Raw genomic sequence first — 53,832 nt, 5'->3', positions numbered from 1 at the left:
GAAAAGTGCGCACCGGCGCGGTTCCGCCGGCAGATTCCCCCCACCGGAACGCGTACGCATCGGAGATCCACACCAGATGACGGCCCCCATTGCCGACGCGGCGGAGCCCGCACGGAAAGACGTAAACCGCACGGAAATCGTATACAAAAACTTGCGGCAGGCGATCATCGAGCAGGCCTTGCTGCCGGGCGACAAATTGCCCGAGGACGTCATCGGCGAGCGTTTCGGCGTCAGCCGCACCATCGTCCGCGGCGTGCTGACGCGCCTGTTCAGCGAGGGGCTGGTCGACCTGCGTCCCAATCGCGGCGCGGCGGTGGCGCGCCCCAGCCTGGAAGAAGCCCACGACATCTTCGAGGCGCGCCGCTGCCTCGAACGCGACGTGGCGCGCCGGCTGGTGCAGCACGTCACCGAGGCCGGCTTGGCGCGGCTGGAACAGCACGTGGCGCAGGAAGAAGCCGCGCGCGCGCGCAACAGCGTCAACGAGTCGATCCGCCTGTCCGGCGAATTCCACATCCTGATGGCCGAGTTGTCGGGCAATGCGGTCTACGCCCGCTACGTCAACGAGATCGTGTCGCGCTGCTCGTTGATCCTGGCGCTTTACGGCCGGCCGCATTCGAGCGAATGCGCGGTCAGCGAGCACCGCGAAATCGTCGCCGGCCTGCGCGCGCGCGACGAAAAGCACGTGCTGCACCTGCTGGGACATCACCTGGAGTCGGTCACGGCGCGCGCGCTGCTCAGTCCGGACGGCGCGGGCGTGCGCGACATCCGCAAGATCCTCGACCGCTACGGCACCTAGGGGGACCGCGGCGCGGCGGCCCGCAGGCGGGCGCGGCGCGCGGGTAGGAGACGACCCGCCCCCGGCAAATGGGGCGTGGCCTGACGTGGCAAGCCTGAAATGGAAAAGCGCCCGGTTCGGGCGCTTTGTGGTTTCGGCAAGCCTAGATTTCGCGTTCTTCCGTCTTGAGGTGGTTGTCGCGGGCGAAATCCACCACGAACTTGTACGCCAGCGGTTCGAGATCGCGCAAGCGCTGGTCGACCACGATGCCGCGCACGCCGTCGATCACGACGGGAAGCACGTAGGGCGAATAGGTGAGGTGGTTACCCGCACAGCCGGCGGGCCGGAACTGTGCCATTACGCCGGCGAGCCGTTCCGCCCAATCGCTGGGGCGAAAGCGGCTACCGCTTTCGGTAACGCCATGAATTACGAATTGTCTGACGCGAGTTGCCATGGATTCTTCACTACGGGACGCCCTTCACTGGGCCGGATCTTCGGCGTGATCAAACATGCGCCCCGCGCCGCGAATTGTATATGATTGATCCTTTGCCCTGTCCCGAAAGGCGCTCCGCCCAGGGAAAAAATGCCCAGGAGGACCCGTCATGACCTCGCCTCTGGCCAATATCTACGCCCGGCTGCCGGTCTCGTTCACGTACGGCCAGGGGGTCTGGCTGTGGGACGCGCAGGGCCGCAAGTACCTGGACGCGCTGGCGGGCATCGGCGTCTCCTGTCTGGGCCACGCCCATCCCCGGCTGGTCGCGGCCATCAGCGAGCAGGCCGCGCGCGTCATCCACACCTCCAATATCTACGAAGTCCCGCAGCAGACCGAGCTGGCCGCGCGCCTGGCGGCGCTGTCCGGCATGCGCGACGTGGTCTTCAACAACAGCGGCTCCGAGGCCAACGAGGCCGCCATCAAGCTGGCGCGCTACTACGCCTACCAGCGCGGCAACAGCCACGCCCACATCATCACCATGGATTCGTCCTGGCACGGGCGTACCCTGGCCACGCTGGCGGCCACCGGTAGCGACAAGGCGCGCAAGGGCTTCGAGCCCCTGCCCTCCGGCTTCATCCAGGTGCCATACAACGACGCCGCCGCGATCCGCGCCGCCGGCGACGCCGAGCCGCGCGTGGCCGCCGTGCTGCTCGAAGCCCTGCAGGGCGAAGGCGGCATCCGTCCCTCCGATGCCGCCTTCCTGCGAGAGGTACGACAACTGTGCACCGAGCGCGGCTGGCTGCTGATGATCGACGAGGTCCAGTCGGGCATCGGCCGCACCGGCAAATGGTTCGCCCACCAGTGGGCCGACATCGTGCCGGACGTCATGACCCTGGCCAAGGGCCTGGCCGGCGGCGTGCCGATCGGCGCGATGCTGGCGGCCGGCCCCGCGGCGGGCGTGTTCACCCCCGGCAGCCACGGCACCACCTTCGGCGGCGGCCCGCTGGTCTGCGCGGCCGGCCTGGCGGTGCTGGACGCGCTGGAATCGGAAAACCTGCTGGACAACGCGCACAGCGTCGGCGGCCACCTGAAGGCGCGGCTGGCGCAGGAACTGGCCGGCCTGCCCGGCGTGGCGGAAGTGCGCGGGCGCGGCCTGATGCTGGGCATCGAGCTGGCCCGTCCCTGTGGCGTGCTGGCGCTGCGCGCTTTGGAAGCGGGCCTGTTGATCAACGTCACCCGCGACCGCGTCATCCGCCTGCTGCCGCCCCTGGTCCTGTCGCGCGCCGAAGCCGACCGGATCGTAGACATCCTGGCGCCGCTGATTCGACAGTTCCTGGCCGAACATCCATAATCAACCTCCCGCCCGGGCCACGAGCCCGTCCGGGCCCAATGACCTGCGACATCACCATGACTCCTCCCACGACTCAAAACGGCCCCTTGCGGCACTTTCTGCAGTTCAAGGACTTCTCGTCCGCCGAGATCGCCTACGTGCTGGACCGCGCGCGGCTGATCAAGGAAAAATTCAAGCGTTACGAACCCCACATGCCGCTGCACGACCGCACGCTGGCGATGGTGTTCGAAAAAGCCAGCACCCGTACCCGCGTCTCGTTCGAGGCCGGCATGTACCAGATGGGCGGCTCGGTCATCAACCTGACCTCCAACGATTCCCAGCTGGGCCGCTCCGAGCCCATCGAGGACACCGCGCGCGTCATCTCGCGCATGGTCGACATCGTCATGATCCGCACGTTCGAGCAGACCCGCATCGAGCGCTTCGCCTCGCACTCGCGCGTGCCCGTGATCAACGGCCTGACCAACGAATTCCACCCCTGCCAGATCCTGGCGGACATCTTCACCTACATCGAGCACCGCGGCCCCATCGCCGGCAAGACGGTCGCCTGGGTCGGCGACGCCAACAACATGGCCTACACCTGGCTGCAGGCCGCCGAGATGCTGGGCTTCACGCTGCACGTGTCGACCCCGGCCGGCTACGAGCTCGAAGCCGCCCGCATCGGTTCGCCGTCCGACAAGGTGCTGCGCCAGTTCAAGGACCCGATGCAAGCCTGCCAGGGCGCGCACCTGGTCACCACCGACGTCTGGACCAGCATGGGCTACGAGGCCGAGAACGAAGAGCGCCGCGCCGCCTTCGCCGACTGGTGCGTGGACGCCGAGATGATGGCCGCCGCCGATCCCCAGGCCGTGTTCATGCACTGCCTGCCCGCCCATCGCGGCGAGGAAGTCACCGGCGAAGTCATCGACGGCCCGCAGAGCGTGGTCTGGGATGAAGCCGAGAACCGCCTGCACGTGCAGAAGGCGCTGATGGAGTTCCTGCTGCTGGGCCAGCTCAAGTAAGCAGCCCGCCCATGAAAAAAGCAGCCCCGTGGGGCTGCTTTTTTTTGTATCCGCGCCAGGCGCGGCATTCAGGGCTTGAGCGACTTTTCCCAGCGCACGATGGCGTCGACCACCGCCTGCGGCGCTTCCGGCACCAGCGCGTGGCCGGCGCCCGGGATCACCACCACCGACACGCGCTCGCCGAATTCGTCGCGGATCTCGTTGCGGGTCGATTCCGGCTTGAACAGGTCGGCGCCCGCCTGCAGGTCGAGCAGCGGCTTGCTGCCGCCCGACCACCAGTCCGACTGGCGCGTGGCCTTGCCGGCCAGGCGTTGGCTCTCGCTGACCTCGGGGTACCAGCCGTTGAGCCAGACGCTGGCGTCATGGCCCGGCGCGAAGAACGCGTATTGGATGGACTTGAGGCGCTCGGCGTCGGGCAGCGACAGGTCGGCGCTGCGGTCGACGTGCTCGCTCAGGCCGGCGGGATACTTCTTGGCCGCCGCCGCCACGATCACCACGCCGCGCACCAGGCCGGGGTGGTCCACGCCCGTGGTGCGCGCCACCCAGTTGCCGAACGCGTGCCCGATCATCACCGCCGGCTGCTTGGCGACATCGCGGATCACCGCCGCCATGTCGTTGCCGAAGTCATGCAGCGTGATGTCCTTCATCGGTCCGCTGCTGCCGCCGATGCCGCGCGGCTCGGGCCGCAGCACGCGGTAACCGGCCTGCGCCAGCCGCGCCGCCAGGTCATCGAAATCCTCCTGGCCACGGCCGCGCGACGGCAACAGCACCAGGGCCGGGCCCTGGCCCTGCACCAGCACCTCGATGCGTGCGCCGTTGCCCGGCAGCACCGTGACCCGCTCGACCTTGTCGGCCGCCGCTGCCGCGGCAGGCGTCGGCGCGGCCTGCGCGGCCAGCGACAGCCCGGCCGCGCTCAGCGCGCCCCACAGCACAACCCTCGCCCATCGCTTGCTCATCGTTGTCTCCTCGTTCTTCTGTGTCAAAGAATCTTCTGGAACATGGTGCGACGCGTGTTGCGGAACGACGGCCGCACCCGGCTGCTCCAGTCGGTGGCGCGCACCGCCAGCCACGGCGGGCTGCCGAAGGTCTCGCGCGTCTCCAGGTCATAGCAGGCCAGGTAGCGCGGCCCCTGGTCGCGGCATTCATAGCGCTGCGCGCGCACGGTGCCGGGCACCGAGGCCAGCCCCGGCAGGTGTTCCTGGTCGTACCAGGCATTCAGGTCCGCCTCGGCCTCGGGCAGCACGTCGGTCTCGACGACGTAGTGCCAGGGCGCATCCAAGCCGGCCGAAGCGCCGGCCAGGTCCAGGGTCAGGTGCAGCACGCGCGCCTGCGCCCCCGGGAACAGCTCGGCCAGTCGCGCCTGCACTTCCGGCTGCGCGGCGGCGTCGCCGTCGACGTACACGTAGGTGTCATCCTCTTCGACCGCGGCGAAAGCGCGCAGCCGCACGCCGTCCAGGCCCTCGGTCAGGCGTTGCGCCATGTCGGCCGCGCGCGCCGCGTCGAAACGCTCGCCCAGCGACACCAGCAATACCGTCTTGTCCATGCAAAGCTCCTATCAGTGCCCGACGCGCAGCGCCACCAGGAAGCGCGACACCATGTTGTAGGCGGCTACCGTCGCGGCCAGTTCGACCAGTTCCTGATCGTTGTAGCGCGGACGCAGCGGCGCGAACAGCGCGTCCGGCACCTCGATGTCGCGGGTCATGGCGTCGGTCAGGGCCAGCACGTCGGCCTCGCCCGCCGCCAGCCCCTGCACCGCGTCCGCTTGCGGGCCGCCGCGCAACTGGTCGACCACCGCCTGCGGCATGCCCGCCGCCAGCGCGTGCGGCACGTGCGCGTCGAACTCGTACGGCGCGTTGTTCAGGGTCGCCACGCGCAGGATGATCAGTTCGCGCACCCGTGGCGACAGTGAGGTGTTCAGGCGGATCGCGGTCAACATCGCCTCCCAGCCCTGCACCACGGCGGGGCTGTTCAGCAGTACCTGGTACAGCGGCGAGATGCGGCCGCGCGCGGCCGCGATGCGCGCTTCCATTTCGGCCAGGGCCGGGCGCGTGCCCGGCACGACCGGCGAGACTCGGCAATCGCTCATGCTCACTCCGGACGGATGTTCTTGCGCTGGATCAGCGAACCCCACTTCTCGCGGTCGGCCGCGATCAGCGCCGCCAGTTCCTGCGGCGAGCTGGGCGCGGCCTGGGCGCCGAACTTCTCCAGCTTGGCGCGCACCGCCTCGTTGCCCAGCGCGGCGCGCAGGGCCTGGTTCAGTTTCTCGACCGTGGCCGGCGGCGTGGCCGCGGGCGCGACGATGCCATACCAGTTGTTCGATTCGACGCCGGCGATGCCCTGCTCAGCCAGCGTCTTGACGTCGGGCAGCAGCGGATGACGGGTCGGCGCGGCGATGCCCAGCGCCTTGAGCTTGCCGCTCTGGATGTGGCCGATCAGGCCCGGCACGTCGCCGAAGAAGCCGTTCACCTGGTTGCCCAGCACGTCGTTGATCACGGGCGCGGCGCCCTTGTAGGGCACGTGCAGCACCTTGGCCTTGCTGGCGTCGGCGAACATTTCCAGCGTCAGGTGCGGGATGCTGCCGATGCCCGACGAGCCGATCGCCACGGACTGCGAGGCCGCCTGCGAGCGCTTGACGAAATCGGCCGCGTCGGTGGCCGGGTTGGCCGGGTTCACCACGAACACGGTGGCGTTGTTGACCACGCGCGAGACCGGCGCGAAATCGCGCACCGGGTCATACGGCAGGTCCTTGTACAGGGCCGGGCTGATGGACACCGCGCCGACGCTGGTCAGGAATAGCACCGAGCCATCGGCCGGCGCCTTGGCGACGTAGGCCGCGGCGATGTTGCCGTTGGCGCCCGCCTTGTTCTCGACGATGACCGACTGCTTGAGCTCCTTGCCCAGTTGTTCGGCCAGCACCCGGCCGACCAGGTCCACCGGGCCGCCCGGCGGGAAGGCAATGATCAGGCGCACCGGGCCATCGGCATGCGCCGCGGGCGCCAGGCTGGCCAAGCCGAGCAGGCCGGCGAATAGGAATTTCTTGAACATGGATTGTCTCCTCGGGATATCGTGTTTTCTTGTTGCCCGGTATCGGGCGATGGCGCGGCTACAGGAAGCCGTAGAGACGCGCCGGGTTGTCCACCAGGACCTGCCGGCGCGTTTCCGCATCCGGGCAGGCCAGGAAAAAAGCGTCGGCCAGCTCGCCGTCGTCGGGCATGTCGCCCGCCACGTTCGGATGCGGCCAGTCGGTGCCCCACAGCGTACGCTCGGGCAGCGCGTCCACCAGAGCGCGCACGAACGGAATGCCTTCGGCAAAGGGGCGCTTGCCCGAGGCGATGCGGTCGATGCCCGACACCTTGACCCAGGCGAGCGGCTCGCGCGCCAGGTCCAGCAGCGCGCGGAACGCCGGCGCGTCCAAGCCGTCGGCGGCCTTGACGCGGCCCATGTGATCGATCACGAACGGCACCGGCAGCGCCCGCAGGCGCGGCAGCAGCTCGGGCAGCATGGCGCCGTCCAGGTGCAGGCAGACGTGCCAGCCCAACGGCGCGATCAGCCCGATGACGTGGTCGAACACGGCCGGATCGGGCGCGCCGCCCAGGTGCGGCACAAAATTGAAGCGCGCGCCGCGCACGCCGCCATCATGCAACCGGCGCACGCTGGCCGGCGTGGCGTCCGCGCCCAGCAGCGCCACGCCGCGATAGCGGCCCTGGCTTTGCGCCAGCGCGTCGAGCAAGGCGGCGTGGTCGCCGCCATGGCAATTGGCCTGCACCACCACCGCGCGCTGCACGCCCAGGTGCGCGTGCAGCGCCGCCATCCTGGCGTAGGGCGCGTCGGGCGGCGTGTAGGAACGTCCTTCGGCATAGGGAAACCGGTCAGCCGGACCGAACACGTGGCAATGCGTGTCGCAGGCCCCGGCCGGCAGCGCGTGGCGGGGACGGGAAGGCGTGGCAAGCGGAGGACGGCAGTTAGGCACGGCGGGATCCAGCGGGGAAAACGTCATCCTCGCGGATTGCGGCCTGCCGAACAATGCTATATCTTTGATTTCAGATATAGAAAATATAAATATCAAATCGCCATGGACCTCAAGCAGATCGAATACTTCGTGCGCGTCGCCGAGCGCCGCAGCTTCTCGCGCGCCGCCGAAATGCTCGACGTGGCCCAACCGACGCTGAGCCGCCAGGTGCGCCTGCTGGAACTGGAGCTGGGCCAGCACCTGCTCTACCGCAACGGCCGCGGCGCCGAACCGACCGAGGCCGGTCTGCGCTTTCTGGAACATGCCCGCGCCCTGCTGGCCCTGGCCGACCGCGCCAAGCAGGACCTGCAGACCCTGCGCGAAACGCCGACGGGCAAAGTGGTGGTGGGCTTGCCGCCACGCATCGCGCGGGTCCTCACGCCGCCCCTGGTGCAGGCTTTCCGCCGCCGTTTTCCCGACGCCTCGATCGCCGTGGCCGAAGGCCTGAGCGCGCAGATGCGCGAATGGCTGCTGGCCGGCCGCGTCGATCTGGCGCTGCTGTACGACCCGGCGCCGTCGCCGCAACTGGGCTATGAATCGTTGTTCCGGGAAAACCTGGTGCTGGTGGCCGCGGCCAACCATCAGCCGCCGCTGCCCGCGCGCGTCGCGGTGGCCGGGCTGGGCGCCTATCCGCTGGTGCTGCCCAGCCTGCCCAATGCCATCCGCACCCTGGTCGAGAGCATCTGCCGCGCCCAGGGCGTGCGCCTGCAGGTGGCGGCCGAGGTCGATGCGGTGCAGACCATCGTCGAACTGGCGGCGCAGGGCGACGCCTACGCCATCCTGCCGCGTTCGGCCGCGCGCGGGCCGGCGGCCGAACACGCGCTGTCGCTCAGCGAAATCGTCGCGCCCGGCATCACCAACAATCTGGTGCTGGCCAGCGCCCGCCACCGCCCCGCCACCCGGCTGGCCACGGCCACCGGCGAGCTGATCCGCCAGTTGAACCTGGCGGCCCTGTTCGAGCCCGCCGCCCCCTCCGCCCGGAGCGCCGGCCGCCCCCCTGCCCGGCCCCCCGCCCGGACCGCCCAAACGCGTTAAAATGGCGGACAGATTTCTTGTTTGGCGGCTCGTTGCTGTCAAAGTCCCGTTGGCGTCTCACCTCAAACAATGACCACTATCCTCCCGAACCTTCCCACCGGCCAGAAGGTCGGCATCGCCTTTTCCGGCGGCCTCGACACCAGCGCCGCGCTGCTCTGGATGCGCAACAACGGCGCCATCCCCTACGCCTACACCGCGAACCTGGGCCAGCCCGACGAATCCGACTACGACGAGATCCCGCGCAAGGCCATGGCCTACGGCGCCGAGAACGCCCGCCTGATCGACTGCCGCGCGCAGCTCGTGGCCGAAGGCATCGCCGCCCTGCAGGCCGGCGCCTTCCACATCTCGACCGCCGGCATCACCTACTTCAACACCACGCCCATCGGCCGCGCCGTCACCGGCACCATGCTGGTGGCCGCCATGAAGGAAGACAACGTCAACATCTGGGGCGACGGCAGCACCTTCAAGGGCAACGACATCGAGCGCTTCTACCGCTACGGCCTGCTGACCAACCCGGACCTGAAGATCTACAAGCCCTGGCTCGACCAGCAGTTCATCGACCAGCTCGGCGGTCGCTCGGAAATGTCCGAGTACATGCGCCAGGCCGGCTTCGACTACAAGATGTCGGCGGAAAAGGCCTACTCCACCGACTCCAACCTGCTCGGCGCCACCCACGAAGCCAAGGACCTGGAACACCTGAACTCCGGCATCCGCATCGTCAAGCCCATCATGGGCGTGGCGTTCTGGCGCGATGACGTCGCCGTCAAGGCCGAGGAAGTCACCGTCCGCTTCGAGGAAGGCCAGCCGGTCGCCCTGAATGGCGTGGAATACAGCGACCCGGTCGAGCTGATGCTCGAAGCCAACCGCATCGGCGGCCGCCACGGCCTGGGCATGAGCGACCAGATCGAAAACCGCATCATCGAAGCCAAGAGCCGCGGCATCTACGAAGCCCCGGGCCTGGCCCTGCTGTTCATCGCCTACGAGCGCCTGGTCACCGGCATCCACAACGAAGACACCATCGAGCAGTACCGCGAAAGCGGCCGCAAGCTCGGCCGCCTGCTGTACCAGGGCCGCTGGTTCGACCCGCAAGCCATCATGCTGCGCGAAACCGCCCAGCGCTGGGTCGCCCGCGCCATCACCGGCGAAGTCACCATCGAACTGCGCCGCGGCAACGACTACTCGCTGCTGAACACCGAATCGCCCAACCTGACCTACGCCCCCGAGCGCCTGTCGATGGAAAAGGTCGAGAACGCCCCCTTCACCCCCGCCGACCGCATCGGCCAGCTGACCATGCGCAACCTCGACATCGTCGACACCCGCGCCAAGCTGTTCACCTACACGAAGACCGGCCTGCTCTCCGCCTCCGGCACCTCGCTGCCGCAACTGAAGGACGAGGCCAAGAAGAAGTAATACTTCTTCCCGCCCAACAAAAAGCCCCTCGGCAACACCGAGGGGCTTTTTTATTACGCAACAACCACAAGATACTCGCCCCTGCCAACAAACTGTAGGCAAGCACGCCAAGAAAACCACCCGCCCCAGCAGCCGCCAACGGGCGTCTCAAGAACTCAAACAACAACCGCCCCAGCCCAACAACGCCTACAACTCCACCTGCATCCCCATCTCCACGACCCGATTCGCCGGAATCTTGAAAAACTTCGTGCTCCGCGTCGAATTGCGCGCCATGAACGAGAACACCGCCCGCCGCCAGCGCCACAGCGCCGGCTTCCTGGCCGCCACCACCGTCTGCCGCGAAAGGAAATAGGACGTGCGCATCGGCTCCAGATCCAGCTCCGGATACGCCTCGGCCACCAACCGCAGCGCCTCCGGCACATCCGGATCTTCCTTGAAACCGTAGTTGATCGTCGCCGCCCAGCTCGACGCGCTCATCTTCTGCACCGTGAAGCGCTCGTCCTCGGACACATAGGGCACGTCGGCTACCCGGATCGTCAGGAACAGCACATGGTCATGCAGCACCTTGTTGTGCTTGAGGTTGTGCAGCAGCGCCGGCGGCACGTTGCCCGAATTCATCGTCATGAAGATCGCCGTGCCCGGCACCCGCGACGGCGGATAGGCCTCCAACTGCTCCATGAACTCCTTGAGCGGCTGGCGATCGCGCTGCTGCATGTCCGAGAGCAGCCGGCGGCCCCGGCGCCACGTCATCATCAGCGTGAACACCACGATCGCCACCACCAGCGGTAGCCAGCCGCCTTCATGGATCTTGAACACGTTGGCCGAGAACAGCAGCACATCGAACAGCAGCAACAGGCCCAGCACCACGAACCACAGCATGCGCTTGGCGCCCGTGGTGCCGCGCGGCAGCACCGCGAACGCCAGCACCGAGGTCGTCAGCATCGTCCCCGTCACCGCGAAACCGTAGGCCGCCGCCAGGTTGTCCGAATTGCGGAACACCAGCACCAGCACCAGCACCGCGCACAACAGCAGCGCATTGACCTGCGGCAGATAGATCTGGCCCTTCTCCACCGCCGACGTATGCAGGATCTGCATGCGCGGCCAGAAGCCCAGTTGCACCGCCTGGCGCGTCACCGAGTACGCGCCGGAGATCACCGCCTGCGACGCCACGATAGTGGCCACCGTGGCCAGCGCCACCAGCGGCGCCAGGCCCCATTCCGGCGCCATCATGAAGAACGGATTGCGGATCGCGCCGGGATCGCGCAACAGCAGCGCGCCCTGGCCGAAATAGCACAGCGTCAACGCCGGCAGCACCATGCTGAACCAGGCGCTGCGGATGGCCGGGCGCCCGAAGTGGCCCATATCGGCATACAGCGCCTCTGCGCCCGTCAGCGCCAGCACCACCGCGCCCAGCAGCACGAAACTGATCCACGGGAACTCGACGATGAAACGCAGGCCCCACATCGGATTGAGCGCCGCCAGCACCTCGGGCGTCTGCCAGATCTGCCAGCCGCCCAGCGCGGCCAGCGTGCCGAACCAGAGCAGCATCACCGGCCCGAACAGCTTGCCCATGGCGCCCGTGCCATGCGACTGGATCGCGAACAGCGCCACCAGCACCACCAGCGCCAGCGGCACCACCCACGCATCCAGCGTGTGCGAAACGATGCCAATCCCTTCCAGCGCCGACAGCACTGAAATCGCCGGCGTGATCATGCTGTCGCCATAGAACAGCGCCGCGCCGAAGATGCCCAGCACGATCAGGATCCAGCGCAGCTTGCCGTCCCGGTTGCGCACCGCCAGCTCCAGCAGCGCTAGCGTGCCGCCTTCGCCGCGGTTGTCGGCGCGCAGGATCAGCGTCACATATTTCAGCGACACCACCACCATCAGCATCCAGAACAGGATGGACAGCACGCCCAGCAAGTGGGCCGGCTCCAGGTCGGTGTGCACGCTCAGCCCGGTCAGGCAGGCCCGCAGGGTGTACAGCGGACTGGTGCCGATATCGCCGTACACCACGCCCAGCGCCCCCAGGACGAGGGCGGCGCGGGAGGACGGGGCGTGGCCGGCGGGCGCCCCACCGGTGGAAGAAGAAGGAACGCTGACCGAGCCCTGGCTCATGATGTGGGTTCTTGCCGAGTGAGTTGAGCCCCCTTGCGAGGGCCGGGAAACACGACGGAAAGCCGCGTTCCGGAAAAATCGGGCCGGCTGGTGAGCTTCCACCAGGCGCCGTGGGCGTGCGCGATCTCGCGCACGATCGCCAGGCCCAATCCCGAACCGCCGGCCGTGACCGACGGCGAACGATAGAACGCCTCGAACACGCGATCGCGTTCTTCGGGGGGGATGCCGGGGCCGTCGTCCTCCACCGTCAGCGACGGCGGATTGGCGCCGACGATCAGGGTGATCTTGCCGGTGGCGTTGCCGTAGCGCAGCGCGTTGTCGATCAGGTTGCCCAGCAGTTCAGCCAGCAGCAAGGGATCGGCGTCGATCCAGATCGGCGCGTCCGGCGCCACCAGGTCCAGTTCATAGCGCGCTTCGCGCACTCGCGGGAACCATTCGGCGCCATGCGCCCGCACCCATTCGCACAGGTCGATACGCACGAAACTATCCTGCGGCCGCGCATTGGGATCGGCGCGCGCCAGCACCAGCAGTTGCTGGCCCAGCCGGATCATGCGGTCACTGACCGCCTTGATGCGTTCGGCGCGCGCGCGCACGTCGTCGGGCAAGGGCCGCGCCAGCATCAGTTCGGATTCCAGCCGCAGGCCGGACAGCGGCGTGCGCAATTGGTGCGCGGCGTGGCCGATGAAGCGGCGCTGCGCCGCCAGCGAGGCATCCAGCCGCAGCAGCAGATCGTTGGTGTGAGTGACCAGCGGTTCGATCTCGACCGGCACGCCGGCCACTTCCAGCGGCTGCATGTCGTCGATGGAACGCTGGCGGATTTCCTCGGAGAGATGATTGACCGAGCGCAGGCCGGAACGCACGCCCTGCACCACCACCCAGGTGAACAGGCCAATCAGCATCACCTGCCCCACCACCATCAGCCAGAAGAAATCCTCCAGCATCCACAGCGACATGTCGATCTTGTGGGTGATGACCCAGGTGGCGGCCAGGTCCAGCAGCACCAGCAACAGGATCGGCGGCATCAGCCGGATGACCAGATGCCGCGCGAGCGAGCGGGACGGGAGCAAGGGGCGTGGGGCGGGCGGAGCGGAAGGAATGCGTTCTGACATCATGACGCGGTGCCCTCGCTGTGGGCGGATGGGGAGTCAGGCCGCCGCGGGCTGGCGGGGCCAACCGGCTTCGGGCGGCCAGCCGGGCCGTCAGGCCGTTTCCACATCCAGCATGTAGCCGAAGCCACGCACCGTCTGGATGCTGGCGCCCGTGCCTTCCAGGCGCTTGCGCAGGCGGTACACATAGACTTCCACTGCGTTCTCGCTGAAGTCGGCGTCCCAGGCGGACAGCGAATTGACGATCTGGCGCTTGGTGACCACGCGGCCCACGCGCGCCATCAGCATTTCCAGCACGGACAGCTCGCGCACCGACAGCGACAGGCGCTGGCCGTTGGCCCGCACCTCGCGGCCGACGGTGTCGAACACCAGCGGACCGACCTCGATCAACGGCTGCGCCTGTCCGGCCCGCCGGCGGCCGAAGGCGCGCACCCGGGCGGCCAGTTCGGGCAGCTCGAAGGGTTTGGTGACGTAGTCGTCGGCGCCGGCATCCAGGCCGGCGACGCGGTCCTCGATGCCGTCGCGGGCGGTCAGGATCAGCACCGGAACCTGGTTGCCATCCTGGCGCAACTGGCGCAGCACGTCCAGGCCGCTCATGCCGGGCAGATTGAGGTCGAGCAGCATCAGGTCATACGGCTGGCCGGCCAGTGCGCCCAGAACCCGGTCGCCCTCGGTCAGCCAGTCGACCGCATAACCTTGGTCGGCCAGGAATTCCTGGAGCGCGTGGCCCAGGGTGGTGTCGTCTTCGATTACCAGAACTCGCATGCCGCGATTCTAGCGCGATCCCGGAAAAAACGGGGCGCGAAATGCGCCCCGTTGTTGGGAATCGTTCAACGGGCGGATGGCGCCGGGGTGCCCGGGGCCTCTGCCGCCGCCCCGCTCGAGGGCGGCGTGGTGACGAAGCCGATGCGTGTCATCCCCGAGCGGCGAGCCGAGGCCATGACCTTGGCCAGCGTCTCGTAGCGCGTGTTCTGGTCGGCGCGGATGCGGATCTCGGGTTGCGGCTTGGTGCCGGCGATCGACTTGAAGCGATTGGGCAGGTCGTCGATATTGACCGGCTTTTCGTCCCAGAACAGCGCGCCCCCGGCATCGATGGCCAGGTCCACGGTCTTGGGTTCTTCCTCGATCTGCTCGGCGGCCACCTGAGGCATGTTGATCTTGATCGAATGCGCCAGCAGCGGCGCCGTGATGATGAAGATCACCAGCAGCACCAGCATGACGTCGATCAGCGGCACCATGTTGATCTCGGAAACCGTATGAGTGCCGGACCCTTTGCCCTCGAAGCTGCCAAAAGCCATTATTCGCTCCCGCGTTGGACCGCGGCGCCGTTACCGTGCTGGCGGCGCAGGGCGCGCACCTTGCTGTCCGACAGCGCCACTTGCTGGCCGGTCGTCAGGAAGGCGAACAGGTCGTGCGCGAAGGCGTCAAGGCGCGACAGGTAGACGCGGTTGTTGCGCACGAAGGTGTTGTAGGCCAGCACCGCCGGAATGGCGACCGCCAGGCCCAGGCCGGTCATGATCAGGGCCTCGCCCACCGGACCGGCGATGCGGTTGATGGTGACGCCATCGGACAGGCCGATGCCGACCAGGGCATGGTACACGCCCCACACCGTGCCGAACAGGCCGACGAACGGCGCCGTCGACCCCACCGAGGCCAGCACCGTCAGGCCGTTTTCGAGCTTCGCGGTTTCCTCGTCGATCACCTTGCGCATGGTGCGGGTGACGAAATCGCTGCTCGAACCCGCCTCTTCCAGCTTGGTGGCGCCGAACTTGTTGTGGTGCGCCTGGGCATGCATGGCGTGGCTGGCCAGATGCGAGAACGGATCGCGCGCGCCGTGCGTGGTGATCTCGTGCTCGACCTGCTCCAGCGAGCTGGCGTTCCAGAACTTGTTGAGGAAATCGACCGAGCGGCGACGCATGCTGATGTTGCTGCCGACCTTGACCAGGATCAGGTACCAGGTCACCAGCGACATCAGGATCAGGATGATGAACAGACTCTTGCCGACGAAGTCGCTCTGGGCGACGAAGTGCAGGAAGCCCATGTCGGGGACGGGCGCGGGCGCCGGTGCGACCGCAGGCAGCGCCGCGGCGGCGCTGTGCAGCGCATCCGCGGATTGCTGGACGGCGCCGGTGGCCTGCTGGACGATGCCGCCGGCCGCGGTCGCGGCTTGCTGGGCGGCGGGCGCCGCGGCGGCGGCGGGCGCCGCGGCGGCGGCGGGTGCCGCGGCCGCCGGAGCCGCTGCCGGGCTGGTGGCCGCCTGCGCCACCAGGGTGGCGCTGTGCATTGCGTTGGACATCTCAGTTCCTCATTACGAAATCGAACGGAATCTTTGCTTTGGCGGGATATGCCACGCCATTGCGGCTATAGGGTTTCATGCGGGCCTTGCGCGCGGCGGCCAGTGCCGACTCGTCCAGCCTGGGAAAGCCCGAGGACGCGTCGATCGTGGCCCGCTCGACCAGCCCCTGGGTATTGATTTCCACCAGCACCACCACCCGCCCCTCTTCCCGCATGCGGCGCGATGCCATCGGGTAGTTGGGCATCGGTCGCGCGCCCAGGTATTCGATCTGGGTTTCCTGCAGGATCTGGTCGGGCGGCGGACCCTGGCGCGGGGCCTGGGTGGTCTGCGCGCCTTCCGTGGCGCCGGCCGGCGGCGTTTCCACCGGCGGCGTCTCTGGCTTGGGCTCGGGTTTGACTTCCTGCTTGGGCTGGGGCTTGGGTTTGGGTTTGGGCTTCGGCTTGGGGGCCGGCATCGGCGGCTTCTCGACCACCGGCTCGGGTTCGGGCTCGGGTTCCGGCTCCACCTTGGGATCCGGTTCGGTTTCGGGCTCGATCTCGGGCTGCGGCTCGGGCGGCGGTTCCGTCACCGGCTGCGGCACTTCCGGCGTGGGCTCGGCTTTGGCGATCTGCGGCGTGGGCGCATCCACCACACTGACCATGATGGCCTCGGGTTCCTCCAGTTCAGGGCGGTTCTCGGGCGCCAGGTAAATGGCATAGACCACCGCGGCATGTAGCGCAACGACCGCCAGGCCTGCGCCTATGCGTATACCAAGGGAAGACGGCGGTGAAGAGTTCAAACCACGTTGAAAGCTAGGCATGAATCAGCCAGGGTGCATTAACTTATCTGGCCAGCCAGGAAAAAACGCGCGCAACGAGCGCACGCCGGCTGACCGGTACAAGCCAAAGATCATAGCTTAAATGCGAATGATTCGCACGTCATATTTCGTCTGCAATAGCGTAACACCCTGATGCGGCGCCAACCCCGCGCCGGAATACACGCCACCAACGCACACCACCAACGCGCGCTCCCAATGCACGCAACCCATACCGCAACCCAGGCATGCGAACGAAACACGAAGCCGAAACACGAACCCGAAGCGCGCAAACAAAAAACCCGCCACGTTACCGTGTGCGGGTTTCTGTTTTGGCTTGCTGATGGTGGGTGCTACAGGGGTCGAACCTGTGACCTACGCCTTGTAAGGGCGCCGCTCTACCAACTGAGCTAAGCACCCGTCCTGATGATGGTTTCGCCGCGAACGAACTGCGGAGAAAACGCTAGCCGGGGTACTCAAAAGCAATACGCGGGCCGGAGTATACCGGACCGCGTACCTGTCGGCAAATCAACGCAGGCCGCGCCCGCTCGATTCGCCGATCCGTCAATTAGTTGACGGCGTCCTTCAGGGCCTTGCCCGGACGGAACTTCGGCACCTTGGCCTTCTTGATCTTGATGGTTTCGCCCGTGCGCGGGTTGCGGCCGGTGCGAGCGGCGCGAGCCGACACGGCAAACGTGCCGAAGCCCACCAGGGTGACCGTACCGCCCTTCTTCAGGGTGGTCTTGACGGCGCCAATCAGGGCGTCAAGCGAACGACCGGCGGCAGCCTTGGAGATATCGGCCTTGCTGGCAATGTGATCGATGAGTTCGGTTTTGTTCATTCAGGTGTACCCCTCACAAGGTATGGAGTCTGCCGGGAGTGCAGTTCATCATGGCTGCCATCTTGGACATCACGACTTGCGCGTAGACCCGACAAACGACGAACAGACTAGTGGATAAACTTTTTCTTGCGCTGCAAAGCACAACTTTTAAACTGCTGCGCCGCCTAGGTTTCAAGGGCTTTCGAGCCCGTGAACCGTCAGCGACGCAGACATGTATTAGGCCTTGGCGTAGAGCGGCTGTCAAGCGAAAACCTCACGTCAAGCCGCACCAATACTAGCTTTTAGGCCTTTTCGCAATAAACAAAAACGCGCATTTCGGGGTTTGCGCGACACCGGCGCAACGCCCCGAAATTCGCTCACACATCGGCCCAGCGGCGCAGCAGGTTGTGATAGATGCCGGTGAGCTGCACGATCGAGGGATGGCCGGCCGCGTCCTGGTTCAGACGCTGTATGGCGACGTCCATGTCGAGCAGCAAGGCACGCTGGCTGTCCTCGCGCACGAGGCTCTGCATCCAGAAGAACGCGCTCACGCGCGCGCCACGCGTCACCGGGTTGACCTTGTGCAGGCTGGTGCCGGGATACAGCACCATGTGGCCGGCGGGCAGTTTCACCGTGCGCGGACCGTAGGTGTCGTCGATGACGAGCTCGCCGCCGTCGTAGGAATCGGGATCGGAAAAAAACAGCGTGGCCGACAGGTCGGTGCGCACCCGCTCGGCGGTGCCGGCGATGCCGCGCACGGCGTTGTCGACGTGATAACCGAAGGCCTCGCCACCCTCGTAGCGGTTGAACAGCGGCGGGAAGATCTTGCGCGGCAGCGCCGCCGACATGAACAGGTTGTTGCCGGACAGGCGCTGCAGGATCAGGTTGCCGAGTTCCTGCGCCAGCGGATGCTGCTCGGACAACTGGCGGTTGTGCTTGACCGATGCAGACTGGAAGCCCGCGGTAACCTTGCCATCCACCCAGTCGGCGGCATCGAGACGCTGGCGGATGGCGGCCGCCTCGTCGGGAGTGAATACTTCGGCGATCTGTATGAGCATGGATTCCTGCGCAGGTCACGGCCGGCGCGTCACCGCGCCGAAGCCCCGCCCGATTATCCCTGCAGGCAGCCGTTGAGCGCCTGATCGAAGTCAAATAGCAGATCAGTCTCATCCTCGATGCCCACCGACACCCGGATCAGGCTATCGGCGATGCCCATCTGCTTGCGACGCTCGGCGCCCATCTCGTAGTAGATGGTGTGCGCGGCAGGCAGCGCCAGGCTGCGCGTGTCGCCCAGGTGCGTGGCCATCAGCACGATGCGCAGGCGGTTCAGGAAATCGAAGCAGTCCACGCCGTCGGCCAGCTCCACGCCCAGCAGCCCGCCGAAGCGCGCGCCGAACAGCGCCGCGGCGCGCGCATGCTGCGGATGGCTGGCCAGGCCCGGATAATGCACCTTGGCCACGCCGCGATGCTCTTCCAGGAAGCGCGCCAGCGCGAGCGCGTTGGAACAATGCTTGGCCATGCGCAGCGCCAGCGTCTCGGCGCCCACCGCGATGCGATGCGCGGGCTCGGCCGCGAGCGTGCCGCCCATGTCGCGCAGGCCCTTCTTCTTGATCTGGGTCAGCCCCCAACCGGTGGAGGGGCCTTTGCGATAGGCGTCGTAGATGTTCGAATAGCCTGCCCAGTCGAACAGGCCGGTGTCGGTGACCGCGCCGCCCAGCGCGTTGCCATGGCCGCCGATGTACTTCGACAGCGAGTTCATGACCAGCGACGCGCCGACCGTCGACGGCCGGAACATCCACGGCGAGGTCAGCGTGTTGTCCACGACGTAGACCAGCCCCTTCTCGCGGCAGATTTCGCCAATGACCGCCAGGTCCGCGACCTGGGTCCCGGGGTTGGCGATGGTCTCGGTGAACACCATGCGGGTGTTGGGCTGGATCGCCGCGCGCACCTGCGCCGAATCGGTGGCATCCACGAAAGTGATCTCCACGCCCAGTTCCAGCAGCGTGCCCAGCAGGCTGTTGGTGTTGCCGAACACGTACTGGCTCGACACCAGATGGTCGCCCCGGCGCAGCAGCGTGGTGAAAATGGCGGCCAGCGCGGCCATGCCGGTGGCAAAGCTCACCGTGCCCTTGCCGGCTTCCATGTGGTTGATCTTCGCTTCCAGCGCCGTGGTGGTCGGCGTCCCCTGGCGAGCGTAGGTGAAACCAGGCTTGCCCTGGAACACCGCGGCCAGCTCGCGCGCATCGGCGTAGGCGAACTCCGACGAGGGATGCATGGGCTTGTGCACCGCTCCGTGCTCGACGGATTGCTGGCGGTCGGAATGGAGGATCGTGGTGGTAAAGCCGTTCTGGTGCATGATGGGCTGCGCGGGAAGGAAGATAGCGATGGAAAAGACAGTTCAGGCGCGACGCTGGCGCACGGTTTCGTAAAGGCAGACGGCGCTGGCCACGCTGACGTTCAGGCTCTCGACCGATCCGAGCATCGGGATGTTCACGAGCTGATCGCAGGTTTCCCGCGTCAGGCGGCGCATGCCCTCGCCTTCGGCGCCCATGACCCAGGCCATCGGCTGGCGCGCGTCGATCTGGTGCATGCCGTCGCTCGCCTGGTCGTCGGTGCCCACCAGCCACACGCCACGGTCCTTCAGGCCGCGCATGGTGCGTGCCAGGTTGGTGACCATCAGGTAGGGCACGGTATCGGCCGCGCCACACGCCACGCGCTGCACCGTGCTGTTCAATCCCACCGCGCGGTCACGCGGCGCGATCACGGCATGCACGCCGGCGGCGTCCGCCGTGCGCAGGCAGGCGCCCAGATTGTGCGGATCGGTCACGCCGTCCAGGATCAGCAGCAGCGGCGGCCCCTCGATCACGTCGAGCACTTCATCCACGTCCACCGCCAACTGGCGTTCTTCGGCCAGCGCCACCACGCCCTGGTGGCGGGTGCCGCGCGCCAGGCCATCGAGGCGCTCCATGGCGACCGGATGCAGACGGCAGCCCGCCTTCTCAACCTGCTCGATGAACGTCTGCATGCGCTTGTCGCGACGCGACGCTTCTACGTAGATTTCCTTGATCGAGTCGGGCGCGTGGCGCAGCCGCGCGACAACCGCGTGAAACCCGGCAAGGACTTGGGTCGACGCCATAAATGCAAATACCTTTAGAAAAACGGATGCCCGCCCCAGAGGGGGGCGGGCCGCCGGACGTATCCGGCCATAGCCGCAATGTTACCCCTTAGTGGCGCTTGCGCACCGCCTTCTTGGCCGGCGCGGCGCGTTGCGGGGTCTTGGGCGGCTTGCCGGCCTTCTTGGCTTCGGCTCGCCGCTCCTTGGCGGTCTGGCCCTTGAGCGCGGCCGGCTTGGGCGCCGCCGCCTTCTTGACGCGGCGCGGACCCTCGTCCGGACCACGCGCGGACGCCTTGCGCAGGGCGTCGAAACTGGTGCCTTGCACCAGGCGGAACTCGATGCGGCGCGCCTCCAGGTCGACGCGCGACACCTGCACCTGGACCTTGTCGGTCAGGCGGTAGCGCATGCCGGTGCGTTCGCCGCGCAACTCGTGCAGCGCATCGTTGAACTGGAAGTATTCGCCGCCCAGCTCGGACACGTGCACCAACCCTTCGACGTGCAGCGTATCCAGCGTGACGAAGATGCCGAAGCTGGCCACGCCGGTGACGGTGCCGCTGAAGTCCTCGCCCACGCGCTCCTTGACGAACCAGCACTTGAGCCAGGCCTCGACGTCGCGCGAGGCTTCATCGGCGCGGCGTTCGCTGGCCGACAGGACAAGGCCCATCTTTTCCCAGATGGCGTGTTCGTGCTCGCGCTGGGTGCGGCCGATGACGACCGGCTGGTCGTCCAGGCTCGGCACATAGCGCTGGCCGGCCAGCAAGGCCTTGATGACCCGGTGCGTGAGCAGGTCGGGATAGCGCCGGATCGGCGAGGTGAAATGGCTGTAGCCGGGATAGGCCAGGCCGAAGTGGCCTACGTTGTCCGGGCTATAGATGGCCTGCTGCATGGAGCGCAGGCACATGGTCTGCAGCAACTGGTAGTCGGGACGGCCGCGCACGGAGTCGAGGAAGTCGCCGTAGTCCTTGGCCGTGGGCGTATCGCCCCCGCCCAGCGACAGGCCCATCGTGCGCAGGAACTCGCGCAGCGATTGCAGGCGCTCGGGCGTCGGGCCCTCGTGGATGCGGTACAGGCCAGGATGCTTGCTGCGCGTCATGAAATCGGCCGCGCAGGTGTTGGCCGCCAGCATGCACTCTTCGATCAGCTTGTGGGCATCGTTGCGCACCGACGGCACGATCTGTTCGATGCGCCCCAGCTCGTTGCAGACGATCTTGGTCTCGACCGTATCGAAATCGATCGCGCCGCGCTTCTTGCGGCTCTGCGACAACAGGTGGAACAGTTCATACAGGCTCTGCACCTGCGGCATGACGGCGCGCATGGCATGGGCCGCCGGGCCGCCGGGCTGCTGCAGCGCCGCCCAGATATTGGTATAGGTGGTGCGGGCATGCGAGTGCATCACCGCGTTGTAGAACTGGTATGCCGTAACGGTGCCGGCCTTGGCGCCCGACGCCGGGATCACCATGTCGCAGACCAGCACCAGGCGATCGACATCGGGATTCAGCGAGCACAGGCCGTTGGACAGCGACTCGGGCAGCATCGGAATGACGCGGCGCGGGAAATACACACTAGTGCCGCGCTCGAGCGCGTCATCGTCCAGCGCGTCGCCGGGACGCACGTAGTGGCTGACGTCGGCAATGGCCACCAACAGGCGCCAGCCCGGCCGCTTGCGCTGGCCCGTGCCCAGTTCGACCGCCTCGCAATAGACGGCGTCGTCGAAGTCGCGCGCGTCTTCGCCATCGATGGTGATCAGGGGCACGTCGCGCAGGTCGACGCGGTCTTTCAGGTCGCCCTTGCGGACCACGTCCGGCAGGCGGGCGGCCTGCTTGCGCGCGGCCTCGGAGAATTCGACGGGCACATCGAACTTGCGCACCGCGATCTCGATTTCCATGCCGGGATCGTCGATCTCGCCCAGCACCTCGGACACGCGGCCCAGCGGCTGCGTATGGCGGGTGGGCTGCTCCATGATCTCGACCGACACCACCTGCCCGTGCTGGGCGCCGTTGGTATCGCTGGGCGGAATCAGGATGTCATGCTTGATGCGCTGGTCTTCCGGCACCACGATGGACAAGCCATGCTCGTGCAGGAAGCGCCCCACCAGTTTGTTGGTGCGGCGCTCGATGACCTCGACGATGGTGCCTTCCGGCTTGCCCCGGTATTCGCCCGACGGCTTGACCAGCACGCGGTCGCCGTGCAGCACCTTGAGCATTTCGCGCGGCGACAGGAACAGGTCCGGCCCGCCGTCATCGCGCAGCAGGAAGCCGAAACCGTCGCGGTGGCCCAGCACCTTGCCCGCCACGAAGTCCAGCTTGGTGGCCAGCAGCAGCACGCCCTTGCGGTTGGGCATCAATTGGCCATCGCGCTCCATCGCGCCCAGGCGGCGCTCGAATCCCACCATCGTCGCAGGACGCTCCACGCCCATGCGCTCGGCGAGCTCCACCGGAGATAACGGCGCCCCCGCGGATCGCAGCGCTTTCAGGATGGCTTCACGGGACGGGACATCGGGATCGAAGTCTGGCGGCGCTTCCGGCAACGGAGTGGATCTGTTGTTGTTCGATTCGTTATTCGATCGTTTTGCCAAAGCTAATTTTTCCGTATATAATGCGCAGCTTCTGTGGTTCGCCCAAGGCTGAACACTGAAGCAGAAATGGTCAGACGGATTGTAGAGTGATTTTGCAATTACGCTTTGAATACATGCGCTTTAAATACATGGGAATAAAAACCTCATGCAATCGAAGTGGCAGCGTATCACAAAGTTCTGACTGGAATGTCTCAGTGCCCAGGTGGCGGAATTGGTAGACGCGCATGGTTCAGGTCCATGTGCCGCAAGGTGTGGAGGTTCGAGTCCTCTCCTGGGCACCACGGAATTTCAGCTGAGGCTGTTTGGGTTTGCGATGAAAAAACATCGCCGTGAAATCAAACAGACAGCATTGGCAAAAAAGTTGAAAACCCCGGAAATCGCAAGATTTTCGGGGTTTTTGCTTTGAGCTGCGTGAATGGTCTGGCGTGAACTGCTTTGCACGGCATCAATTGCCCTGTGCCGACCCATCCGCGACCAGATTCAAAGGCCATCACAAGGATGGTGATGCCCCCACCCCAACGTTAGCCCCCCCCCGGGACAGTATTGCTCGATCGGACAACCTTCAGCGCCAAGGCACCTTGCGGTTCAGATGATGGCGCGCATACAGGTCCGCCCCCATCCCCGCGATCTGGCCATCGATCAAGGCCTTGAACGGCCGCAGCAGCTCATCGAAATTACCTGGCGCCTCCAGCGCATTGAGTGCGTGCGTCACCGCCTCGATGGTGGACAGCGCACCCGGAATGTCCGCGTGCCGCACCCGGTAGCGCGACGTCAGGCCGGCCGGCAGCATCACGCGCGGCAGCGCGGCCAGTTGCGGATTGATGTGCAGCAGCTTGCGCGCATGAGTCCAGGTGCCATCGGGCACGATCAATTGCACCGGCCCGCCCGTCGCGGCGGCGCACCCCGGAATCAATACCTCCGCGCCCTCGCCGGGAAACAGCACGCAGGGTGCATACCCAGGCTCGGCCCACTGCTCATATTGAAAGCGCTCGCCCACCAGGCGCCGCGCGCCTTGCAGCCCCAGCACCGCCAGCCGCGCCGTGTTCAGCGCATGGCGCGCCTCGCTCGGATGCTGCAACACCACCACGCGGGTGCGCGGAGTCAGCGTCGGGATCAGGGCGCAAAGGCAATGGGATTCGGGGCGCTTACAGCGCAGGCAAACAGGGCGTGACATGGGGCGACACTATAGCGAAGCCGGCCGCATGGAAAAAAAAGTGAAAAAAATGCTGCATGACTTGCACACTTCCAAAAAAGTATGCATAATCTCGTTCCTCTGCTGTTGAACACGAAACGAAACGCAGCCGGTAGCAAGAAGTCGAAAGATGGAATGCAAACTGGAAAGCGACGCGGAAGGTAAGACATCAGCGCCCAGGTGGCGGAATTGGTAGACGCGCATGGTTCAGGTCCATGTGCCGCAAGGTGTGGAGGTTCGAGTCCTCTCCTGGGCACCAATTATTACATCACGAGGTACCTGTCGTGATGCGCCAAGAAAGACCCCGTTCGCGAATGCGTCCGGGGTTTTTTCTTTTGCGGCCCGAATGATCAGGCCAGCCTGGACAGCCGGCCGATCGTTCGCTCGCAAGCGCCTAGGCCAGCATCCGCGTCATGACGACGTGCGCGATGCCGGCCTCCATGAACTCCTCGCCTTCCACCTTGAAACCGTGGGCCTCGTAAAAGCCCTTGGCGTGGGTTTGCGCGTGCAGCACCAGCATGCGGTGGCCATCGCCATGACCCTGGCCGATCAGGGCGTCGAGCAACTGGCCGCCCACGCCCAGGCCGCGCGCCCGCTTGTGCACGGCCATGCGGCCGATGTGGCCGTCGGGCAGCAGCCGGCCGGTGCCCAGCGGCGTGCCGTCGGCGGCGTAGGCCACCGCATGCACCGAGACCGCGTCGTCGTCGTCCATCTCGACCTCGGGCGGCACGTTCTGCTCGACCACGAAAACGTCATAGCGGACCGACGAGGCGTCGTCGCGCAGGCGATCCCAGGTTCCCAGGGTGATACGTACCGTCGGCTTTTGTTGGTTGGCCATTTTTTTCCCTCGCGCCACTGCTGAATATGAATCCACTGTCGACATTTTCGCAGGGATGGCGTGTCGGCGAAACAGGCGTACCATCGCGGCTGGCCCATTCCCGCAGCTGATTGCCATCATGCCGCAAGCCGCAACGCCCGCCTGGTTGAAATTCGCGCCCGCGCTTTTCCTGCTGCTGTGGTCCAGCGGCTTCGTCGTGCTGAAAGTGGGGCTGGCCTATGCCGATCCCATGACCTTTCTGGCATTGCGCTATGCCTGCGTGGTGGCGCTGCTGATGCCATTTCTGCTGGCGCTGCGGCCGCCGCTGCCGCAAGGCGCCCGCGCCTGGGGCCACCTGGCCATGGTCGGCCTGCTGCTGCAGGCGGGCTACTTCTGTTTCACCTACCTGTCGCTCAAGCAAGGCATGTCCGCCGGGGGGCTGGCGTTGATCACGTCGCTACAGCCCATCCTGATCGGGCTGCTGGCGCCGGTGATCGCGCACGAACGCGTCGATGCGCGGCGCTGGGCCGGGCTGGGACTGGGCGTGTCGGGCGCCGCGCTGGTCATCATCGCCAAGGCCTCGGTCGACCTGGCTTCGACGCTCGGCCTGGTGTTCGCGATGGCCGCGCTGCTCTGCATCACCAGCGGCACGCTGTATGAGAAGCGCTTTGGCGTACAGACCCACCCCGTCACCTCCAACACGGTGCAATACGCCGTGGGCCTGGCGGTCACGGCGCCGCTGGCCTTCTGGCTGGAGCCGATGCGCATCGACTGGACCGGGCCGTTGCTGGGTTCGCTGGCGTACCTGGTGGTGGGCAATTCGCTGGTCGCGATCTCCTTGTTGCTGGCCATGCTGCGCCATGGCGAAGCGTCACGCGTGTCGGCGCTGTTCTTCCTGGTGCCGCCATCGACCGCGGTCATCGCACTGCTGGTGCTGGACGAGCCGATCCCGCCGCTGGCCTGGCCCGGCATGGCCCTGGCCGCGCTCGGCATCCTGCTGGTGACCCGTTCGGCGCGCACGCCCGCGCCGGTGCGGCAAGTAGAATGAGCGCCCTTTCGCGCCCATTTCCGCCGCTGCCATGAATGCCGTCATCACCGCCGCCCTGCCGGTCTTCGCGCTGATCCTGACCGGATGGCTGGCGGCGCGCTGGCGCATCCTGGGGCCGGCCGCCACCGACGCCCTGAACCGCTACGTGGTCTACCTGTCGCTGCCGGCGCTGCTGTTCCGCGCCATGACGCAGGTGGACCTGGCGCACATGGCGCACTGGGGCTTTGTCGGCGCGTTCGCCGGCGGCATCGCCGTCACGTTCGCGCTGTCGTTCCTGCCGCGCAAACGCGGCCCGCGCGGCCTGACCGACCGCAGCATCGAAGGACTGGCGGCGGCCTACGCCAATGCCGGTTATATGGGCATCCCGCTATGCCTGGCGCTGTTTGGCGCCGAAAGCCTGGCGCCGGCGGCCTTCACCACATTGATGACGGCCAGCGTGCTGTTCGGTTTCGCCATCGCCCTGATCGAATTCGACCGCCAGCAGGCGCCCGGCCTGGGCGCCACGCTGGTGAAGGTCGGCCGCGCGCTCATGCGCAATCCGCTGCTGGCCGCGCCGGTGCTGGGCCTGGCGTGGGCCGGCACCGGGCTGGCGCTGCCCGAGGGGCTGGATCGCTACGTGTCGCTGCTGGGCGCATCCGCCAGCCCCTGCGCGCTGGTCACCATCGGCCTGTTCCTGGCGCAGACCGAGACCGCAAGCCCGGGACCAGGCGTGCTGCGGCTGGTGGCCGGCAAGCTGCTGCTGCAACCGGCCGTGACGGCGCTGCTGGCGTTCCAGGTGTTCTCCATGCCGCCGCTGTGGGCCTGGACGGCGGTGTTGATGAGCGCCCTGCCGATCGGCACAGGCCCCTTCATGCTGGCGCAGATGTACGGGCGCGACGCGCGCGTCACCTCGCGCGCCATCCTGGTGTCCACGGTGCTGTCCGTCCTGACCGTGAGCCTGCTGGTAGCCTGGATCAGCGCGCATCCGATCTCCTGAGCCGCGCATCTTTATATAATCAAAAGTTATTAAAAAAGCACCAATAAATGCTTTGAGAAATTATTGACCGCCTTTAGACTTTATCCACGACAACGGGTGCGGCTACGCGCCCGTTTGCTTTTCCCTTATCGAATTCCCGGGACTCTCTCATGAGCGCCAACACTTCCACCCTGCCCCTGCCCTCGGCGCTGCCACCAATCCAGATCAACCGCAAGCCGCTCTGGATCGCGCTGCTGCTGGTGCTGGCCGGCGCCCTGTACCTGAACCAGACCGTCAGTTGGCGCCAGGGCGCGTTGTGGATCGTCGGCGCGCTGCTGGGCGTGGCGCTGTACCACGCGTCGTTCGGCTTCACCCAGGCCTGGCGCGTGTTCGTGTCGGACCGCCGCGGCGCCGGCCTGCGCGCGCAGATGTTCATGCTGGCCATCGGCGTGCTGCTGTTCTTCCCGTTCCTGGCGCAAGGCTCGCTGTTCGGCCAGCCGGTCAACGGCCTGGTCTCGCCCCCGGGCCTGTCGGTGCTGCTGGGCGCGTTCCTGTTCGGCATCGGGATGCAGTTGGGCGGCGGCTGCGCCTCGGGCACGCTGTTCGCGGTGGGCGGCGGCAATACCCGCATGCTGGTCACGCTGCTGTTCTTCATCATCGGTTCGGTCATCGCCACCGCCCACTTCGGCTGGTGGTCGACCCTGCCCGCGCTGGCGCCGACCTCGCTCATCAAGACCTGGGGCCTGGCGCCCGCCATCATCGCCAACCTGGCGGTGTTCGCGCTGATCGCCTGGATCGCCACCGTGCTGGAAAAACGCCGCCATGGCCACGTGATCTCGTTCGCCTCGCGCACCGCGCGCCCGGCCTCGCTGCTGCAGGGCCCGTGGCCGCTGATCTGGGGCGGCGTGGCGCTGGTGGCGCTGAACTTCGCCACGCTGGCGCTGGCCGGCCGGCCCTGGGGCATCACCTCGGCGTTCGCGCTGTGGGGCGCCAAGGCGCTGGACGCGATGGGCGGCGACGTGGCCACCTGGGCCTACTGGAGCAAGCAGGCCGCGCTGGGCGCGCCGCTACGCCAGGACGTGACCACGGTGATGGACATCGGCCTGATGCTGGGCGCGCTGGCCGCGGCCAGCGCCGCCGGCAAGTTCGCGCCGGTCTGGAAGGTGCCCGCGCGCTCGCTGGCCGGCGCGGTCATCGGCGGCCTGCTGCTGGGCTACGGCGCGCGCCTGGCTTTCGGCTGCAACATCGGCGCCTACTTCAGCGGCATCCTGTCGGGCAGCCTGCATGCCTGGCTGTGGTTGCCGGCGGCGTTTGCCGGCAGCGCCCTGGGCGTGCGCCTGCGTCCGCTTTTTGGCCTGGCGGTGGAAAAAACGCCGTCGGCATCCAGCTGCTGAGAAACACTGTTCCAGCAACAGCCCCCTTCCGAGGGGGCTTTTTTTCGTCCATGCCTCGCAACGCCAGCATTGGCGCGGTTTCCGCAATGGCGGACGGGGTGGTCGCGGCCGCCGGGCCGCGCCTTGCGTTTACCGGTTTTACAGCCGCCCTGGTGTATGGTTGCTGCATTCCGCAATACGGAGACGGACATGCAATGGATTGCCGGCCGCTACACGGCCTTTATCTTGACCCTGGTGGCCGCCGCCGCGACCACCATCCTGGTGTTCACGGATTCGTACTGGTGGCTGTGGGCCGCCGTGCCGCTGGTACTGCTGGGCCTGCTGGGCGTGTACGACCTGATCCAGACGCGCCACGCCATCCGCCGCAACTATCCGGTGCTGGGCAATCTGCGCTTCCTGTTCGAATTCATCCGCCCCGAGATCCGCCAGTACTTCCTGGAAGACGACACCCAGGCCTCGCCGTTCTCGCGCGCGCAACGCTCGATCGTGTACCAGCGCGCCAAGCGCGAGATCGACAAGCGCCCCTTCGGCACACAGGAAGACGTGTACGGCGATCGCTACGAGTGGATCAACCATTCCATGTCGCCCACCCACATCGGCGACACCGACTTTCGCGTGACCGTGGGCGGCCCGGACTGCACCCAACCGTACGCAATGTCCGCCTTCAACGTGTCGGCCATGAGCTTTGGCGCCCTGTCGGCCAACGCGGTGCTGGCGCTGAACGAAGGCGCGCGGCAAGGCAACTTTGCGCATGACACGGGCGAAGGCGGCATCAGCCGCTATCATCGCCAGCCAGGCGGCAGCCTGGTGTGGAACATCGGCTCGGGCTACTTCGGCTGCCGCGACGAGCACGGCGCCTTCTCCGAGGAAGCCTTCGTCAGGAACGCCTGTACGCCGCAGGTGAAGATGATCGAGATCAAGTTGTCGCAGGGCGCCAAGCCGGGCCACGGCGGCATCCTGCCAGCCGGCAAGGTCACGCCCGAGATCGCCGAGGCGCGCGGCGTGGCGCCATGGCAGGACTGCAACTCACCCGCCAGCCACTCGGCCTTCGACTCGCCCATTGGCCTGATGAAGTTCGTGGCACGCCTGCGCGAGCTGTCCGGCGGCAAGCCGGTCGGTTTCAAGTTCTGCGTCGGCCATCCGTGGGAATGGTTCGCCATCGTCAAGGCCATGCTGGAAACCGGCATCACGCCCGACTTCATCGTGGTCGACGGCGCCGAGGGCGGCACCGGCGCCGCCCCGGTCGAGTTCGTCGACCACGTCGGCACGCCGCTGCGCGAGGCGCTGCGCCTGGTGCACAACACGTTGATCGGCGTGAACCTGCGCGACCGCATCAAACTGGGCGCTTCGGGCAAGATCATCACCGCGTTCGACATGGCCCGCGTCATGGCCATGGGCGCGGACTGGTGCAACGCCGCGCGCGGCTTCATGTTCGCCATCGGCTGCATCCAGGCCCAGGCCTGCCACACCGGCAAGTGCCCCACCGGCGTGACTACCCAGGATCCGCTGCGCCAGCGCGCTCTGGTGGTGCCGGACAAGGCCCAGCGCGTAGCCAATTTCCACAAGAACACGCTGCACGCGCTGGCCGAGCTGCTGGCAGCCGCCGGCCTGACGCATCCGAACCAGTTGCGCCCGCACCATATCGCGCGCCGCATTTCATCGAGCGAGATCCGGCTGCTGTCGGCGCTGTTCCCGGAGCTGGCGCCGGGCGAACTGCTGCGCGGCGAGTTCCGTCACCAGGTGTTCCGCGCCGGCTGGTCGATGGCGCGCGCCGATTCGTTCCAGCCCACCCACGACATCAGCACCGCGCTGGCGCAGGAATACGTCATGGCGCATCCGCCCCAGGCGACGCCGGCCTGAGCGCGGGCCGGGCCGCGATGGCGCTCGCCGCGGCCTACAGCCAGCGCTCGAACATGCGCGAGAAGAACTCCATGAAGCGGTCATCCACGCCCCTGGCGCGCCAGGCCTCGGGCGTGATGCGCACCGACTCGGTCACGTCGCGCTGGAACAGCGCTTCCATGTCGGCCGCGAACTCCGGTCCCAGCACCACCGCGTTGACCTCGTAGTTCAAAGCGAAGCTGCGCCAATCCATGTTGCTGGATCCCACGGTGGACCAGACGCCGTCGACCACCGCGGTCTTGGCGTGCAACAGCGCGTCGCGCCGCTCGTAGATCTTCACGCCCGCCTTGAGCAGCTTGCCGTAATGGGAGCGGCCGGCATTGAACACCAGCGACGAATCGCTGAAGCCCGGCAGCACCAGCGCCACGTCCACGCCGCGCTGCGCGGCCGCGGCCAGCACGTCGACAAAGGCCGGGTCGGGCACGAAGTACGCCATGGTGATGTGAATGGAGCGCTGCGCGCTCTCGAACGCGGACATGAGCGTCAGATAGACGGTGTAGCCGTCACTGCGATCGGGCTGGTTGGCCAGGATACGCACACGCGTCGGCCCGACGGGCGGCGCGATCGCCGTGCCGCCGCCACGCAGGGGCTCCTTGGCCTGCGACTGCCAGCCGTCCCGGATCACCGCCTCCAACTGGGCCACGGCCGGCCCCTCGATCTGCAGATGCGTATCACGCCAGGGCGCGGCCTGGGCGTCGGTTCGCTTTGCGTCGGCTCCGCTGCCCACGCCGCCCGATGCGCCGCTGCCGCTGGCGGGCGATGAGGCGTACACGGCGCTGACATTGATGCCCCCCAGGTAGCCCACCTTGCCATCCACCACCAGGACCTTGCGATGGTTGCGCTGGTTCGGCGACCAGCCGGCGCGGCTGCCATTCACGGGACTGATCGGATTAAAGACCGCGACCTGCACGCCGGCGTCGCGCAGGCGCTGGAACAGCGCGTCGGGCGTCTTGATCGTGCCCACCGCGTCCACCATCAGCGCGACATCGGCGCCGCGATTGCGCGCCGCGATCAAGGCCTCGGCAAAGCGCGCCCCTTCCGCATCATCCTCGAAGATGTAGGTTTCCATGTGCACGTAACGCCGCGCCTGCGCGATCGAGCGCAGCATGGCCTGGTAGGTCCCCGGCCCGTCGGCCAGCAGGCGCACGCGGTTGCCGGCCAACAGCGGCGCGCCGCTGACCGCTTCCTCGACCGCCAGGTGGCGCGCCAGGAAGTCATTCCTTGCATTGCGGGGATCCGCCGCGATGTCGTGGCCGCGGCGGTAACTGGCCTGCGACGCGTCGGCGGACAGGCCGGCCTGGGCCTTGCGGGCGGCGCGTTCCTGCGCATCGGGCACGCTGGCGCAGGCGGCCAGCAGGGCCGCGCAGCAGGCCAGCGCCGCCGCGCGCATGGCGCCTCGCCATGCGCGCCACCCCCGCGCCAACGGCGCGGGCAGGCCCGGTGGTGGCCTCATGGCGCGAGGGCTCAGCGCCGGTTGGCCAGCAGGCAGCAGCCCAGCAAGACGCCCACCAGCGTCGCCACACCCACCGATTTCCAGGCGTGCTCGTGGACGTATTCATCGGCATAGGCCTTGGCGCGGCGGGCGCGCTCGCGCGCCACGCCTTCCCACTCGCCCGCGGATTCGCGCGCCTCGGCCAACTGGCGCGTCAGGCGCGCGCGCGCCGCTTCGATCTCAGAGCCAGTGTATGAGGCGGTCGAACGCAACAGGTCCTCCGTACCGGCAAGCAACTCATGAAGGCTGTCGCTCACGCGATCGCGGTGCAGGGCCATTTCGGCGCGTTGGTGCTTTCTATTCATAGTCGCTCCTTGTCGCGGGTTGCTCAGACAGTCTTGCGGCTCGCCGCCAGACCGTGCCCACATTGTGGCCATTCCCGCCGCCGCGCGCCCGAGCTTTCGCAACCAGCCGTTAACCGATATTTCAGTGGCGCGCCGCTTGCTGAGGCCTCCCGGCACGGCGACGGCCAGACGTACCGTCCCCGAGTGCGGACGGCCTTTCCGCCCCCGCCAATTTCGTAAAAGTCCATTGCATTTCAGTGGCTTAACTTGACACCGGAACCCCTCTGGCGGCCACAATGTGTTTTTTGCAATGCGCTTCATCGGCCTCAAAAAAGGAACTGAACGCATGGTCTCTCCTTCCGCACTGCTCGCCGGCGCCGCCCCGCGGTTCCTGGCGCCGCAACCCCAGCCCATGACCGCCGAGCAGCAGGAATTGCGCGACGGACTGCTGGATCATCCCGCTCATATCGACCCCAAGTTTCTCTACGACGCGCTCGGCTCGTCGCTGTTCACCGCCATTACGCAATTGCCGGAGTACTACCCGACCCGCTGCGAAGCAGAGATCTTCACGCGGCACGGGCAGGACATCGCGCGCCACATCGGTCCGGTGCAGGCCATGATCGACCTGGGCGCGGGCGACTGCGTCAAGGCCGAGCGGCTGTTTTCCAGCCTGCGGCCGCGCCATTACGTCCCAATCGACATTTCCGCCGACTACCTCCAATCCGCGGTGCGGCGGCTGCGCCTGTCGTACCCGGACCTGCGGATCACGCCCATCGGCCTGGACTTTTCCCAGGCGCTGGCCTTGCCGGCGGATATCGGCGCCGAGCAGCGCCTGTTCTTCTATCCCGGCTCCAGCATCGGCAATCTCGACCCGCAAGCCGCGCTGGCCATGCTGCGGCGGATCCAGCGGCAATGCGCCGGCGGCGGGCTGCTGGTCGGGGTCGATCGCGTCAAGCCCAGGCAGGTGCTGGAACCGGCCTACGACGACGCCCTGCACCTGACCGCGGCCTTCAACCTGAACCTGCTGCGCCACGTCAATGACCTGCTGGGCAGCGACTTTGATGTCGATGACTGGCGCCATGTGGCGCTATTCAACAGCGACCAATCGCGCATCGAGATGCACCTGGAAGCGCGCCGTTCCGTCACGGTGGCCTGGCCCGGCGGCCAGCGGCGCTTCGCGGCGCAGGAGCGCATCCATACCGAGAACTCCTACAAGTTCACGCCCGAAGCCTTCACCGGATTGCTACAGCGCGCGGGATACCACGACATCCACCATTGGTCGGACGCGCGCGGCTGGTTTTCAGTATTCAGCGCGCGTGCCTGACACCGCGCCCCCTCAACCCGCCCCTGGAGGATCGCCATGGAACCTGCCTGCCTGCTGACCCACCCGGCCAACGGCCCCTATGCCGCCGGACAGGCCGGCCAGCACGACCGGTACGATGCCGTGCGTGCCACCACCGTGGCGCTGGCCGCCCCCCTGAGTCCGGAGGATTGTCAGGTGCAGTCCATGCCGGACTGCAGCCCGGTCAAATGGCACCTGGCGCATACCACCTGGTTCTTCGAGACCTTCCTGCTGACGCACTTCGATCCGGCCTGCCCCGTGTTCCACCCGCAGTATCGGATGCTGTTCAACTCCTACTACAACGCCATTGGCGCCAAGCATCCACGGCCGCAGCGCGGCCTGCTGACGCGGCCGCCGCTGGCCGACGTGATGCGCTATCGCCAGCACGTGGACCAGGCCATGCACGAGCTGATCGCGCGGCTGGGCGGCAACGATCCGGCCTTCGACGCCCTGCTGGAACTGGGGCTGAACCACGAGCAGCAGCATCAGGAACTGATCCTGACGGATATCAAGCACCTGCTGTTCGCCAACCCGCTCAAGCCCGCCTACGTCGCGTCGGGTTCGCCCGCGCTGCCACCCGGCACGCCCGCCGGCTGGACCCGCTACAACGGCGGCGTCGTCCGCATCGGCCACGACGGGCAGGGCTTCGCGTTCGACAACGAAGGCCCGGCGCATGACGTGCTGCTGGCTCCCTTCCACCTGGCCGACCGCCTGGTGACGCAGCACGAATACCTCGCCTTCATCCGCGACGGCGGCTACAAGCGGCCCGAACTGTGGCTGTCGCTGGGGTGGGAGCGGGTCTGCGCGGAAGGCTGGCGCGCGCCGCTTTATTGGGAAGGCCAGCGCGATGACTGGCGGGTTTTCACGCTGCGCGGCATGCAGGAGCTGGAATTGCAGGCCCCGGTCACGCATATCAGCTACTACGAGGCCGACGCCTATGCGCGCTGGGCACGGGTGCGCCTGCCGCGCGAGGCCGAGTGGGAGCACGCGGCGCGGCAACTGCCCGACGGCGCTTGGTCGAACCGCGCCAACCTGCTGGAAAACGGCCACCTGGATCCCCGCCCCGCCCCCGCCCGGCAGGGGAGCGGCCCGGCGCAGTTGTTCGGCGACGCCTGGGAATGGACCGCCAGTGCCTACGATGCCTACCCCGGCTTCAAGCCCGATGCCGGCGCGGTGGGCGAATACAACGGCAAGTTCATGTGCAACCAGTACGTGCTGCGGGGCGGCTCCTGCGCCACCCCGCGCGGCCACATCCGGCCCAGCTACCGCAATTTCTTCCCGCCGGAAGCGCGTTGGCAGTTTTCCGGCATTCGTCTGGCGCGGGATGCCTGACAGGGTGAATGCACGGTCGTCGCGGGCCGCCCACGGCCTGAACAAAAAAGGCCGCCACCCTACTTGCAATCCTAAAAAATTCCGTGCTAGAATTTCGTTCTTCGTTGCTTGGCTTTCATTGAATGCTGCGACGATAAGGATGGCGCATTAGCTCAGCCGGTTAGAGCGACGGAATCATAATCCGCAGGTCCCCTGTTCGAATCAGGGATGCGCCACCAGAATTCAAAAAAGGCCTTCACTTGCGTGAAGGCCTTTTTCCATTGGGGCGCCGGCACCAGGGGTGCGGACCAGGGGGGGACCGGGGGTGCGAACCAAAGCGTGCCGGCCCAGATCGAAGGCCGAGGGCTCGCCACCCCGACATCACTTTCGCGACCACGTTGCCTGCGGCCCGCATTTGGGCCCTTCACACATTTCCACATATTCCCCACATTTTTCCCGCATACCGGCGCGGTGCGCCCTTTTAGAATCTTCGCGCACCACGCCCACCACGCTCTCATGGGGAGAATCTGACATGCCTTCCAGCCGCATCCAGGCTCGGCGCCCCGCGCAAGCTCGCCGACCTGTCGCCCCGGCCGCCCCCCTGGCAACGCCTGGCCGCCAAGGCGTCATCATCAGCACCGGTATCGCTGGAATCGCCGCGCGCGCCGTGCTCGCCGCGATCCTGGGCCTGACCATCGGCCGCGCCTGTGCCGCGCAAGGCGGCGCGCAGGCGTCGAGCGTCAGCTACGCGCCCACGGCCGCGCAATTGCAGACCGTCGAGACGCTCAAGCAGGCCCCCATCGACGCCTTCGCGCCGGCGGAATTCGCCCGCGCCGGCAAGGCCCCGCTGCCCTATCGCCTGGTCTCGCCGGTTGCGCCTGAAAGCGGCAAAAAATACCCACTGGTGGTGATTTTCCACAGTTCGGGCGGCGTCGGCACCGACAACCTGCTGCCGCTGAACGCGTTCACCCGCGCCTTCGGCTCGGCCGAATCGCGCCGCGATTTTCCCGCCTATGTACTGGTGCCGCAGACACCAGGCCGCACCGCCAACTATGAAAAGGACCGCCATGGCGTGCGGGTCTCGAAGGCCGGCGCCGACCTGCCTGACGTCATGCGGCTGGTCGAGGACATCGCCCGGCACCATCCGGTCGACGCCAAACGGATCTATGCCGTCGGCTTCTCGATGGGCGCATCGGCCGCGCTGGACGCCGCCGTCGCCTCGCCCGGGCGCTTCGCCGCCATCGTCGCCATGTCGGGCGTGCCACCGGAGCGCTCGCTCGCCAAGCCGCTGGCGGGCGTCCCCACGCTGCTCGTCCATGGCACCGCCGACCAGGAAAATCCCTACGAGGGCAGCCGGATCTGGGCCGAAGCGCTGGCGGCCGCGGGCGGCCATCCGATCTTCGTCACCTACCAGGGCATGGATCACCGCATCGCGCCGGAGCTGCTGACCGCCAGGCCCTGGCGCGAATGGATGTTCCAGCAGAAGCTGCCTTGAGGCGGCGCGGGGCGTGATGCCCCGCGCCTCGCCTGCCACGATTATGGCTTGAACACCGTGTCGCGGCGCCGCCCGCCCCAGGTCGCGCACAGGCTGGCCACGAACGCGCCGATCAGCATGGAGGCAAAGCCCCACAGCGCCAGCGCCGCGGCGGCCTTGCGTGCCGCGTCGGCGGCCTCGCGCGCCTTGTGCTTGGCGTCGTCGGCGGCCTGCCGGGCCTGCTGCAGCGTCTGGTTCACGCGCTGCTGCGCGGCGGCGGCATCGATGCCCGCCTGCGCCGCGATCACCCGGGCCACATAGTCGCGGTCGGCCGGGGTCATTTCGCCGCGAGCCAGGCTCATGGCGACGATGCGACCGACTTCAGCGCGGGCCGCGGCGCGATCGCCGCCGGCATCGGGCCGTTCATTGCGCAGCAGCACGTCCGTGAAGTAATCGCCGGCGCCGTCCATGCCGCCCGCCGCGGCTCCCGCGCCAGCGGCGGCGCTTGCCGTCACCGCTGCGCCCGCGCCCGCCGCCACGGAAGCGCCGGCCTTGGCCGCGCCCGATGCCAGCGTGGCAATTGCCGAGCCCAGCAGGGCGGCGCTCACGACAGCGCTCAATGCCCACACCAGGAAGCCGTGCGCGGTGTCGCGGAAATAGACCTCGTCGCCATGCACGTCGGCCCATTTGGTGCGCAGCCGGCCGGCGACATAGCCGCCAACGCCATAGGCCACGATCTGGGTGAACAGCATCCAGGCGATCAGGCCGATGCCCGCCGTGGGCGCGGAGACGCCCTCCCCGCTCCAAGGCGAGATCGACAGGAAGCCCAGGCCGGAGCCGCCCGCGAATAACGCCAACGACAAGGCCGCGGCGATGACAGCGCCGGCGAATACCGCGGCCCAGGATACGGCGGACACCGCCGATTCCCTCACCGGCGGCACGCCGTCGTAGGGCCGGTTGGCCGAGAGTGCATTTTCCATGGTGATTCCTCGTTCACATTGCGCGCCGTGGCGCGGGACCGGACTGGCTCAATGCCAGAACAGCGCCAGCAGGATGATGATGGGAATGGGTACCCCCAGCAGCCATAACAGGATCGAACGCATGCAAGCCTCCTTGGAAGTGGGATCGGATTTGGTGGCGCTCAGGCCAGGTCGATCGTGCCCGGCGCGCGCGGATCGGGCGGCGGGACGACGTCGGGCTCGCCCGGATCGTCGGGCGCGTGGTTGGGATTGGGGCGCGGGTCGTCGGGCCGCGGTGGATCGCCGGGCAACGGCGGATCATCGGGCGGCACGTCGTCGGGCGCGTCCGGCGGGCGATGGTCGGGTGGGAACATGGCGGATCTCCTGGGCGCGCCTATCGCGCCAGCCCGCTGCTCAGCAACTGCCATGCCCGGCGCGCCGGCCGCCATTGGCCCGACGCAAAAAAGCCCTCCAGCGAGGGCTTTCGGGCATGGCCGGCCGGATATCAGGACCTGGACGGCTTGCCGTCCTTGGCGGAAGTCCCGGCGTTCGGATCGCTATTGCCCAGGAATTCCACCACGGCGGCCTTGCCAGCGGCGGAGGCCTCGTCCTGGCTGGCATAGCGCCGTTCGGAATAATTGGTGCTGCGCACATTGCCGGTGTCGGGATCCAGCAGGGTGATGATCCAGGCGAATTCGCCCGGCAGCAACTGCCTGACCTGCAGTGTGGCGCGCGTGCCCGGGCGGAGTCGTTGCGGCATTTCGCGATCTGGAGAGTGGGTGGACGCCGCCATCGTAGCGCAAAGCGCGGGCGCGGCGGGGGCGGAAAAATGCTGCGCCGCACACCGATTTCATGCTGCACGGTGCGCGGCAAAAACGCCACAGCACGCGCCCGAGCCAGGAAAACCCTAGCGCCACACCCCCGCATACAGGCGCACAATCAGACTAAACGTAGCGACGTAGTGACAGACCGCAGTAGCGGCGCCGCATCCCTTTAATCAGGCGAGGACGGAGACATCATGACTTACGTAGCAGTGGTAATCAGCTGTTTGATGGTTGTGGGTATCGTCGCGTTGGTGGTTCAAACGATACAGAGCGCGGGACCCGAGCCGTGGCTGAAAATATCGGCGGCGATCGTCAGCTCGCTGTTCGCCTCCCTGTTGCTCATTCCGCTCGGCTACGCCGTGGCGCAGACCATCGTCCTGGAATGAGCCGACGGGTTCCTCCGGAATCCCCGTCAACCGATGAGCCAGGAGATTGCCACGGGGCTACTTGCCCCGGGCAGGCCTGCCGCGCGTCGCCGCCCAGCAGATCAGCGAGCCGGCGGTGACCATCGCCACGCCTTGCCAGAATGTCATGGTCAAGCGCGTGGACAGCCATATGGCCGCAAAAAAAGTCGACAACACGGGCGTGAAGTAGGACGCCGTGGCCAGCAGCGTCAGATTGCCGCTGAGAATGCCCACGTTCCAGAGCGCGTAACCGGCCGCCATGGCGCCGCCCGTCACGCACAGCTCGAGCACGGCGGGCCAGGCGAACGGCAGCGCCGGCTCGGCGCTGAATCCGTATTTGATCCACAGCACGGCCGCGGTCAGCATGAAGAACAACGCCACGCCGTTCTTGCCATCGGCGTAGCGTTTCGTGACGTTGCAATAGAAGGCCCAGATGACGGCGCCGCTGAACGCCAGACCATAACTGAGGGGATTGCTGGAGACATTGGCCGCCACGCGCGACCAGGAAACGCCGCCGTCGCCGCCGACCACCCAGACGATGCCGCACAGCGACAGCGCAATGCCCGGCAGCACCCAGACGCTGGCGCGCTGGCCGTTGATCAGGATCGCCAGGATGACGGTAAAGCACGGCCACAAGTAATTGACGATCCCCAGCTCGATCGCCTGGCCGCGGTTGGCGGCGAATCCCAGCGACAGCGACAGGCAGATTTCATAGGCCACGAACAACAGGCTGCCGGAAACCAGGTAGGGGCGCGGGAATGAACGCACCCGCGGCCATCCCAGCAACAGGACGAGAAATGCCGAACCGACCGTATAGATCAGGGCCGCGCCGCCGATCGGCCCGAAACGCTCGCTGACGCCGCGAATCAGGCCGACGACGGTGCCCCAGAGCACCACGGCCATCACTCCCATCAATGTCGCCGCATTGCGGCTGGGGGCAGATTGCATTGCTTTTTTCCGATTTCCCGAAGTCCATCCCGGGCGCCGCGCCATGGCGTGCGCCCAAAACGACGCAGTGTAGCGAAAACGGAAAACCCGCCGCGGGAGGGCCGGCACGGCAATTGCGGGCCGACGCGGCGCGACCGATCGAATATCAACAAGAAGGAGATCTCGCCGCATGACCATCTCTGTACGCAGGCTGAGCGACGTGCTCGCCACCACGGCATCCGGCCGGCTCTACCGGATCGAAGTGTTCTCGCACGCCGACCCGCGCACGGGGCCGCCCATCACGGTCCACTACATTCTCAGGACCTCGGAGGGAGAGCGCGTGATCGCGTTGGGGGAACGGCGCTATCGCCTGAAATCGGGCGAGGTGCTGACCGCCCTGCCGCCCGCCGCCGTGCCCCGCCACGGCGCCTGATGCGCCGGGCGCGGCCGCGTCAACGCTCGTCGGACGCGACCCGCCGCTTGCCCAGACCCTTGGCCCGGTACAGCGCGACGTCGGCCCGCTCCAGCAACTGCAGCATGGTGACGCCCGAATCCGGATAGACGGCGATGCCAACGCTGGCCGAGACCGCGACTCGGATCTTGGGGTAGGGCAAAGAGAGGCTCTCGACCAGGGACTCGGCCACCGCCTGTGCGTTTTCCTGGTTGGCGCCGAGCAGCAGCACGGCGAACTCGTCGCCCCCGAGCCGCGCCGCCACGTCCGAAACGCGAATGGCGGTGGCCATGCGGTCGGCCGCTTCCTTCAGGACGGTATCGCCGGCGGCATGCCCATGCAGGTCGTTGACCGCCTTGAAACCGTCCAGATCGATCGCCAGGATCGCGAACGTCGCGCCGCTGCGCTGCGCCACCGCCAGCTCGCGCAGCACCAGCTCGCCGAACAGCACCCGGTTGCACAATCCAGTCAGGGGATCGTAGTGCGCCAAGTGCTGCGCATGCGCCAGCATCCGCGAGGCCTGCAGCAGCGCCGTGCCGACCTCCTCTGCCTCCTTGACCCGCGTGCCAGGCAGTTCGACGGTGCGGCCTTCGCCCAGCGCCAGAGCCGGGCCGACCAGCCCCTGCACCGCCGACGTCAGCCGATTGGCCAGCCGCAGGGCCAGCCACAACCCCAGCCCGAACGCCGCCACCGTCCCCAGCGCCAGCCAGGCGATCGAGCGGTAAAGGTCGGTCGTCACCAGCGTCATCGGCGCGCCCGCCGCCACCGTCCAGCCGGTCAGGCCCGAGCGGCTGAACGCGGTGTAGACCGGCGTGCCTTCCTTGGTGGTGGACTCCAGCGAACCCTCGTTCTCCAACTGCACCGCGCGCGCCAGCGTCGGCACCGCCTTCTGGCCCACGAATTTCTCGGGATCGCGCGTGCGCGCGATAATGGTGCCGTTCTTGTCCAGCACTGCAGCCACCCAACCGTCCGGCAGCCCGCGCCGCCCCAGCACGTTGCCGATGCGGTCGGGCGAGAGGCCCACGTTCAGGCTGTAGATGACCTCGTCGCCACGCACCACCGGCACCCCCAGCGCGATGGTCGGCGTGCCGCTGAGCGCGCCGATGAACAGGCTGCTCAGGACGGGTTCACGCGCGCGGAAAACCCGCGCCAGCTCCTGCGACACCCCCGAAGACGGCAAGGGCGTGCCGTAGGGCACCATGGTGTTGACCACCTGGCGGCCCTCCTTGTCGGTCAGCACGTAGCTGTCGACGATCTGGAACTTGATGGCTTCGCGGGCGCGCTGGTGGAATCCGCCCAGGTCGCCCCCCACCAGGTCGGGGGACGACGCCAACATCTGCAAGCCGGCTTCGACGCCGGTCATTTCCCGGTCGAGAATCGCGGTCAGGTTGCGGGCCAGGAAAATGGTGTCGCGGAATATCCGCTCTTTCTGGATCAGGTAGCTTTCATAAACGGCGATCGAAGACACCGCCAGCGCCGGCGCAATACAGGCGAACACCAGCACCAGCAGTCCGGTTCGCATCGAATACCGGAGCTTCGGGCGGACCCGCGCGGCGACCAGGCTTTCGCCGTCAGCCATATTATTTTTCCCTGCCGCGCATTTGCACGGGGCAAAACGCTTGCCGACACTGCACCCTCTGACCCATTGCGCCTCTCCTGGAACAGTCATCCGGGCCGACGGCCCGAGGGGACGGAAAACCAGAAATTATTGCAGAACCAGACCGCAGCACACCATCCATCGCCCCGACGGCGCCGGAAAAAAAGCGCCCTGAAGGTGGAAAAAATCGCGTCCCCAATTTACCTCAAAAACAAAGCCGAGAAACCATTTCATTATGCTCGAGCACCTGCCGGCGTATTGCCGCCGGCGTCGCGTCCACTTCCGCCGCCGAATTGAAATATATCGGCCGGGCATGGTCGCAATATTCAATCCCGGTCCGCGGGGGGAGCGACCCGCACCCAGCCAGACTTAAGCCGATCAGCCACGACATCGTCATCGCTGCGAGCCACTTTTTCCTGCACATCCCTGGCCTCCTTGCGGGCCTGGCCCGCCCGCGCCTGGAGGCGGGCCTCACTGTCCGAGCGTTCCTGCGCCCGGCCCATGGCCCGCCCCCGCCAATACACCCCGGCGACGGCGGCCAGCCCCGCCAGCACTGCCGCCACCACGCCGAGGCCCCGCTTAATCCACTGTTGCAACATGCGCCGTGCTCCTGTCGGACCGCGTCCGGATGGCCGTCACGGCCTGCTGGTAAAGGCCGGCCCAACTGTCCGGCTTGGGCTTGCCCGGCCGCCAGGTGCGCAGATACAGCGCCCAGGCCGCCTGCGTTTCGCCGACCGGCGGCAGCGCCTTCGGATCGGTCCAGAGCAGCAGCCGCGCAACGCCGGCGGCCAGCACGTCGTCGTACTCCAGCGCCGCATAGATCGCATCCGGATCGCCCGCCACGCTGCGCGCCTTGCACAGCGTGGCCAGGTGATCCCTGCTGGCCGCGTGCAGGAACACGCCCCACACGCCGCCGCGGCTGGCGCGGGTGCCCTTCTCGAATTGCCAGAAACCGCGGGCGGGCCCGCCGATCTGGCGCCGGTGCACGAAGCGGCTTTCCTGCAGGCCGATGGCCAGCAGCATGCAATCCGCCGCGGGCGTGTTCATGCGAGCGGGCAACAGCGCCATCGCCGGCCGCAGCGCGTCGTCCATGATCTGGTCAAGCGTCATGCCTGCCCTCCTTGTCTGCGTGGGTTTCCATGCCCAGCGTCTTGCGTCGGATCTCGACCGCCCAGTCCACCAGGTCCTGGTTCTGCAGCTTGGCGGTCAGGCGCAGGTAAGCGCCCAGCACCCACCAGGCCGGCAATCCCGCCAGCAACATGCACGGGCCGAGCACATAGAACATGGCCAGCAGCCCGTCCTCGCCCAGGCCCGTGCGCTGCGCCATCCAGTAGGCCGAGGACATCAGGTCGGGCATCCAGGCGATCATGCCGATCGCCAGCAAAGGCCCGAACAGAAATGAGCTGACCACCGTGCAGGCGGTGCGCGCGACGAATTCGCGCGGCGTGCGCGGCGGCATCAGCAACATGCCGATCAACGCCGCCATCGCGGCCGGCATGCCGAAAGCCAGCGCAATTTTCAGGGCGGCCCAACCGCCCAAACCCGTAGATGCCGGTTCCATGGTTACACCGCTCCTGTCGACGGTGCGCATTGCTGCCTCCCGTGAACATCACGGGCGCCGCAGGGGCGCGCCGGATGGACCAATTCAAATGTGGATGACGCTGCCGTCCGTTTGCCGCAGGCATTGCCAGGACCGGCATACGTTCTGCCGTTGTCTATTGCCTTTCTCCTATGCCCGGGACACGCAGGCCGAGTCGGCCTTCCTGAGCCGCCATGCCAGTCAGCGACAGGCGGAACCCGACAAAAAAAGCTCGCCAAGGCGAGCCATGATTTGCTTGCGCCGGTCAAATGGGCTCAACAGGCCACTCGATCTGCGCGGGGTAGTGGGTCTGCCCGGAGACGCGGTTCAGTTGCACCCGATACGCCTTCCATGCCGCCAGCGCGGTTCTTTCGGCATCCGTCGCGACGCCAAGATCCACAGCATCCGACAGGGGGGCCATTCGCAGTCCGGCGCGCTCCAGCAGAAAATCTCGTCGAGCGCGTGCCGCAGCCTCCAGTTGCTCCTTCGTTAGCGATTCCGGCGGAGCGGCGAGGGAAGGGTTCGGAATGTCTTCGGCGGCCCAACGGCCCTCCACAATCCGGTAACGCTTGCCCTCTTCGATGAGCGCAGGCGGGGCCATATCGATGGAACCGCCCGGCATCAGGAAGACGCCGGATTCCAAGGGGGACTCGTCTGCGGTGACCTGGCCCACGTAGTAACCCTCATGATTCAGTTGCGAAACCATTTTTTCCATGCGATATCTCCTTAGTATTTGATGCAGGCGAACAGTGCTAGGTTGCGTGGGCGAACGGACGCCAGCGCCGCCGAGGTACCCAGAGTCGTGTACGACCAGCCCGCCAGGAAGGAACCAGAGCCGCTGGTGATGTCATAGCCTTCCGTATAGGCATCGCCCACCTTGAACGAGACGCTCCCGTTATCGGTGCTGAAACGCCACTCACCGTTCTGGGACAGATACGGGAAGGAAGGATTGCTGACCGCTCCGATCACGCGGGAAGCACGCTGGCTGGATCCCAATTGGCGGCCGGCGTCCGCCCCCCGTCCGTCGTCCCATCCCCGCACGAACTCGCCGCGCAGATCGGGCAAGACGATGTACGCACCCGTGGTGCTGCGCGTGTTCATCGGATCTGCGGCGTTGGTGCAGCGGTACCCCACCGGCGCGGTCGCGTTCAATGCATCGCCGCAGTAGATGGCCGACGCCAACGCTCCATAAGCGCTGACAGACGCTGCGGCGCCATTGGCCCGCATCCATCCATAAGGCACTTTCGAAAAGGGGAAGTAGGCGATCTGGCCGCACAGCGGCGAGCGATAACCGGTATGGATGGCAGAAGAACCCCAGATCCAGACCTCACTGCATTCGGCGACGATGATGGGGCCGACATCCTGCGTGGGAAGCGCATTGATCGAATACACCCGCGGGAAGTTGCCGCTCACGAACGCGGTCGTCGCGATCCTCGTGCTCTTATCCGCCGCCGCCGGCGTCGGCGCGGTCGGTGTCCCGGTCAGCGCCGGCGACGCCGCCAGCGCCGCCACGAACTTGGCCTGCAGCGCCGCCAGGTCGCCGTCGTCCAGCACGTCCTGGCCGGCCTTGTCGGCGATGTACTGGCCGATCATGGCAGCCACGAACGCAGCCTGGCGCCAGACGGTGTTGAGTTCCTTCGATTTGGCCGTGCCGGCCGAGAAGCCGCCCAGCCGGGCGGCCAACGCCTGGTAGTCGGCGGGCGCGAGCACATTGGCGCCGGGAACGGTGCCGAAGGGAAGAATCTGATTGATAGCCACGGAATGTCCTTATTCAACCGGCAAAAAGCGAACCCCAGAGTCCGCCGTCGAACCCGGAGATGTAGTGGTTTTGAACGTCAAAACCGAACAGAGGCCCCTCTTCCGAGGGGATGACGTAGTAACTGATGCGCACGCCTTCCGGCTTGAGCGGGATGTATCCGCCGGTCAGCAGCGCCAGGAACAGCGCGGACGGCGGCGCGCCGGCGACGCCGATATCCACCGACATGTCGCCGTTGTCCTGGATGAACACGTGCGTGCCGCCACCGAAGATGCGGTCCAGGATGGCGGCCGAAGTCTCCAGCGTGCCGTCCCAATGATTCGCCCCGATCTTGGCCCGCAGCAGCAGCCGGTAGGTATCGTCGTCCAGCTCGGTCAGGCCGCTGTCCGGATCGAACGGGCCTTGCCACACGCCCTGGTCGAAGCCCAGGCCGTCGATGTCGTGCGAGAAATACACATTGGAGATCGGCGTTCTGACCTTCCGGTCCAGTCCCACCCAGCGTCCCACCGCATCGAGCTGGGCGCCAATGGCCAGGTCCAGGTCGAACGCTGCCGGCATGCTGCCGTATAGCTCGCGCACGCCCGCCGCAGCGTCGCACAGCGCGGCCACGGTGGCCTTGAACCGGGGCTTGGCGCGGTGATAGGCCGACAGCCGGCCGATGTAGTCGTCTGTGTTGGCCATATCAGGTCACCGTGAGTTTCACGTCGTCCGGCGTCGCCGCGGCGGCTTCGTTGAAGGCCAGCGACACGTCGGGCGCGCCGCTGCCCGCGGGACTGCGCAGGGTCAGGCCGGAAATCTTGAACGTGCCATTGCCTGCCACGCCATTGGCGGCCGAGATGGCGTCGGCCCACTCCACCGACGCGCTGGCGCCGCCGCCGATCGGAACGCCATTGACGTAATCCGCCACCGCCCGCTGCACCGCGACGCCGATGGCGGTGGTATAGCCGGGCAACGCCCGCAGTTGCACGTCGACCGCCAGCGGCACGATCGTGGGCCGGAAGAACCGGATGCGGTGCGCGATGCCGTAGATATCCGTCACGACCACCGTGGTGGTGCCATGCGTGCCCGTCCCGGGCGTCTTCTTGGCGGCGATGGCCTGGGCGATCAGCGCCGCGTCGCCGCCGTCGACCACCAGGGCGATGCTGTGCGGCGGCAGCCCATGGGCGTCCGCCACCGCGCCATCGTTCTCGAAGGCCGCGTGGCGCAAGACTCCCGGCACCGACGCAACCGCGCCGATGGTGCCTTCGAGCACGCTGCGCGACGGCAGCGCCACGGAACGGGCCTGCCGCACGCGCAGGGCGGCGTCGCTCTCGACCGGCGCGCCCGGCGTCGCGGCGGCCGGATTGGTGACGGACTGCCAGCCCAGCGTCGGCGTGCCGATCTGGTTGATAGTGCCCGCCGGGGCGGTCACGGCGCCCAGCGCCTGGCTCCGGGCGGTGACGGTGATCTCGCCGCCCGGCGGAATCGTCACGCTCGCCGGCAATTGCCAACGGCCGCGGTTGGCATCCATCGCCACCCCGTCGATGATGGTGACGCCGCCCTGCCCCACGATGCGCAGGTCCACCGAGGACCGCGTCGCCGCGCCGCGCACCAGGCCGTTGATCTTCACGTTGCTCGACAGCGCCGCGTTGGCTGCGGTGGCAGGCGAGAAAGCGTTATAGACGCTGATCGCCGCCGAGTTGGCCTCGTGAATGGCGAGGGCAAACACGGCCAGTAACTGACCGTCCTGGCTGTCCGCCTCCAGGTACGTATCCGCGCCGTAGATGCCGCGATATTGTTCCTTGAAATACTGCAGCACCTCGCCATAGCTCGGCGCACGGATGCCCGCGGCGTCGATGACCGGGGCTGTGGAAAGAATCGTCATAATGCCGCCTGCACAGTGGCCGTGCCGAAAAGGGTTGAAATGGATGCCGTCACGCTCAGGCCGCGGGTTTGCGGGTCGAGCCGGCTCGAATACTCGGCCAGGTCGGTGACGCCGGCGGTGCCCAGGATGCGCTGGCGGATGGCCCAGTCGTAGCTGGCGCGGGGCTGCTTGCCCAGCACTTCGCCGTTCCAGGGCATGCCTTCGGTCGCGTCCAGGAACCACTCGCCGCGCGCCAGCATCAGCCGGGTCTTGACCGCTTGCGCCACGGCCTCGGCCGAATCGCGGTGGAAATCGGCCCGTGCCGAGCCGAATGAATAGTCGCCATCGGCGTCCAGTTTTCGGTAACGCATAGGAATCCTCAGTTGGGTGGCGTGGTCACCGCGTTGGCGCCTTGCGCGGTATGGGTATGGGTGTCATCGACCCGCTTGCCGTTGGCCAGGATCTGGCCGATCACGTTGAGCACGCCGGTGATCTGGGCGGTGTTGCCCTGGCCGCCGCTGCCCACCAGTCCCGCCAGATAGCTGAGCAGGCCGTTCACCAGCACCTGTCCGGAAAACTCGGACACCGGCGCGACCACGTCGAAGCCGCCCGGCGCCACGATCTTCACCTTGCCGGCGGCCGGGTCCAGCTCCAGGAAAGTCGAGCCATCGTCACTGCGCAGTTGGGTCGCGCTGGTGCTGACCGCCGGCAGCACACGGGGTTGCGAGCGCACGCCCACGTAGACGAAGCCGTCGGACAGGTCATGCATGCGCATCTCGGTCTGGTCCTGCACCTGGCCAGACAGCCACCAGGCGTCGATGCAGCGCGAGGCAAACACCACCAGGCACTCATCGCCCGGCTTGACCGGAAAGGTCAGCGTGCAATTGCCGCCCGATGGGAAATACACGGGGCAATCCACCAGCAGCGGCAGCGCCATGCTGTGCTGCCGGCCCTCGGGCGTCTTGACCCGCGCGCGGATGGCCGGTTGCGCCGTGCACGTCATCGCCACCGGATCGAAGGCGCCGATGATCGCCGGCATGGCGGTCCAGGTCTGCGCCAGCGCGCCATGCAGCGCCGCGCCGATCGCGGCTTGCGGATCGTTCAAAGTCTCAAGTCGGTTCATGAATCTTCCTGCTGAGATTGGACCTGGCCGTGCGCTACTTGACGACGGCGGCAGGCTGGGCGGCGTCGCCCTCGGCGCCGGCCCGCCCCAGGTCGCCGGGAAACAGGGTGGCGTCGGTGGCCAGGCAAAGGACCTCCGTGTACCACTCGTCGCCGCGTGTGTTGCCGCGGTGCTCGACTTCCATCACGTAGTAGTAGCCATCGCCGCTGATGCGGCGCTGCTCGCTGCGATCGATTTCGTTCGCGCCCTTGCCCTCGGAGCGGGCCTGGAAGCCATACTCGGCGATCCGGCTGTTGTCCAGATTGACCAGGCCGCCCACGCGGATGCTGGGATTGAGCAACATGCGCAGCTTGATGCCCTTCTCGGTCTGCTCCGGCATGCCGACCAGGCCGCTGTCGTGCGACAGCACGGGCACCGAACCCGGCACATAGGCGGTTTCGGGAACCACCACCACCTTGCCGTCCTGGATGCTCCACAAGGTGTTCGCACTGCCGCAGACATCCTGCAGGTAGTCCCGCACCATGCCGGACATGACGGCCCCGCGGATCGACTTCTTGCCGCCCAGGTCGGGCACGTAGCCCTGGCGCACGCCGTAGGGGTTCATGGCCGAGCACAGCAGCCGCACCTTGTCGGCGCGGTCGCTGCCCTTGGGCACGGTGGCGTTGACCACCGCAAAGTTGTAGGCCTTGTCGCCATCGGCCGCGGTGATTTCCAGCACGGTCTCGGTGTCACCCGAGCCGCCCCATTTGGCGCGCACCACGTTGCCGTGGAAGATCACGCCGTAATTGCCTTCATAGCCGGCCTGCAGCACCACTCGGGTGAATTCGCGCTGCGCCAGGCTGGCGGTTTCACGGCTGGCGTTCATCACCTTGATGGTGGCGGTGTTGGGGGACTTGGCGTCGTTGCGCTTGATGCCGAAGCTGAAGCTCAGCGCCGACAGATCCAGCGCCTCCTCGTCGCCGACGATCAGCGACACCTTCCGGCCCCACTGGCGCACGCCCTCATCGTCATCGACCGGATCGCCGTATACGGCGATCGGCTCCATTGTGGTCGTGTCCGCCATGTCAGTCCGCCACCCAGTAGAGCTTGGCGCCACGGCCCAGGTCGGTGGCCGTCGGCGCGTCGTCGGGCGACTCCGCCCCGGTCACGCGCAGGCCCCCGGCAAAGCCCAGGTGCCGGTATTGCCCCAGCAGGTTCAGGCCCGTCACCAGCGGAATGCCGGACACCAGCGGCTGGCCGAGGTCATCGGCCACGTCCAATATCCAGCCCTCGCGATACTGCAGCGTCAGCCGGTAGTCGTCACCGCCCAGCGAGATGGCGAACACCTGCGGAATCGGCGACAGAGGTATCTCGAAGTAGTTCATGCGGATCTCCTAGTTCCAATGCAGCGAGCCGCCGTTGGGCGCGGCCGCGGGCCGGGACGCTTTCACGCCCAGGTTCTGCCTGTCCGCGGTCTTTTCCTTCTCTTTCTGGTGCGCGTAGGGCGGCAGCGAGGTGCTGCGGGTCTGCGCCACGATCACTTCGCGCAGCGTCACGGTCGCGAACACGGCGCCGGAGGTCTCCCGGCTGTTCTCGACCGCGATCTTCTCGATCAGCATGCTGCTGTAGCGGCGCCGGCTGGTGATCACATCCACCGGCTCGCGCGACTCCTGCAGATTGAGCAGCTGCGAATAGATCGCGGTGGCGTAGTCGTCGGCGGCCGCCTTGCCATTGGCCACGTCCCTGGCCCGGGCGCCGCGCAATGCCTCGTACGAGGCATTGCTCCAGGCACACTTCATGGTCAGCGACAGCGGCAGCTTGAAGGCATGGTCGCTGATCGCCGAGCGGCCATAGGGGCCCGACTCCACCGGATGGCTGGTGATCTTGAGCGTATCGTCGTGCGACTCGGTGATGGTCGCCTGCACCACGATGTCGCCGATCTTCTTCGACAGCAGGCCCACCATGTCGGTGCCCGTGAAATTCGTGTCAGTCATAGGAACCCTGCAGGTTGCGCGTCAGGTCGGCATTGACCCGGCTCTGTTGATTGGCCACGGCCGCTCCGGTCGCGCCAGGATCGGCCGACCCATTGACGTAGATGGTGGTGGTGGCATTGACCGACACCGGCGCGGCGGCGGCCGGCGGCGCCAGCGCGGCGCCACCCGCTTCGCCAAGCGCGAAACCGGAGTGGTAATCCCGCCACGGCTCGATCCGGGCACCGTCCATGGGAGGCGGTTGCCAGATGCCTGCGGCCCCGTCGACACGCGGCTCCTGCTGCCCGAGACCCACACCCCTGTCGCCTTGCAGCGACTTCAGCGTGCCGTCCCCGAGCGTGCTGGGATACAGGCCCAGCCCCACTCCCGCCGCCACCGGCGATATCGCCACGCCGCGGGCCAGGCTCTTGGCGCCGTCGACGATGCGGCCGATCCACGAACTGGCGGAGGCCCACAGTGACTGCCCCCATTGCAACGCGGTGGCGCCGGCCGCCTTGACGCTGTCGACCACGAGCGCGCCGCCGCGCGCGGCCATATTGCCCATCCAGGACCAGACCGCGCTGGCCATGTTGCCCATCTGGGTGACGGCCGTCCGTCCCATCGAGGTCATTCTGCCGAACACGCCGCCCACGAAATTGCTGGTCGCCGTCCAGGCACGGCTCACAAAGCCGCTGATCCGGCCAGGCAGCGCGGCCAGCTGCGTGCCCAGCCCGCCGATGATCGAGCGCATGCCGCCCAGTCGCGAGACCAGACCCATCAAGGCCCCCACCACGCCACCGCCGCCCAACATCAGGAAGCCGCCGACCAGCACCAGGAGCTGCGAACTCAAGCCCCCGGTCAGCCCGTCGAGCCAGGTGATCAGGCTGATCACCGGCCCCAGCAACGACATGATCGACAGCACGAAATTGCCGACCTCGCCCAGCCGCTTGCCGGCCGTCTGGCCGTTCTCCTTGAACCAGGCCGAAATGCCGTCGAGCGTCTCCTGCAGCTTCGGGCCCATCGTCAGGAGCGCCTGCGCGAACATCGCGTTGACGGAGCCGCTCAATTCACGGATGGTGCCCATCAACTGATGGGCGCGTTCACCGGCCGCCTCGACGGTGCTGTTTTCCTGGGCATCGCGCTGCACCGACAGGCGCTGCCCGAACTCGGGATCGCGCAGGGCTTCCATGACGCCTGGTTCCAGCCCCAGGCTCTGGCCCGTCGCCCGGGCCTGCGCCGGATCCATGCGTTTGAGCGCGTCGCTCAGCTCCAGCATCAGGTCGGCGCTGTTGCGCTGGGCGCCCGCGCCATCGCTCGACGAGATGTGCATCTGTTCCAGCAGCGCCGCGATCCTGGGATCGTCGCGCACGTTGCGGTGCAGCGCCTGGGTACTGCTGCGCATCGCTTCGACGGAGACTCCGAAGTCCTGCGCCACCGCCTCCAGCGCCCGCATGTCCCGGCCCGATGTGCCGCCCAGCTTGGCGGCGAAATAGCCTTGCTCGAACTGGGCGATCTTGTTTTCGGCGAAGTCGACAACGCTCTTGGCCCGCCCCGCGAACACCGCCAGCGCGTCGGCCAGGCTCTGCTTGCGCGAGTCGCCGATCGCCTGCTTGAGGTCCTTCAGGTCGTCCTTGTCGATCTTGAATATGCCGATCAACCCCGACGGGTCGATGGGCACGGTTGTATTAGCCATTTTTTTCTGCCATGTGGCGGCGGTACGCTTCCGCCTTGTTGTCTGCCCGCACCGACAACGCGTCGTTCAGCAGCGCGATGTCGGCCAGGTCCAGGGTGCCGTCCTTGAGGGACTCGTACTTGCAGAGCCCCTCGAGGACTGGCGCCAGCAACCAGTCCTCGCCACCGGGCAGGCTCTTCAGCCAGCCTGTGTCGCCTCGGGGCTGCCGGTCTGGCTGGTAAGCAGCCCTTGAATAAAAGGCCCGAGGCTTGCCACGATGACGCGCACCGCCAGCGGCAGCATCACCGCCAGGTCGATGTCCTGGAACATCGGCACGCGCTGGCTTGCCGACCAGATGGCGGTCCAGCCATGCTCCTGCCGGCGCTGGACCACCTGCATGCAGGTGTCCAGCACATAGTCGGCGTCCTCGTCCTTCATCGCCGCCAGGCCGTCGGCCAGCGGTTGCAGGACATCGGCCATGCCGCCCGGATCCTCGGTGATCCCGCGCCCGCCCGCCGCGAGGCGGACGAACACGGGGATCAGCGTAGGAACGATCGGAGCGATGCGGCGCGACACGTGGAACTGTTGCTTGGCGCTCAGTTTCCCGATGGAGTACCGGTGGCCGTTCAGATCAAGTTCCTGCGACATGGCTTAGTAGGTTCCCAGGATCGTGTCGATCTTCGCGGCGTCGAAGGTCCACTTCACCACGTCGCCGTCCTTCTTGTAGGTCAGGTCGGGCTTCTTGCTGAAGGCGCACGAACGGCACGCCGTCACGTCGCCCGTGGCCGGGTTGGTGATGGTGATCAGGTTCTTGCCCCACAGGCGGCTGTCCAGCGACTGGGCGTCGTACAGGGCCTGCAGCTGGGCGTTGACGGGCGAGGTCTTCAGGTAGCTCAGCGTCACGGTGCCGCTCTTGTCGGCGCGCAGCGTGTGCATGACCTCGCCATCGGCGCCCACCGTCATGGCGCTTTTCTCGGCCTTGGCGGCGATGGCGATGCCCTCATCGGCCACGCCCGAGCCGGAGCCCAGCGAAATCGCCCCGCCCGGGCCCACGAGACTGGCGCTGATATCAGCGAACGAATAGGTAGACATCTGCTACTCCTGATTAGCGGTTGACCGTGACCAGAACGTCGACGGTATGGATGGCGCCGGCTTCCTTGGCGGCGACCTGGAACGGGACGGCCTTGCGCGCTTCGCGGTCGGCCTGCGACTGGGTGGCGATCGCCGGCGCGTAGACGTAGTAGCCCTTGGCCAGCGTGTCGCCCTGCTTGAGGGCGCCGAAGCCGGCCGAGTTCCACACGCCCGGGGCCAGGTAGCCGTTGTTGACGGCGGCCTCGCACGCGGCCTCGATCACCGAGGCGATCAGTTGGTTGCCGGCGTCGGTCTGCGGCACCTTGGTCGGGCTGGTGTACAGCAGGTTGTAGACGTCGGTCTGGACGCGGTTGCGGAACCAGATCGCGTTGTAGACCGAGTCGATGAAGATGCCGCTGGGCGTCACGCCGTACTGGATGATGGCCGTGTCGTTGTCGTAGTTGACGAACACGTTGCAGTTCTTGGCTGCCAGCGTGTCGGCCTGGCTGCTGCTCAGGGTCTCGGCGACGATGCCGGGCTCCTGCTTGTACATCAGCGTGATGGTGGTGTTGTTGGCGTTGAAGTTCACCGTCAGCAGGCGGCCCAGCAGCGAGGCCACCGCGTACGGGCTGGCGCTGGAGAACTGCACGATCGAGTACTTGTACTTCAGCGCCTTCAGCTGACTGGCGATGTCCTCGTGGTGGGTCGGGTCCAGCACCTGCGGCGCCTGGGTCGACACGCCGTACAGGTGGCGCTGGTCGGCCTCGATCAGGCCGGCCACGGCCAGGTGCTGGGCGTCGGTGATGTCGGCATCGGCGAAGGCCAGGCCCAGGAACTTGTTGGCGAAGCGGTCCAGGAACAGCGACACGGCGTCCACCGGGGTTTCGGCGACGATGCCGGCGACGGGCGCCGAGGCCTTGCCCGCGGTCAGGCCCAGCATCGACGAGATGTCGGTGCCGGCGCCCGCGGCCGTGGCGTAGCCCAGCGTCGAGGTCGCGCCCGAGGTGTTAGAGGTCACGACGAACTGCGAGCCGTTCCACAGCACCGAGGCCGACGCCAGTGCCGTCGAGATGATCGACGCGACCCCGTTCAGGTTGGTGGCGCCGGAGAAGTCCAGGCCATTGACCGTCTTGGCGGTGCCGTCGACGGTCAGCGTGAAGGCGCCCGCGGTCACCGCGGTCCATGCCGACATCTGCTTCTCGGCGGCCGACAGCACGGCGCCGCGCAGCGTGGCCGAGGTCGCGCCCTTGGCCCAGCGGCCGATGTACAACTGCGAGGGCTGGGGCGTCTGCTGGAAGTACAGCAGGGCCGCGCGATATTCGGGCGCGCTGGTGCCGAAGTCGGCGGCGACGGCGTCGATGCCGCCATAGGAGCGCATGCGCTCGCCGGTGTCGATGACCGCGGACGAGCCCAGCAGCAGGGCGGTGTTCAGGCTCGCGCCCTGCGCCGCGAGCGGCGACATGTTGATCGTGACGTTGATCAGGCGTGATACCGGCAATCCATTAGCCATGGTAAATCCCTTAATCTGCAAGGTGGTTGATGTTGTCCGTCGGGGACAGCGACGCGGCATGCGTCGTGACTTGCGCCGACAGGAGATTCAGGACCGGATAGCTGCGCGTGACCCGGCGCGCAAAACGC

At 67.1% G+C, this 53,832-nt stretch carries 58 protein-coding genes and 4 tRNA genes (1 of these 62 running past the window's edge); 17 read left to right on the top strand and 45 right to left on the bottom strand.

Features of this window, described 5'->3' with window-relative positions; all coding sequences use genetic code 11:
* Positions 1-151: 151 nt before the first annotated feature.
* On the top strand, positions 152-796 hold the full coding sequence (locus AAID08_RS08590; RefSeq protein ID WP_231133078.1) for a GntR family transcriptional regulator: 645 nt from the start codon (positions 152-154) through the stop codon (positions 794-796).
* 142 nt (positions 797-938) lie between these two features.
* Here the strand turns inward: AAID08_RS08590 and AAID08_RS08585 are convergent, their stop codons facing one another.
* Positions 939-1,229, bottom strand: a complete 291-nt coding sequence (locus AAID08_RS08585) for a DUF3579 domain-containing protein (RefSeq protein ID WP_006388526.1) — start codon at positions 1,227-1,229, stop codon at positions 939-941.
* A 148-nt stretch (positions 1,230-1,377) separates the two neighbouring features.
* On the opposite strand from AAID08_RS08585, the gene AAID08_RS08580 reads away from it, so the two are divergent.
* Complete coding sequence (locus AAID08_RS08580; RefSeq protein ID WP_395757521.1) at positions 1,378-2,559, top strand: aspartate aminotransferase family protein; 1,182 nt, start codon at positions 1,378-1,380, stop codon at positions 2,557-2,559.
* 56 nt (positions 2,560-2,615) lie between these two features.
* On the top strand, positions 2,616-3,557 hold the full coding sequence (argF, locus tag AAID08_RS08575; RefSeq protein ID WP_026382721.1) for an ornithine carbamoyltransferase: 942 nt from the start codon (positions 2,616-2,618) through the stop codon (positions 3,555-3,557).
* Positions 3,558-3,625: 68 nt separating this feature from the next.
* On the opposite strand, the gene AAID08_RS08570 is transcribed toward argF, so the two are convergent.
* From AAID08_RS08570 to AAID08_RS08550, 5 genes are read right to left on the bottom strand one after another with little or no spacing between them, the layout of a single operon-like run.
* Entirely contained in the window at positions 3,626-4,513 is an 888-nt protein-coding gene (locus AAID08_RS08570) for an alpha/beta fold hydrolase (RefSeq protein ID WP_395757520.1), read from the bottom strand.
* Between the two features lie 23 nt (positions 4,514-4,536).
* Complete coding sequence (locus tag AAID08_RS08565) at positions 4,537-5,100, bottom strand: DUF4286 family protein (protein WP_063582917.1); 564 nt, start codon at positions 5,098-5,100, stop codon at positions 4,537-4,539.
* Between the two features lie 12 nt (positions 5,101-5,112).
* Complete coding sequence (locus AAID08_RS08560; protein ID WP_395757519.1) at positions 5,113-5,643, bottom strand: carboxymuconolactone decarboxylase family protein; 531 nt, start codon at positions 5,641-5,643, stop codon at positions 5,113-5,115.
* Between the two features lie 2 nt (positions 5,644-5,645).
* Positions 5,646-6,602: a tripartite tricarboxylate transporter substrate binding protein gene (locus AAID08_RS08555; RefSeq protein ID WP_054501285.1), complete on the bottom strand. Its 957-nt coding sequence runs from the start codon at positions 6,600-6,602 to the stop codon at positions 5,646-5,648.
* Positions 6,603-6,660: 58 nt separating this feature from the next.
* Positions 6,661-7,527 carry an amidohydrolase family protein gene (locus tag AAID08_RS08550; RefSeq protein WP_395757807.1) on the bottom strand — a complete coding sequence of 289 codons (867 nt, stop codon included), beginning with the start codon at positions 7,525-7,527 and terminating at the stop codon, positions 6,661-6,663.
* Positions 7,528-7,629: 102 nt separating this feature from the next.
* On the opposite strand from AAID08_RS08550, the gene AAID08_RS08545 reads away from it, so the two are divergent.
* The gene (locus tag AAID08_RS08545) at positions 7,630-8,601 is read left to right on the top strand and encodes a LysR substrate-binding domain-containing protein (RefSeq protein ID WP_054501287.1); all 972 of its coding nucleotides are present in this window, start codon (positions 7,630-7,632) and stop codon (positions 8,599-8,601) included.
* Positions 8,602-8,670: 69 nt separating this feature from the next.
* Positions 8,671-10,011, top strand: a complete 1,341-nt coding sequence (argG, locus tag AAID08_RS08540) for an argininosuccinate synthase (protein WP_006388517.1) — start codon at positions 8,671-8,673, stop codon at positions 10,009-10,011.
* A 186-nt stretch (positions 10,012-10,197) separates the two neighbouring features.
* Here the strand turns inward: argG and AAID08_RS08535 are convergent, their stop codons facing one another.
* From AAID08_RS08535 to rnr, 12 genes are all read right to left on the bottom strand, one after another.
* Positions 10,198-12,126: a potassium transporter Kup gene (locus tag AAID08_RS08535; protein WP_064524117.1), complete on the bottom strand. Its 1,929-nt coding sequence runs from the start codon at positions 12,124-12,126 to the stop codon at positions 10,198-10,200.
* Complete coding sequence (locus AAID08_RS08530; protein WP_395757518.1) at positions 12,123-13,238, bottom strand: sensor histidine kinase; 1,116 nt, start codon at positions 13,236-13,238, stop codon at positions 12,123-12,125. The genes AAID08_RS08535 and AAID08_RS08530 overlap by 4 nt, the downstream gene beginning before the upstream one ends.
* Positions 13,239-13,325: 87 nt before the next feature.
* A complete protein-coding gene (locus AAID08_RS08525) occupies positions 13,326-13,997 on the bottom strand; it encodes a response regulator transcription factor (RefSeq protein WP_006218435.1) in 672 nt (223 codons plus the stop codon).
* 65 nt (positions 13,998-14,062) lie between these two features.
* Entirely contained in the window at positions 14,063-14,530 is a 468-nt protein-coding gene (locus AAID08_RS08520; protein WP_054501289.1) for a biopolymer transporter ExbD, read from the bottom strand.
* A complete protein-coding gene (locus AAID08_RS08515; RefSeq protein ID WP_175168321.1) occupies positions 14,530-15,528 on the bottom strand; it encodes a MotA/TolQ/ExbB proton channel family protein in 999 nt (332 codons plus the stop codon). Before AAID08_RS08515 ends, AAID08_RS08520 begins: the two co-directional genes overlap by 1 nt.
* 1 nt (position 15,529) lies before the next feature.
* Positions 15,530-16,327: an energy transducer TonB gene (locus tag AAID08_RS08510; RefSeq protein ID WP_049072584.1), complete on the bottom strand. Its 798-nt coding sequence runs from the start codon at positions 16,325-16,327 to the stop codon at positions 15,530-15,532.
* A gap of 338 nt (positions 16,328-16,665) precedes the next feature.
* Positions 16,666-16,741: transfer RNA gene (locus tag AAID08_RS08505), tRNA-Val, on the bottom strand.
* Positions 16,742-16,889: 148 nt separating this feature from the next.
* Entirely contained in the window at positions 16,890-17,162 is a 273-nt protein-coding gene (locus tag AAID08_RS08500) for an HU family DNA-binding protein (protein ID WP_003812968.1), read from the bottom strand.
* Positions 17,163-17,518: 356 nt separating this feature from the next.
* Complete coding sequence (locus AAID08_RS08495; RefSeq protein WP_054501291.1) at positions 17,519-18,199, bottom strand: Fe2+-dependent dioxygenase; 681 nt, start codon at positions 18,197-18,199, stop codon at positions 17,519-17,521.
* A gap of 53 nt (positions 18,200-18,252) precedes the next feature.
* Positions 18,253-19,497, bottom strand: a complete 1,245-nt coding sequence (locus AAID08_RS08490; protein WP_054501292.1) for a cystathionine gamma-synthase family protein — start codon at positions 19,495-19,497, stop codon at positions 18,253-18,255.
* A gap of 42 nt (positions 19,498-19,539) precedes the next feature.
* Positions 19,540-20,277 (bottom strand): 23S rRNA (guanosine(2251)-2'-O)-methyltransferase RlmB, encoded by a 738-nt coding sequence (gene rlmB / locus AAID08_RS08485; RefSeq protein WP_395757517.1) that lies wholly within the window; start codon positions 20,275-20,277, stop codon positions 19,540-19,542.
* 88 nt (positions 20,278-20,365) lie between these two features.
* The gene (gene rnr / locus AAID08_RS08480) at positions 20,366-22,831 is read right to left on the bottom strand and encodes a ribonuclease R (RefSeq protein WP_054501293.1); all 2,466 of its coding nucleotides are present in this window, start codon (positions 22,829-22,831) and stop codon (positions 20,366-20,368) included.
* Between the two features lie 196 nt (positions 22,832-23,027).
* Here rnr and AAID08_RS08475 point away from each other — a divergent pair.
* Positions 23,028-23,112 (top strand) — tRNA-Leu (locus AAID08_RS08475).
* 281 nt (positions 23,113-23,393) lie between these two features.
* On the opposite strand, the gene AAID08_RS08470 is transcribed toward AAID08_RS08475, so the two are convergent.
* Positions 23,394-24,005 carry a tRNA-uridine aminocarboxypropyltransferase gene (locus AAID08_RS08470; RefSeq protein ID WP_395757516.1) on the bottom strand — a complete coding sequence of 204 codons (612 nt, stop codon included), beginning with the start codon at positions 24,003-24,005 and terminating at the stop codon, positions 23,394-23,396.
* 192 nt (positions 24,006-24,197) lie between these two features.
* Between AAID08_RS08470 and AAID08_RS08465 the strand changes: the two genes are divergently transcribed.
* A tRNA-Leu gene (locus AAID08_RS08465) sits at positions 24,198-24,282 on the top strand.
* A gap of 135 nt (positions 24,283-24,417) precedes the next feature.
* Here the strand turns inward: AAID08_RS08465 and AAID08_RS08460 are convergent.
* Entirely contained in the window at positions 24,418-24,861 is a 444-nt protein-coding gene (locus AAID08_RS08460; protein ID WP_395757515.1) for a GNAT family N-acetyltransferase, read from the bottom strand.
* Positions 24,862-24,979: 118 nt separating this feature from the next.
* On the opposite strand from AAID08_RS08460, the gene AAID08_RS08455 reads away from it, so the two are divergent.
* From AAID08_RS08455 to AAID08_RS08440, 4 genes are all read left to right on the top strand, one after another.
* Positions 24,980-25,888, top strand: a complete 909-nt coding sequence (locus AAID08_RS08455) for a DMT family transporter (RefSeq protein ID WP_343718746.1) — start codon at positions 24,980-24,982, stop codon at positions 25,886-25,888.
* A 31-nt stretch (positions 25,889-25,919) separates the two neighbouring features.
* The gene (locus AAID08_RS08450) at positions 25,920-26,864 is read left to right on the top strand and encodes an AEC family transporter (RefSeq protein ID WP_054433276.1); all 945 of its coding nucleotides are present in this window, start codon (positions 25,920-25,922) and stop codon (positions 26,862-26,864) included.
* A gap of 149 nt (positions 26,865-27,013) precedes the next feature.
* On the top strand, positions 27,014-28,237 hold the full coding sequence (locus AAID08_RS08445; RefSeq protein WP_395757514.1) for a YeeE/YedE family protein: 1,224 nt from the start codon (positions 27,014-27,016) through the stop codon (positions 28,235-28,237).
* A 189-nt stretch (positions 28,238-28,426) separates the two neighbouring features.
* Positions 28,427-30,097 carry an FMN-binding glutamate synthase family protein gene (locus tag AAID08_RS08440; protein WP_054501297.1) on the top strand — a complete coding sequence of 557 codons (1,671 nt, stop codon included), beginning with the start codon at positions 28,427-28,429 and terminating at the stop codon, positions 30,095-30,097.
* 34 nt (positions 30,098-30,131) lie between these two features.
* Here the strand turns inward: AAID08_RS08440 and AAID08_RS08435 are convergent, their stop codons facing one another.
* Positions 30,132-31,526 carry a phosphatidylserine/phosphatidylglycerophosphate/cardiolipin synthase family protein gene (locus AAID08_RS08435; protein ID WP_082401852.1) on the bottom strand — a complete coding sequence of 465 codons (1,395 nt, stop codon included), beginning with the start codon at positions 31,524-31,526 and terminating at the stop codon, positions 30,132-30,134.
* A gap of 74 nt (positions 31,527-31,600) precedes the next feature.
* A complete protein-coding gene (locus AAID08_RS08430; RefSeq protein ID WP_054501299.1) occupies positions 31,601-31,933 on the bottom strand; it encodes a YqjD family protein in 333 nt (110 codons plus the stop codon).
* Between the two features lie 325 nt (positions 31,934-32,258).
* On the opposite strand from AAID08_RS08430, the gene egtD reads away from it, so the two are divergent.
* The 4 genes from egtD (at position 32,259) to AAID08_RS08410 (ending at position 36,060) form a co-directional block, all read left to right on the top strand.
* The gene (gene egtD, locus AAID08_RS08425) at positions 32,259-33,236 is read left to right on the top strand and encodes an L-histidine N(alpha)-methyltransferase (protein WP_116791058.1); all 978 of its coding nucleotides are present in this window, start codon (positions 32,259-32,261) and stop codon (positions 33,234-33,236) included.
* Positions 33,237-33,272: 36 nt separating this feature from the next.
* The gene (gene egtB, locus AAID08_RS08420; protein WP_054501300.1) at positions 33,273-34,586 is read left to right on the top strand and encodes an ergothioneine biosynthesis protein EgtB; all 1,314 of its coding nucleotides are present in this window, start codon (positions 33,273-33,275) and stop codon (positions 34,584-34,586) included.
* 141 nt (positions 34,587-34,727) lie between these two features.
* Positions 34,728-34,804, top strand: a tRNA-Met gene (locus tag AAID08_RS08415).
* Between the two features lie 428 nt (positions 34,805-35,232).
* Positions 35,233-36,060, top strand: a complete 828-nt coding sequence (locus tag AAID08_RS08410; protein WP_395757513.1) for a dienelactone hydrolase family protein — start codon at positions 35,233-35,235, stop codon at positions 36,058-36,060.
* A gap of 41 nt (positions 36,061-36,101) precedes the next feature.
* On the opposite strand, the gene AAID08_RS08405 is transcribed toward AAID08_RS08410, so the two are convergent.
* From AAID08_RS08405 to AAID08_RS08395, 3 genes are all read right to left on the bottom strand, one after another.
* Positions 36,102-37,019, bottom strand: coding sequence for a hypothetical protein (locus tag AAID08_RS08405; protein WP_144658064.1), 918 nt, complete (start codon positions 37,017-37,019; stop codon positions 36,102-36,104).
* A gap of 161 nt (positions 37,020-37,180) precedes the next feature.
* Positions 37,181-37,372, bottom strand: coding sequence for a hypothetical protein (locus AAID08_RS08400; RefSeq protein ID WP_054501303.1), 192 nt, complete (start codon positions 37,370-37,372; stop codon positions 37,181-37,183).
* Positions 37,373-37,503: 131 nt separating this feature from the next.
* Positions 37,504-37,758 (bottom strand): hypothetical protein, encoded by a 255-nt coding sequence (locus tag AAID08_RS08395; protein ID WP_054501304.1) that lies wholly within the window; start codon positions 37,756-37,758, stop codon positions 37,504-37,506.
* Between the two features lie 258 nt (positions 37,759-38,016).
* Between AAID08_RS08395 and AAID08_RS08390 the strand changes: the two genes are divergently transcribed.
* Positions 38,017-38,208 carry a hypothetical protein gene (locus tag AAID08_RS08390; protein ID WP_006393830.1) on the top strand — a complete coding sequence of 64 codons (192 nt, stop codon included), beginning with the start codon at positions 38,017-38,019 and terminating at the stop codon, positions 38,206-38,208.
* A 57-nt stretch (positions 38,209-38,265) separates the two neighbouring features.
* Here AAID08_RS08390 and yddG read toward each other — a convergent pair whose 3' ends face one another.
* Complete coding sequence (gene yddG, locus AAID08_RS08385; RefSeq protein ID WP_064524136.1) at positions 38,266-39,174, bottom strand: aromatic amino acid DMT transporter YddG; 909 nt, start codon at positions 39,172-39,174, stop codon at positions 38,266-38,268.
* A gap of 169 nt (positions 39,175-39,343) precedes the next feature.
* Between yddG and AAID08_RS08380 the strand changes: the two genes are divergently transcribed.
* Positions 39,344-39,586 carry a hypothetical protein gene (locus AAID08_RS08380; RefSeq protein WP_054501306.1) on the top strand — a complete coding sequence of 81 codons (243 nt, stop codon included), beginning with the start codon at positions 39,344-39,346 and terminating at the stop codon, positions 39,584-39,586.
* Positions 39,587-39,605: 19 nt separating this feature from the next.
* Here AAID08_RS08380 and AAID08_RS08375 read toward each other — a convergent pair whose 3' ends face one another.
* The 19 genes from AAID08_RS08375 to AAID08_RS08285 all read right to left on the bottom strand — a co-directional run.
* Positions 39,606-41,183, bottom strand: coding sequence for a diguanylate cyclase (locus tag AAID08_RS08375; protein ID WP_064524140.1), 1,578 nt, complete (start codon positions 41,181-41,183; stop codon positions 39,606-39,608).
* A gap of 344 nt (positions 41,184-41,527) precedes the next feature.
* Positions 41,528-41,800, bottom strand: a complete 273-nt coding sequence (locus tag AAID08_RS08370; protein ID WP_054501308.1) for a hypothetical protein — start codon at positions 41,798-41,800, stop codon at positions 41,528-41,530.
* Positions 41,781-42,311 (bottom strand): hypothetical protein, encoded by a 531-nt coding sequence (locus tag AAID08_RS08365; protein ID WP_395757512.1) that lies wholly within the window; start codon positions 42,309-42,311, stop codon positions 41,781-41,783. Before AAID08_RS08365 ends, AAID08_RS08370 begins: the two co-directional genes overlap by 20 nt.
* Positions 42,301-42,762 (bottom strand): hypothetical protein, encoded by a 462-nt coding sequence (locus AAID08_RS08360; RefSeq protein WP_054501310.1) that lies wholly within the window; start codon positions 42,760-42,762, stop codon positions 42,301-42,303. The genes AAID08_RS08365 and AAID08_RS08360 overlap by 11 nt, the downstream gene beginning before the upstream one ends.
* A gap of 283 nt (positions 42,763-43,045) precedes the next feature.
* Complete coding sequence (locus tag AAID08_RS08355) at positions 43,046-43,495, bottom strand: tail fiber assembly protein (RefSeq protein ID WP_064524144.1); 450 nt, start codon at positions 43,493-43,495, stop codon at positions 43,046-43,048.
* An 11-nt stretch (positions 43,496-43,506) separates the two neighbouring features.
* Positions 43,507-44,538 (bottom strand): phage tail protein, encoded by a 1,032-nt coding sequence (locus AAID08_RS08350; RefSeq protein ID WP_175168313.1) that lies wholly within the window; start codon positions 44,536-44,538, stop codon positions 43,507-43,509.
* 13 nt (positions 44,539-44,551) lie between these two features.
* Positions 44,552-45,217: a DUF2612 domain-containing protein gene (locus AAID08_RS08345; RefSeq protein WP_054501315.1), complete on the bottom strand. Its 666-nt coding sequence runs from the start codon at positions 45,215-45,217 to the stop codon at positions 44,552-44,554.
* Between the two features lies 1 nt (position 45,218).
* Positions 45,219-46,400, bottom strand: a complete 1,182-nt coding sequence (locus AAID08_RS08340; protein ID WP_054501316.1) for a baseplate J/gp47 family protein — start codon at positions 46,398-46,400, stop codon at positions 45,219-45,221.
* Positions 46,397-46,750 (bottom strand): hypothetical protein, encoded by a 354-nt coding sequence (locus tag AAID08_RS08335; RefSeq protein ID WP_343718751.1) that lies wholly within the window; start codon positions 46,748-46,750, stop codon positions 46,397-46,399. Before AAID08_RS08335 ends, AAID08_RS08340 begins: the two co-directional genes overlap by 4 nt.
* Before the next feature lie 8 nt (positions 46,751-46,758).
* On the bottom strand, positions 46,759-47,502 hold the full coding sequence (locus AAID08_RS08330; protein ID WP_054501318.1) for a Gp138 family membrane-puncturing spike protein: 744 nt from the start codon (positions 47,500-47,502) through the stop codon (positions 46,759-46,761).
* Between the two features lie 34 nt (positions 47,503-47,536).
* A complete protein-coding gene (locus tag AAID08_RS08325) occupies positions 47,537-48,565 on the bottom strand; it encodes a phage protein (protein WP_231132908.1) in 1,029 nt (342 codons plus the stop codon).
* Between the two features lies 1 nt (position 48,566).
* Positions 48,567-48,866 (bottom strand): phage baseplate plug protein, encoded by a 300-nt coding sequence (locus AAID08_RS08320; protein ID WP_054501319.1) that lies wholly within the window; start codon positions 48,864-48,866, stop codon positions 48,567-48,569.
* 9 nt (positions 48,867-48,875) lie between these two features.
* A complete protein-coding gene (locus tag AAID08_RS08315; protein WP_054501320.1) occupies positions 48,876-49,475 on the bottom strand; it encodes a phage baseplate protein in 600 nt (199 codons plus the stop codon).
* A complete protein-coding gene (locus tag AAID08_RS08310) occupies positions 49,468-51,144 on the bottom strand; it encodes a hypothetical protein (RefSeq protein ID WP_064524152.1) in 1,677 nt (558 codons plus the stop codon). The genes AAID08_RS08315 and AAID08_RS08310 overlap by 8 nt, the downstream gene beginning before the upstream one ends.
* Positions 51,137-51,295 (bottom strand): DUF6889 family protein, encoded by a 159-nt coding sequence (locus tag AAID08_RS08305; protein WP_006393814.1) that lies wholly within the window; start codon positions 51,293-51,295, stop codon positions 51,137-51,139. Before AAID08_RS08305 ends, AAID08_RS08310 begins: the two co-directional genes overlap by 8 nt.
* Positions 51,296-51,321: 26 nt before the next feature.
* Positions 51,322-51,771 carry a phage tail assembly chaperone gene (locus tag AAID08_RS08300; RefSeq protein WP_175142258.1) on the bottom strand — a complete coding sequence of 150 codons (450 nt, stop codon included), beginning with the start codon at positions 51,769-51,771 and terminating at the stop codon, positions 51,322-51,324.
* A 3-nt stretch (positions 51,772-51,774) separates the two neighbouring features.
* Complete coding sequence (locus AAID08_RS08295) at positions 51,775-52,215, bottom strand: phage protein (protein ID WP_026384175.1); 441 nt, start codon at positions 52,213-52,215, stop codon at positions 51,775-51,777.
* 13 nt (positions 52,216-52,228) lie between these two features.
* Entirely contained in the window at positions 52,229-53,704 is a 1,476-nt protein-coding gene (locus AAID08_RS08290; protein ID WP_054501323.1) for a DUF3383 domain-containing protein, read from the bottom strand.
* Between the two features lie 10 nt (positions 53,705-53,714).
* Positions 53,715-53,832, bottom strand: the 3' portion of a protein-coding gene (locus tag AAID08_RS08285; RefSeq protein ID WP_395757511.1) for a hypothetical protein. 476 nt of this gene lie beyond the right edge of the window; 118 of the gene's 594 nt are visible here — the last part of the coding sequence; its start codon lies off the right edge, out of view — the gene reads right to left on this strand; its stop codon occupies positions 53,715-53,717.

Source organism: Achromobacter sp. EB05 (genome assembly GCF_044232075.1).
Lineage (GTDB): Bacteria > Pseudomonadota > Gammaproteobacteria > Burkholderiales > Burkholderiaceae_B > Achromobacter > Achromobacter dolens.
The sequence above is the reverse complement of the archived record's forward strand: the minus strand, read 5'-3'. Positions and strand labels throughout refer to the sequence as shown.

What these genes read in the sequence shown, in the direction of transcription:
- AAID08_RS08380 (WP_054501306.1), top strand. Translation starts at nt 39,344, where the DNA reads ATGACCATCTCTGTACGCAGGCTGAGCGACGTGCTCGCCACCACGGCA.
- AAID08_RS08335 (WP_343718751.1), bottom strand. Translation starts at nt 46,750, where the DNA reads ATGCGTTACCGAAAACTGGACGCCGATGGCGACTATTCATTCGGCTCG.
- AAID08_RS08300 (WP_175142258.1), bottom strand. Translation starts at nt 51,771, where the DNA reads ATGTCGCAGGAACTTGATCTGAACGGCCACCGGTACTCCATCGGGAAA.
- AAID08_RS08500 (WP_003812968.1), bottom strand. Translation starts at nt 17,162, where the DNA reads ATGAACAAAACCGAACTCATCGATCACATTGCCAGCAAGGCCGATATC.
- AAID08_RS08490 (WP_054501292.1), bottom strand. Translation starts at nt 19,497, where the DNA reads ATGCACCAGAACGGCTTTACCACCACGATCCTCCATTCCGACCGCCAG.
- AAID08_RS08355 (WP_064524144.1), bottom strand. Translation starts at nt 43,495, where the DNA reads ATGGAAAAAATGGTTTCGCAACTGAATCATGAGGGTTACTACGTGGGC.
- AAID08_RS08290 (WP_054501323.1), bottom strand. Translation starts at nt 53,704, where the DNA reads ATGGCTAATGGATTGCCGGTATCACGCCTGATCAACGTCACGATCAAC.
- AAID08_RS08530 (WP_395757518.1), bottom strand. Translation starts at nt 13,238, where the DNA reads ATGATGTCAGAACGCATTCCTTCCGCTCCGCCCGCCCCACGCCCCTTG.
- AAID08_RS08515 (WP_175168321.1), bottom strand. Translation starts at nt 15,528, where the DNA reads ATGTCCAACGCAATGCACAGCGCCACCCTGGTGGCGCAGGCGGCCACC.
- AAID08_RS08495 (WP_054501291.1), bottom strand. Translation starts at nt 18,199, where the DNA reads ATGCTCATACAGATCGCCGAAGTATTCACTCCCGACGAGGCGGCCGCC.
- AAID08_RS08585 (WP_006388526.1), bottom strand. Translation starts at nt 1,229, where the DNA reads ATGGCAACTCGCGTCAGACAATTCGTAATTCATGGCGTTACCGAAAGC.
- egtB (WP_054501300.1), top strand. Translation starts at nt 33,273, where the DNA reads ATGGAACCTGCCTGCCTGCTGACCCACCCGGCCAACGGCCCCTATGCC.
- argG (WP_006388517.1), top strand. Translation starts at nt 8,671, where the DNA reads ATGACCACTATCCTCCCGAACCTTCCCACCGGCCAGAAGGTCGGCATC.
- AAID08_RS08535 (WP_064524117.1), bottom strand. Translation starts at nt 12,126, where the DNA reads ATGAGCCAGGGCTCGGTCAGCGTTCCTTCTTCTTCCACCGGTGGGGCG.
- AAID08_RS08525 (WP_006218435.1), bottom strand. Translation starts at nt 13,997, where the DNA reads ATGCGAGTTCTGGTAATCGAAGACGACACCACCCTGGGCCACGCGCTC.
- AAID08_RS08295 (WP_026384175.1), bottom strand. Translation starts at nt 52,215, where the DNA reads ATGTCTACCTATTCGTTCGCTGATATCAGCGCCAGTCTCGTGGGCCCG.
- AAID08_RS08510 (WP_049072584.1), bottom strand. Translation starts at nt 16,327, where the DNA reads ATGCCTAGCTTTCAACGTGGTTTGAACTCTTCACCGCCGTCTTCCCTT.
- AAID08_RS08320 (WP_054501319.1), bottom strand. Translation starts at nt 48,866, where the DNA reads ATGAACTACTTCGAGATACCTCTGTCGCCGATTCCGCAGGTGTTCGCC.
- rlmB (WP_395757517.1), bottom strand. Translation starts at nt 20,277, where the DNA reads ATGGCGTCGACCCAAGTCCTTGCCGGGTTTCACGCGGTTGTCGCGCGG.
- AAID08_RS08340 (WP_054501316.1), bottom strand. Translation starts at nt 46,400, where the DNA reads ATGACGATTCTTTCCACAGCCCCGGTCATCGACGCCGCGGGCATCCGT.
- AAID08_RS08405 (WP_144658064.1), bottom strand. Translation starts at nt 37,019, where the DNA reads ATGGAAAATGCACTCTCGGCCAACCGGCCCTACGACGGCGTGCCGCCG.
- AAID08_RS08315 (WP_054501320.1), bottom strand. Translation starts at nt 49,475, where the DNA reads ATGACTGACACGAATTTCACGGGCACCGACATGGTGGGCCTGCTGTCG.
- AAID08_RS08330 (WP_054501318.1), bottom strand. Translation starts at nt 47,502, where the DNA reads ATGAACCGACTTGAGACTTTGAACGATCCGCAAGCCGCGATCGGCGCG.
- AAID08_RS08555 (WP_054501285.1), bottom strand. Translation starts at nt 6,602, where the DNA reads ATGTTCAAGAAATTCCTATTCGCCGGCCTGCTCGGCTTGGCCAGCCTG.
- egtD (WP_116791058.1), top strand. Translation starts at nt 32,259, where the DNA reads ATGGTCTCTCCTTCCGCACTGCTCGCCGGCGCCGCCCCGCGGTTCCTG.
- AAID08_RS08310 (WP_064524152.1), bottom strand. Translation starts at nt 51,144, where the DNA reads ATGGCTAATACAACCGTGCCCATCGACCCGTCGGGGTTGATCGGCATA.
- AAID08_RS08345 (WP_054501315.1), bottom strand. Translation starts at nt 45,217, where the DNA reads ATGGCCAACACAGACGACTACATCGGCCGGCTGTCGGCCTATCACCGC.
- yddG (WP_064524136.1), bottom strand. Translation starts at nt 39,174, where the DNA reads ATGCAATCTGCCCCCAGCCGCAATGCGGCGACATTGATGGGAGTGATG.
- AAID08_RS08570 (WP_395757520.1), bottom strand. Translation starts at nt 4,513, where the DNA reads ATGAGCAAGCGATGGGCGAGGGTTGTGCTGTGGGGCGCGCTGAGCGCG.
- AAID08_RS08360 (WP_054501310.1), bottom strand. Translation starts at nt 42,762, where the DNA reads ATGGAACCGGCATCTACGGGTTTGGGCGGTTGGGCCGCCCTGAAAATT.
- AAID08_RS08395 (WP_054501304.1), bottom strand. Translation starts at nt 37,758, where the DNA reads ATGCCGCAACGACTCCGCCCGGGCACGCGCGCCACACTGCAGGTCAGG.
- AAID08_RS08375 (WP_064524140.1), bottom strand. Translation starts at nt 41,183, where the DNA reads ATGGCTGACGGCGAAAGCCTGGTCGCCGCGCGGGTCCGCCCGAAGCTC.
- AAID08_RS08565 (WP_063582917.1), bottom strand. Translation starts at nt 5,100, where the DNA reads ATGGACAAGACGGTATTGCTGGTGTCGCTGGGCGAGCGTTTCGACGCG.
- AAID08_RS08445 (WP_395757514.1), top strand. Translation starts at nt 27,014, where the DNA reads ATGAGCGCCAACACTTCCACCCTGCCCCTGCCCTCGGCGCTGCCACCA.
- AAID08_RS08440 (WP_054501297.1), top strand. Translation starts at nt 28,427, where the DNA reads ATGCAATGGATTGCCGGCCGCTACACGGCCTTTATCTTGACCCTGGTG.
- AAID08_RS08545 (WP_054501287.1), top strand. Translation starts at nt 7,630, where the DNA reads ATGGACCTCAAGCAGATCGAATACTTCGTGCGCGTCGCCGAGCGCCGC.
- AAID08_RS08450 (WP_054433276.1), top strand. Translation starts at nt 25,920, where the DNA reads ATGAATGCCGTCATCACCGCCGCCCTGCCGGTCTTCGCGCTGATCCTG.
- AAID08_RS08325 (WP_231132908.1), bottom strand. Translation starts at nt 48,565, where the DNA reads ATGGCGGACACGACCACAATGGAGCCGATCGCCGTATACGGCGATCCG.
- AAID08_RS08400 (WP_054501303.1), bottom strand. Translation starts at nt 37,372, where the DNA reads ATGTTCCCACCCGACCATCGCCCGCCGGACGCGCCCGACGACGTGCCG.
- AAID08_RS08435 (WP_082401852.1), bottom strand. Translation starts at nt 31,526, where the DNA reads ATGCGCGCGGCGGCGCTGGCCTGCTGCGCGGCCCTGCTGGCCGCCTGC.
- AAID08_RS08580 (WP_395757521.1), top strand. Translation starts at nt 1,378, where the DNA reads ATGACCTCGCCTCTGGCCAATATCTACGCCCGGCTGCCGGTCTCGTTC.
- AAID08_RS08430 (WP_054501299.1), bottom strand. Translation starts at nt 31,933, where the DNA reads ATGAATAGAAAGCACCAACGCGCCGAAATGGCCCTGCACCGCGATCGC.
- AAID08_RS08390 (WP_006393830.1), top strand. Translation starts at nt 38,017, where the DNA reads ATGACTTACGTAGCAGTGGTAATCAGCTGTTTGATGGTTGTGGGTATC.
- AAID08_RS08455 (WP_343718746.1), top strand. Translation starts at nt 24,980, where the DNA reads ATGCCGCAAGCCGCAACGCCCGCCTGGTTGAAATTCGCGCCCGCGCTT.
- AAID08_RS08460 (WP_395757515.1), bottom strand. Translation starts at nt 24,861, where the DNA reads ATGGCCAACCAACAAAAGCCGACGGTACGTATCACCCTGGGAACCTGG.
- AAID08_RS08470 (WP_395757516.1), bottom strand. Translation starts at nt 24,005, where the DNA reads ATGTCACGCCCTGTTTGCCTGCGCTGTAAGCGCCCCGAATCCCATTGC.
- AAID08_RS08370 (WP_054501308.1), bottom strand. Translation starts at nt 41,800, where the DNA reads ATGTTGCAACAGTGGATTAAGCGGGGCCTCGGCGTGGTGGCGGCAGTG.
- AAID08_RS08560 (WP_395757519.1), bottom strand. Translation starts at nt 5,643, where the DNA reads ATGAGCGATTGCCGAGTCTCGCCGGTCGTGCCGGGCACGCGCCCGGCC.
- AAID08_RS08520 (WP_054501289.1), bottom strand. Translation starts at nt 14,530, where the DNA reads ATGGCTTTTGGCAGCTTCGAGGGCAAAGGGTCCGGCACTCATACGGTT.
- argF (WP_026382721.1), top strand. Translation starts at nt 2,616, where the DNA reads ATGACTCCTCCCACGACTCAAAACGGCCCCTTGCGGCACTTTCTGCAG.
- AAID08_RS08365 (WP_395757512.1), bottom strand. Translation starts at nt 42,311, where the DNA reads ATGACGCTTGACCAGATCATGGACGACGCGCTGCGGCCGGCGATGGCG.